The sequence below is a fragment of the Microcystis sp. LE19-131.1A genome (assembly GCF_027532015.1).
GTDB classification, from domain to species: Bacteria; Cyanobacteriota; Cyanobacteriia; order Cyanobacteriales; family Microcystaceae; genus Microcystis; species Microcystis ichthyoblabe_A.
In genome coordinates, this window is record NZ_JAPZSS010000105.1 from 1 (window position 1) to 49192 (window position 49192).

A 49192-nucleotide genomic window follows, 5' to 3' on the forward strand; every position below is an offset into this window, starting at 1 on the left:
AAGAATCAAAGTAGCCAAGATTCACGCTCGAATCACCGATAGTAGAAAAGACCATCTACATAAGCTAACCACTCAATTAGTTCGTGAAAACCAAACGATTGTGGTTGAGAATTTAGCCGTCAAGAATATGGTCAAAAACCCGAAATTATCTCAGGCAATATCTGACGTTAGTTGGGGAGAAATCACTCGTCAATTAGCCTATAAATGCCTTTGGTATGGGAGAAATTACATCGAAATAGATAGATGGTTTCCTAGCTCTAAAAGGTGTAGTAATTGCGGGTATATTGCTGAGAAAATGCCGTTAAATGTTCGAGAGTGGGACTGTCCAGACTGTGGGACACACCATGACCGAGATATTAACGCCAGTAAAAATATTTTGGCCGCAGGGCTTGCGGTGTCAGTCTGTCGAGCGACCATAAGACCAGAACAGAGTAAATCTGTTAAGGCAGGTGCGAAAAATCCTTCGGGAAAGAAGCAGAAACCCAAATCGTGAGGTTTGGGAATCACCGTCCGTTTACGGCGGTGAGGATGTCAACGAATCGCCTGTTTTAAACTACGGCAAAGTTCTTCGAGGGATTTTAAACCATCGCCGGGGGAATTATCGGCCAAACGTTTAACCATGGCACTGCCGACAATTACCGCATCAGCACCCCAGTTTTTCACCTGTAGCGCCTGTGTCGCGTCAGAAATGCCAAATCCTACCCCGACGGGTTTATCGGTGACAGAACGGATAGAATCGAGCAATTCCTCCACTCTGGTGGCCACTTGCTTCCGCATTCCCGTCACTCCCGTGACACTAACCAGATAAATAAAACCTTGGGATTGCCGGGCGATCGCTTGTATTCGTTCCGGGGGACTGGTAGGCGCTACCAATAAAATCACTTCAATTCCCTTAGCGGCAGCCGGTTGCAGCAGACTTTCCGCTTCCTCTAGGGGTAAATCGGGAACCACCAAACCACTCACCCCGGCTGCTTTAATTTGGTCTAAAAAGACATCTATCCCGCGATGATAGATGGGATTATAGTAAGTAAACAGAATAATCGGAGCTTTCACCTCTCCCTGGGCATTTTTGACGATTTCTAGCACATCTTCCAACTTGACACCCCGATTTAAAGCGCGGGTGGCTGCCGCTTGAATAACCGGACCATCCGCAAGAGGATCGGAATAGGGAACCCCCAACTCGATCAGATCAGCCCCTGCCCGGTCTAAAATGCGTAAAGCTTGGGCAGTAGTAGATAAATCGGGATCACCGGCAGTAATAAAGGGAATTAAGGCACAATTCCCCTGGGAACGGAGAGAACGAAAACACTCGGAAACAGCAGTCATCGAAAATTACTGGAGAGATAAAGCACTGTCTATTATCTCATGGCGGGGAATAGCTCATCGCCGGTCGCTGTCAGCTCAGGTAAAGAATTTTTCAAGTAATACTTAAAGAATATTGACAAAATGGCGATCAAGGGTAAAATAGGCTCAGTCTAGTAGTTTTGAGAAAGTTTCTGGCATAACATGGGTTTTTGTTCCGCTTTTTCTGGTACAAAATAGGACTACTGCCCGATCGGTTTGCGTATAATCAAACACCATATTATATCCATGTTTTCCATTTACATTCTCACCTATAACGAAGAAATTGATATTGCCGCCTGTGTAGAATCGGCACTTCTATCCGATGATGTGATTGTGGTTGACTCCTACAGTAGCGATCAAACAGTAGAGATTGCTTCTCGTTATCCAGTGCGCGTGATTCAGCATCAATTTGAAAGTCATGGTAAACAAAGAACTTGGATGTTAGAAAATATCGAGACTAAATACGATTGGGTTTATATTCTCGAAGCAGATGAAAGGATGACACCCCAACTGTATGCAGAATGTCTGAGTGCCACGCAACAGACAGAATTTACTGGTTTTTATGTGGCCGAAAGAGTTATGTTTATGGGAACTTGGATTCGTCGCAGCACCCAGTATCCCCGTTATCAAATGCGTCTATTTAGAAAAGATCAAGTCTGGTTTAGCGATTATGGTCACACGGAAAGGGAAGAATGTCGAGGAAAAACCTCTTTTTTAGAAGAAACCTATCCCCACTATACCTGTAGTAAGGGTTTAAGTCGTTGGATTGAAAAACACAATCGTTATTCTACCGATGAAGCAGCAGAAACCCTACATCAGTTGGCTAACGGGGGTGTTAGTTGGAAAAATTTATTTTTTGGTGAAACCGAAGTAGATAGACGGAGAGCTTTAAAAGATTTATCCCTACGATTGCCTTTTCGTCCCTTGCTTCGTTGGTTTTATATGTATTTTATCCTAGCGGGAATTCTCGATGGTAAAGCTGGTTTTGCTTGGTGTACTCTGCAAGCTTTTTATGAGTATTTGATCCTCTTAAAAGTGGCGGAAATGAAACAGGGTTTACCCACTCCCCCCGAACTGAGAAATCGTTTTCATACCCCGCAAAATAGTAACAATAGTAATTCCCATAGGCCCGGTTTTGTCTCCCTAAAAGGAAAAGCCGATTAACATTTAACCATGATTAATCAGCCGGCAATGACCTAACAACAACCTAGGGACAAAAAAATGCCAATCCACCTACTCAGTGGTTAATTTTCACGAGGAATACAGCCGTTCGACTTCACCCAATAGTTACTTGACTGGTATCGACGCTGGTTGCCCCATGGACTTTACTGGCAATTGCTACCATTTTATTTAAAGTCGCCTGATGGGAAACTTTGCCTTTTAGTACAACTTTACTACCAGTTTGAGCGACCCACAATTTGTCTTCATCAGCTAAATCCGGTGTCTCGTCAAAAGCTAAAACTACTCGTTTAGCTAGGCCGCTTTCGTCGTATTTTCCGTCTAATCCGACTCTTTCGGGGGGAATACCCGCAGCAGCGGCTTTACCTGTGATCGCACTAGCGGCATCTGCCGGTTTATCTAAGCCAAAAATTCTTTTTAACCAATCCATTGCTAACACTCCTGATTGAGTTCTAAAACCCCAATTTCTTTAAGAGGGATTTAGTGGAAACGATGTGTCGATCTAATCCTAAACGATCAGGACTGACTCCCACCGCTAAAGCGACTAATTGGGAAAAATGTAGTACAGGTAAACCTAAACTTCGACCGATCACTTTTGCCACTTCCGGTTGTCGGGAATCAAGATTAAGATGGCATAAAGGACAAGGGGTGACTAAACAATCGGCCCCCGCTGCCATGGCCTCTAAAATGTGTTTTCCTGCCATTTGGAACGATTGGGTGGTGGCATAACTGGACAGGGGCCAACCACAGCATTGAGTGCGTCCTTGATAATAAATCGGATTTGCTCCCACCGCTCGAAAGACATTTTCTAGGGATTCCGGCTGAAAAGGATTATCGTAGGGGAGAGTATCCTGGGCCCGCAGGAGATAACAACCATAAAAACCGGCACAATTTAAGCCTGATAAGGGACGAATCACCTTGGCCGCCAGATTATCTAAGCCATAATCGCCGACAATTGCCCAGAGTAGGTGTTTAACCGTCGTCGTACCTTGGTAGGGGGAACAATGTTCTTTCTGTAAATAATTATTAACTTCCTCAACATAATTGGGATTATTATGCTTTGCTTCCTTCAAGCGCTCATCCACATGACCGATCACCCCTTGACAGGTGCTACAGTGAGTCAACAGGGGTAAATTGAGGGCTTCTGCTAGGGCAATATTGCGCGCATTGACGGCATCTTCCAAGAGTTGCGAATCTTCCTTATAGGTTCCCGAACCACAACAGGCAGCTTTTTTGAGTTCGACTAAATTAATCCCCAAAGCTTCCGTCAGGGCTGCCGTGGATAGATATAGTTCCCGACAGGCACCTTGGGCGACACAACCGGGAAAATAAGCATACTGGAGATTGTTGACTGTCATGGATTCTAGGAAATTACTACTCATTACCTATCTACCATCTTGCCCCCCTTCCCCCCTGTCATCACTAAAGTCATGGAATTTCTTAACAGACAGTCTTTTGTGAGCTGCTCCGAACAAGTGTAGAGTAGTTTGTCCCTAGAGATAATATCCAAACAGGAGGAGAGCCATCTCAGCAGTATAATGGCTCTCCTTGAGAAAAATTGTTGTCATGAGGAGTGGGTTATATAAATGGGAATCTATCCGGTCAAGAGGTGATTTATCGGTAGAATTGAGAGTGCAGCCAAGAAATTACGGCGAGAAACCCTATTTTGTCGGCTTACGCCGCTTGGGGGAGGGTGATAACAGCATCAAAGTCAGCACGGCTAGGGAAAATCGAGAGAACCCTGTCCAGTTGGGTTAATTCAAAGATAATCTTGACTGAAGGTGGAATAGAACAGATATTGAGGGATTTTTCTTGACTTTGAGCCAGACGAAAGACGGTAACTAAAGCCATTAATCCAGCGCTGTCGAGGAATTCCACCCTACTCATATCCACGAGAAAAGTGATAGAGCGACTCCGGTTAAGCAGATTGGTGAGCTGCTCTTGAAATTCTAGGACGTTAGCGGCGGTAATATAGCCACTTGGCTCAAATAGAGCAATTTCTGGGACTTTTACGGGACTTTTCATGGCTGGGCTTTGAAATTCATAAATGAACCTTTTAACTAGAAATCAGATACCGCTATTATGTCCTAACTTTCTGATTTTGCAACCCCGGTCTTGATAAATTTCCTCTCTCTTGAAAAGATTAATCTTTTCTTAATCTTGACCCCTGTAGGGAGGAAGTGGTTTTAGGTTAACCTCATAATCTGGGCAGTAAAGAGAAACAGTCATCAAGGCTTATTAGGGTGAACACTAGGGGAAAGTCGTTAGGTTTAAGCTCTAATCCCGAATAACTGATGATAACCCACTATTATACCGGTATTTTTGTTAAAATAAAGTAAAGCAGGATACAGAAACTAGATTTATTGAGCTAGAGTAAGGAAATTGTGGATACCCAGCCGACTATCCGCCAATTAGTGGAACAAGCCCTATATTATCGTCAAATCACGCCAGAAATCGAGAACGGAATCAGTGAACTCCTCGGTCGTCTTGGCTACGTTTCTGATGTGGATTACGAGGCCCTCGAGTTACTCATGGATGAAATGGACGAAGGCCGGATTAATCTCGTTCCGCGTCGGTAACTTCAGTTATCAGTTATCAGTTATCAGTTATCAGTGGTGAGTTATCAGTTCACTGATGGCCTTTCGGTTCCTGCTTATGCAATGGACGGGGTTATAAGGGATGATTTAGCGATCACCCGATCGAACCGGACCTAGTAACGAAGAACCTGACTGATTACTGTTGGCTGAACCATCCCCCAAAACCCAATTTCCCCAAATTTCCCCAAATTAATATAATTAACTTCAGGCTTTCTCTTAACCTAATTTCTTCGATGATTCCTTTAACTCTTAATCTCTTGCAAGGTTCCGTTACTTTTCGTTTCAGTCCCAGTGCTGCTCTGGATTTGCAAAGGGAAATTAACATTTTACTCGATCGCCTGAAAGCGATCGCCAGTAATGCTGCTAGTGGGGGTAAACCCCAACCCCAAAAACCGCTGGAATATCAGCACACTGGTGATGTGTTTCTGGAAGTGTTTTGTAATCCCAATATTTATCCGAATCCTTTTTCGGCTAAAGTTTTGCTAACGGTCCGTGATGATCGCCTGCGCTTAACCACAGAAGCAGAATTAACCCGTGTGATCGAGGATTTAGAGCGTTATATCGACCAAAATAGTTAGAATCGGGGGATTTTTGGGGTTTCGACCTTTCCTTGTCGTCCCACCTCTCCCCATCTGACTATTCTTCTCTAGCTTGCCATGTTACCGACCGATTTATTGATTTCCCGTCAAAATGGCGAGACAATTATTCCCAAACGCTTACCGATCGCTGCCGATTATCTGGCGATCGCTAAAGAACAAATCACCTGTTTTCAGGAAAGTATCGGTCAAACTAAGGGAGAATTAAGCCAAAAACTCCTAATCTTGGAGGGAGACAGTCCCGATTATAAAATTAAACGGGGATTTGCTCACCTATTAACCAATCATTTTGCCAACTTTGAGATTATTAGTCCCTTAGAACCACAGGAATTAAGAAAAAGAGTTTTTGAACAAGCGGCCAACTTTGTTCCTATTCCCCAAAATCGATCGCTAATTCTGGAGAAAATTGCCCAGCAACTCAGCCAAGAATTAAATCAAGAAATTTTTCCAGTAGCTCTAGAAAAAGGACTCTATGCTGATTTAGCGGAGAATAAAATTCTCACTCAATTTGATGCTCCCACTCCCGAAAACTTAATTCATCGTTTTAACCTCTCGCAAATTCAAGGTATTTTTTATCGGGCCAGTTATTTAATCATCAACGTCCACCGCAATGATCCGGGGGAATATAAATATCTCTTTCGCTATCTAAAACTATTTCGTTTAATGACTTATATCGAAGGGGATGCCGACACGGGATTTACTATTACTATCGATGGTCCCACCAGTTTATTTAAAGCTAATAGTCGTTATGGCATTGAAATCGCTAAATTAATTCCTGCCTTACTCCATGTTACTCACTGGAATTTGAAGGCACAATTACAGTATAAAGATTCCTATACAGGAACTATTAAAAAACAACAGTTCAATTTAGAGGATAACTGTGGTCTGGTGTCCCACTATTCCCCGGGTAAACCCTACGATAGTATGTTAGAGGAATCTTTCGCTAAACGTTGGTTACAGTTAAAAACTGAATGGCAGTTAGAAAGGGAAGTAGATTTAGTGCCTTTACCCGGAGGAGTGATGATTCCCGATTTCCGTTTAGTGCATCCCGATGGTCGCGTTTTCCTCCTCGAAATTGTTGGTTATTGGCGACCAGAATACCTACAAAAGAAATTTTTACAGGTTAAATCGGCCCAAGCAAATAATCTAATTTTAGCCGTATCGGAACGGTTAAATCTAGAAAAAGCCGGAGTTAAATTTCAAAATCTACCCGCTCAGGTTATCTGGTTTAAAGATAAATTATCACCCCAAGCAGTGTTAGAAGTTTTAAGTTAAAGGGTTAAGAAGCTAAAAGCGGAAGTATGATTTAATACTCCCGCTTCGGTTTAATCAGACTAAGTTAACTCTTTCGCTTAAGACCGGACAATGAGTGCTACATCATTGAGCAATGGCAGGACTGATGGACACTTTCACCACTTTATTTTTTTCTTCTTCCGCTTTCGGGAGGGTGAGATTGAGAATACCATCTTTGTATTCAGCAGCCACGTTAGTGTTATCAACCTGAACCGGTAGAGGAATAACCCGATGGAATTTACCATAACGGAATTCAGTGCGGGTAAATCCTTCTTCTTCGGTTTTAATTTCCGATTTTCTTTCACCATTAATGGTCAGACTATCGGCTGTTACTTCCACGTTGAGGTCTTTGGCTTCCATACCGGGTATTTCCAGTTTAAGCTGAACTGCCTCTGGCGTTTCGGTCATTTCCGCCGCCGGGATAAAGGATAACCCCATTTTTTCGCCATTGCCTACATCAGTCGGCACAAGACGGTCAAACAAGCGATTCATTTCTTTCTGTAGGCTTTCTACTTCTCTGAAAGGTTCCCAACGTATAAGTGCCATATAAGTCACCTCCGAAGTTTTCTTAACGCTAGAGATGTTGGTTTATCTCTACACTTTTAGGATAGATAAAAGATTGTCTGACCGGGGTAGGGTTTTCGGTATTGAGTTTTTCCAGATTCCCGTACTATCTCCTATACTAGGGTCTGCTGAAAAAGTTTTTCCTGGTGTGGGGTGTGGGGTGCGGGGGTGTGGGGTGTTTTCTCAGTGAACTGATAACTGATAACTGATGACTGATAACTGATAACTGATAACTGATAACTGACTCCAACAACAAACTTTTTCAGTAAACCCTAATTATCTACTGATGAATAATTAAACTTTCTAAACTGGTTTGTAAATCTTGGGTTAATTGTGCTACGGCCGAGCGTCGATCGCTTTTATAATCGGCATAGCGCTCGGATACAGAAATAGGCTTACCGATAGTTATTATCGCTTTTTGTTGACCAATTTGGGGACGAAAAAAGGGATTACCTCCCTTAATTCTTGTTACTAAATCCCAGAGTAATAAAATTGTTTCAGCAAATCTTTCTACGGTGGGTTTTTCTTTGACATAATAACCAGTTACTGAGACGAAACTTTCGACAATTCTCATGTGCCACATTTTTAAATTAGCTTCATCGGCCAGGCGATCAGCTAATCCTAATTCAAGGGGAGAAATAGAATGAGTGGGTTTTAATTCTTCCCGATAAATGCGTTCCCATCCTGCTTGTTCTAAACGACGACAGCGATCAATTACATTACCATTAGGAGAAAGATTAAAATACTTTTCTACGGTTTGTAAGGCCACATCTAATAAATTGGCTAAACGTTTGGCTAGGGTTTCATTTGGATCATCACCATTGGCAGGCACTACAGGCAAAGATTGATAGTAGAAATCTCGATAAAAATCCTCCATTAAGGATAATAATCTTTCTCCTAAACGAAAAAGACGCTCGTATAAAACCTTTTCTTCTAGGGATAAATTTGGGATTGTTTCTAAACCGCTATCGGTTTCTAAATTAGTTAAAATTCGCTCGATTTCTTGCCACACTGGAGTCAGATAAAAATACTGAATACCAATAGGTAAAATAATTACTTCTTGCTGTTGTTTAGCTTTTCTGACATCATCCACCCCCCAAAAAGCCAATTGAGAAATACCCGGTTCAATCGCACTCACAAGCTCATTATGTCCGTTAGTTGCCCCTTCCGGAGCCGCGGCTAAAGGATAATCTCCTTCTAATAATAAACGACGAGCCGAACGCAATCCGATTAAATCAGCTTTTCCCCGTTGAATTGGTGTGCCACCTAACTTAGAATATAACCATCCTACCCTTTCTCCCGCCCATAAAGGAATCCCTCGATCGTACATAAAATGAGCGTGAATTGGAGTGTTTAATTTTATTCCTAACTCTTGGGCTTTTTTGGGTACTAATTTCCACAAAAGATAGGCCATACAGTAGGGATCGTTAATACTGGGATGACGAAAGGCAAGCAGTAAACGGACTTTTTTCTCTTGACTTTTTTGATAAAATGTGATTAAAGTTTCTAGATTAGCGGCCGAAATTTCCCTTAAGTTGGTTTGAGTTTGTAACCAGAGAGGTAAAAAGATTTGACATCCCTTTAAAAGCAAGGGATTAAGGTCAGGGGGTATAAATTCTAGAGAAGGTTGTGCGCCCAAAGATAGATTAGACATATAAGTAGTTGTGCCAAATAAATTTCCTAGTTGAGACGGTTATCAGTTATCAGTTATCAGTTATCAGTTATCAGTTATCAGTTATCAGTTATCAGTTCACAGTTCACAGTTTACTGTTTACTGTTCACTGTTTACTGTTTAAGAAAGAATCCAAGAAAACTCTGATCAATAATTACTCACTGGTCAAAAGCTAATCAAAGCAGCAAACAGGTGTCGAGCTAGATTTCAAATAGACTGGGATTACAGGCTCCCTCAACCGTGAAAGGAGAAATTAACCGACTTTGAGCGAGGAGGAACAGGAGCAGTTTACCTCCTCACCTAAACAAATACAGCTATACTATAGCTCTATCCCCATTTCCTGCAAACGAGCTGCCAGCCGTTGAGAACGCTGTCTTTCCGCTTCCAGAGCTTGCTGAGTAGCATTTAATTGCTCCTGTGCTGCAGCCGCTTGCTCCTGTGCTGCAGCCGCCTGCTCCTGTGCTGCAGCCGCTTGCTCCTGGGCTGCTTCTTCTGGCAAGGGGATTAAATTGCCTTCCGGGTCATAAAATCTTGCCCAGATTGCTGTTTCTCGGTCAATAGTGCCTTCCCAAGTTCCCAACCAATAGCCCAAAGTTTCGCACCATAACCAGCCGCGCTCGTTTGGTTCTAAGGAATGGTAGCGTTGGTCTGACCCTAAATGCCATCCTTGTAAAGAATTGCCATCGAAAGGATCGTAGATGAAATAATCGGGTGTGCGGAAGGTTCCCTCATAAATTGCCTTTTTTCGCACTTTATCAGTCTTAGCGGTACTAGGAGAGGTTAATTCCACGATAACGTCGGGATAACGTCCCTCTTCTTCCCAAATTACCCAACCCTGTCGCTCTCTCGTACCATCGACATTGAGGACGGCGAAGAAATCTGGCCCGCGAAAATCGCGATTTTTGGCTTGTTCACGGCTGAAATAAATAAACATATTGCCACCGGTGTAGAAGTCGTCTCGTTCGCCGTAACCCTGCTGTAGGGAGCGAATCAAGACATTCATGGCAATGCGGTGTCGGTTGCTTTCCAAAGGTTCACCATCATCAAAAATTAAGTCTGTGGGGGGTGGGGGGGGTTCCCAGAAGTCCTCGAAATCTTCTTCTATCAGTGCCGGAGAGGTGGCAGTTTCGTCGCTTTTGGCAATCGTCATTTTTTCGGCCTCTCTAGGTGGGAGTATCCATGTTTTTGCTGATTATTGATCCTATGTTACATCAGAATTTAGGAGTGAGGAGATAGATGTTAGGAGTTGAGAAAATTATCTTCGCTTAACAATGATCAAAACTTTTCTTCCAGGTGCATTATACTGGGCTAACACACCCGAATAATATCCTTAAGCTAACCAAAAAACTTGGCTTTATCTTTAACTAATTTTGTCCCGATTCCGGCGGCAATGACTTCGGAGAGAATGCTAATTAAACGATAGATAGCAACGGTGACAAGTACGTTAGCGGCGGGAAATTTTTCTGTGTCAAAAAGTGCAATCGCTGTAGCTTCAAACACTCCTAATCCCCCCGGCGCTCCGGGGACAACTAAACCCAATAACCAAGCAAAACTAAAGGTTCCTAAGAGGGGTAAAATCTGAGCGGGGGTAATCATTTTTAACACCATCCAAGCTAAAATAAAACCCGCACCGCGCCACAATAAAAATCCAGTTTCACCCAAGAGAGGGACGAGAGGATATTTAGTTAGATAAACAGGTTCTTGAGCAATCTTTTTCTTTTGGCTAAGGATTTTGAGAGGATAATTTAAAAATTTGGGATGAATGCTGATTAAAATTAATCCTAAAACTAATATCTGTATCCCTAGACTTGAGCTAGATTTCATCCAACCTAAACCACTACCAATAACTGCTATGGCTAAGGCTGCACACACCAGCAATAAAAGTTCTAATAAAACGCTTAAACTGGCGATTCCCCAATCACTTCCTGCTTTATTAATTGCCACGATGCGAGCATAAAAGTGACCGATATTACCAGGTAGATATTTTCCTAAATTGGTAATCATATAGATGCCAATTCCTGTGGAGGTTTTAATCGGTTGTTGATAGCTTTTGAGTATCCATGTCCACACCCATCCTGCCCAAATTTGAGCGATAACAGTGGTTACAAGTGCCAAGAAAAGAAATAACCAGCCATGATTTTCAATTCTAACTGAGGTGACGTTATCCCAGTTATTTTTAAGGTTACTGAGAACAAAAAATAAGGTTCCCCCAATAATCAGCCAACGTAGAAACTTTTTCAGCATTTCATTTTTTCCTTTATTCATTTTCTGGGGGGAACCAATCGAGATCAAGAAGATTTTCTAAACTGTAGGGACATTTCCCAGGAAAACTAACTTGATTATCGGTTTTTTCTCTAACATAATTTAAAGCTTTCTGGTAAATACGAGGTAATTCTTGAGTGAGATAATTGCGGAGATTAGTAGTTAAATAAGTGTCGATCTGGTTTTTGAAATTGACGATTTCTGAACGCCAATGAGAACGATTATATTCTCTTTCCCTTATCCAAAATTGTAGCAGTAAAAAATGTCTAATAATTTGCTCTAATAAACTAGCAACACGAAACTTTTTTTCGTTTCCCAAATCTTCTAACTCCTCGATTAAATTGTCTAAATCTAAAGCGTCAAAATTTTTAGCCTTGAGCAGTTCTATTGTTTCTTCTAACCAGAGAGAATCATCAATTTCGTAGAGAGTTTTTAAGTCGGGAATAACAGTCATTATCATCTCCTTTATTCGTATGATGGTAGCCAATTGGGATCGAGAAGTTCTTCTAAACTGTAGGGACAAGTATCGGGAAAAATAACTTGATTTTTTGTCTTTTTTCTGACAAAGAAAACTGCATCTTCATAAATGTTAGTTAATTCATTTTGTAAATAATTACGGAGATTGGTGGTTAAGTATCTTTTTAGCTGAATTTGAAAGTTGACTATTTCTAACTCCCAGTGATCCTGATTATATGCTCTTTTCTCTGTCCAAAATTGCAGTAACAAAGCATGACGAATAATTTGCTCTAATAAACTGGCAACACGAAACTTTTTTTCGTTTCCCAAGTCTTCTAACTCCTCGATTAAATTCTCTAAATCTAAAGCCTCAAAATTTTTAGCCTTGAGCAGTTCTATAGTTTCTTCTAACCAAAGAGAATCATCAATCTCGTAGAGAGTTTTTAAGTCGGGAATAACAGTCATTTTTTATCTCCTTGATTGTCAGATGGTAGCCAATTAAGATCGAGAAGTTCTTCTAAACTGTAGGGACAAGTATCAGGAAAGTTGACTTTATTATCGGTTTTTTGACGAACGTATCGCACGGACTCAAAGTAAATTTGCTCAAATTCCTGTTCTAGATATTTACGAAGATTTGTGGTTAAATAGCGCTTTAGTTGATCTTTAAAACTCACGATCTCTGCTTGCCAATGAGCCTGATTATATTCTCTTTCACTTGTCCAAAATTGTAATAATAAACAATGTCTAATAATTTGCTGTAAAAAACTAGCAACACGAAACTTTTTCTCGTTTCCCAAGTCTTCTAACTCCTCGATCAAGTTTTCTAAGTCTAGCGCTTCAAAATTTTTAGCCTTGAGCAGTTCGATAGTTTCTTCTAACCAGAGAGAATCATCAATTTCGTAGAGAGTTTTTAAGTCTAGAATAACAGTCATTTTTTATCTCCCCTAGAATGGGCAATAGTGACCAGTTAAACCGATCACTAAAGCTTTTTTACTGTTTATATACTAGATAATTTTAGCGGCGCGCAGACCGAAAAAGAGACCGAGGGCAATTCCGGTAAAAACGATCAGATAACCCGCTAAAGCGGCAACAGCTAACACAGACATGGTGAAAATCTCCCAAGTAATTTAATCTTTTTTAGCATTGTACCGTTATTCTTGCCCTTCCCCTTCCTCCTCTTCTATATCTTCCCCAAAGCGCTGCTGGGGGGGGATTGCGGCGACAATTGCCTCGATTACCTTGCCGACTGGAACAATTTCTAAGCCCACATCTTCGGGATAAACTTGACCTCTGGGGACAATCGCCCGTTTAAAGCCCAATTTCGCCGCTTCTTTTAATCTTAGTTCCATTTGCGACACTAATCGCACTTGTCCACCTAATCCCACTTCCCCGATTAAGACTGTGCGCGGATCCACGACTCGATCGCGAAAACTAGCGACAACAGCGATCGCAACTCCCAGATCCGCCGCCGGTTCTTCCACTCCCAACCCTCCTGCGGAGGCAACATAGGCATCTAATTTCGATAAAGGAATACCGACGCGCTTTTCTAAAACGGCGAGAATTTGCTGTAATCGGTTGTATTCTATGCCGGTAGTCGATCTTCGGGGGGAAGCATAGCTGGTGGGGCTAACTAATGCCTGTAACTCCACCACAATCGGGCGCGTACCTTCACAGGCTACCACCGTCGCCGTACCAGGGGAAAATTCGTCGCGATTGCCTAAAAACAATTCTGAGGGGTTTTCCACTTCCACCAAACCGTGATCCACCATCTCGAAAATACCGATCTCATGGGTTGCCCCAAAACGGTTTTTCACAGATCTTAAGAGACGATGGGAGGCATAGCGATCGCCTTCAAAATATAACACCGTATCGACCAAATGTTCCAAAACTCGCGGACCAGCGATCGCTCCTTCTTTAGTCACATGACCGACAATTAATAAAGTAATATTCTCCCGTTTTGCCACCTGCATCAAGGCGGAGGTACATTCGCGAACTTGGGCGACAGATCCCGGTGCGGAAGTTAACGCCCCAAAATAAAGAGTTTGAATACTGTCAATTACCGCCACCTGTGGGCGTAGAGATTCTAATTCCCGCAAAATTTCCTCTAAATCTGTTTCTGGCAGAACGTAGAGATGATTATCGAGTTCTGCGGTTGATTCAGAGGCTTTTTTCTCCTTGCCATTGCCGTTATTTTCCGACTCCACGGGAACCACTCCCACCCCCAAACGGGCAGCCCGCAGTTTAATCTGTTGTCCCGATTCTTCAGCGGAAACGTAGAGGATGCGCGGTAATCTTTGGGCGAGTTGGTTGGTAACTTGCAGTAAAAGCGTCGATTTGCCGATACCCGGATCGCCGCCGATTAGTACAAGAGAACCGGGGACAATGCCACCGCCGAGAACGCGATCGAATTCCCCGTAACCGGAGGGAAAACGTTCCTGTTCATACTGGGTAATTTCCGAGAAGCGCACCGAGATGCGCGGTTGCGGGTTGCGTTGCCCTTTGCCGTTATTTGGGCGACTATTTTGCCATCCTGGGCGATTTCCCGCCGGATTATTGCCACCAGCCATCACTTGTTCTTCTAGCGTCCCGTAGGTGTCACAACTGGGGCATTTTCCCAACCATTGGGGAGATTCCGCCCCACAAGCGCTACAGATATATATTGTTCGCGATTTCGCCATGTTTTTTAAGAAAAGTTGAAGAAAAGCAGTTTGAGGATCAATTCTCTTGTCAAATTTAGTTAAGTATGATAAAGGGGAAGGAAGACCCTAAAGTTATTGATAATTGCCATAAAAGAAATAAAATAGGAAATTTAGGCTTAATGATAACGGCAAAGGGATATTCTATAAACAGGAACGCTCGTTATTTAACTTTAAAATTCATCACACTATTTAACTAAGGAGTGTTAATTCAGTTGGAGAACCAGAAGGAAAAAATTCTCGTTGTTGATGATGAAGCCAGCATCCGTCGTATCTTAGAGACTCGTTTGTCGATGATTGGTTATGAAGTCGTCACCGCCGCCGACGGAGAGGAAGCTTTAGAAACCTTCCGCACCGCCGAACCCGATTTAGTGGTTTTGGATGTGATGATGCCGAAATTAGACGGTTACGGTGTCTGTCAGGAACTCCGCAAAGAATCGGATATTCCTATCATTATGTTAACCGCTTTGGGCGATGTGGCCGATCGAATTACTGGGCTAGAATTGGGCGCGGATGACTATGTGGTTAAACCTTTTTCTCCCAAAGAACTCGAGGCGCGGATTCGTTCGGTGTTGCGTCGGGTAGAGAAAAATGGCGCTCCAGGGATTCCCAGTTCCGGTGTGATTCATATCGGTTCCATTAAAATCGATACCAATAAACGCCAAGTTTATAAGGGGGATGAACGCATCCGTCTGACCGGTATGGAATTTAGTTTACTAGAATTATTGGTCAGTCGCTCGGGAGAAGCTTTTTCCCGCTCGGAAATCCTTCAGGAAGTTTGGGGTTATACCCCCGAACGTCATGTGGATACGCGGGTAGTGGATGTGCATATTTCCCGTTTACGAGCCAAATTAGAAGATGATCCCAGCAATCCTGAGTTAATTCTCACCGCTAGAGGTACAGGCTATCTTTTCCAGCGGATTTTAGAACTAGACGAGGAATAGTTCTCAGCTATGGCACCAGCTGATCCCAATCGTATTTTAAGACTGTTACCCCTGTTCGCCGGCATCGTCGGGGGTACGGTATTAATGTTTAATCGTTTTGCCACTGCCGATTTAACCCCATCGCAAGCGCGTTCCGATGTGATGGGAGTGATTTTGAGTGGGGTTTTAATTTTGGTGGGTTTAATCTGGCAAAGAGTTCAACCCCGCTTACCGGATGCGGTGGAATTAATCGGGCGCGAAGGTCTGGAATTTGCCCCAGATTTGCCAGAATCAGTTAAAATTGAGCTTGCTTGGGCTTCCCATTTACTTTTAACCAACACCGTGACAAAATCTCTGATCGTTTATTATCAGGGAAAAGTTTTATTACGTCGCGGTATCTTAAGCCAGAATTCTGAAGTTAAAGTTAGTAATATTATCAAAAGAGTTTTAGAAACCGGTAAAGCCGTCTATTTAGTTAATTTAAATTTATATCCCGCCAAAATCGAATTTGACTATTTGCCAGAAAACACCCAAGGCTTAATCTGTCAACCCATCGGTAAGGAAGGGGTGTTAATTTTGGCGGCAAATGCGCCGCGCAGTTATACTAAACAAGATGAAATTTGGATCGAGGGAATTGCTGATAAATTAGCCAACACTTTCAGTCAGTTTTAGACGATTTCAGTAAGATTTAAGAATTTGGTTAAGATGAGAGTAGGCAATTAGCCCTCAAAATGTTATTTTCTCTCGCTGATCTATTCCTAATTTTAAGTTAATTATCTCTTCGATTCCTATTTCATCAATTATTCCCGCTACTATTCCTAAGTGATCTAGATTTTTTACTTCTATCTTTGAAATTTTTCTTGACTTGAATATTTTTTGAGAACCTTTTTAGTTTCTCACTTTTTGGCTCTCTTGGGTTTGGTGGGTAAAATGTATTCTAAGATACATTCCTGCTGGCGAGGGAGTGGAAGGAACCACTCCAGACACAGAGGACGCAAAGATTGATCGCTTCTATATTAAGTTAAACTGATCAAACAAAGAATAAGAGAGCCACTTTTTCTTCCCTAAGATTATAAGTATAAATACTTAACTGGTTTTTCATTTTATATGCTACCAGTTATACTACAAGTTGAAGTGCAGAATGTGGGTTGTATTGTAAAGTTTCAAGACCTATAATCAGATGGCCTCTCTGATGAAAAAGACAGAACAGTATCAAGCTTTACCCGCTAAAGTTTCCCAACAAGTTTTAAGAGGATTAGACTGGAACTGGCCATCATTTTTTGCCGATTCATCATTTGACTATACTTTTACTAACTATCTTTCAACACGAATAGGATTATCTGGAAGGAATACTCTTTCTCGATCGCCTTGCTTCTCCGGCGAATTGATACTCGGAGGAAGAATAGCAAAAAATCAGTAATATTGCTGAATATAAGCGATAAAATCGCAAAATATGCTTATCTCTTCAAAATAGTTTAAACAGCTTAACAGGACTATATTTATCTGACGACAAAGTTTTTGTTCGTAAATCTAAATTTTTTGTTAAAATGATAACGATTATCATTCTAGGAAAGCTAAAATACCAAACAAATGAACTACTTGACAAAATAAACTAATTGTGCAGTGGAACTCTGCCCTCAATTAACGAGGGAGATACTCAAGACTTTTTCGGTGACTAGGAAAATCAATTTTTCCAGATTTCCGCACCGGAGATAAACCCAAAGACGAGGGAATAACCCGATAGCTTTCATTAGTTATCGTCTAGATGCCCAGAAAAATAAATACTCTAGCAAAGGGTATTTATTAACATTGGTAAAATCAGAAAACTCGGCCGATCAATTAACTATTGGAGTCCATAAAAATATCTATGACCTTAGCTAAGTCCAAAGCAATTTTTGACAATGATGACTACAATCACTTTCCCGAAGTGATTACCGAACCTAAATCGCCGGTATCAGAAGCCGAGATGATGCAAGCGGTACGAACACTGCTGTTAGGATTAGGAGAAGATCCCGATCGCGAAGGTTTACGAGACACTCCTAAACGAGTAGTAAAAGCCCTAAAATTTCTCACTTCTGGTTATCAGCAATCCCTGGATGAATTGCTGAATGGGGCAGTTTTTCACGAGGATGCTAACGAGATGGTTTTAATCCGAGACATCGATATTTTTAGCTCCTGTGAACACCATATTTTACCAATTATCGGCCGCGCTCATGTTGCCTATATTCCTAACGGGAAAGTGATCGGTTTATCGAAAATTGCCCGCATCTGTGAAATGTACGCCAGACGACTGCAAGTACAGGAACGTTTAACCGCACAAATTGCCGATGCTTTGCAAGGATTACTACAACCTCAAGGGGTAGCTGTGGTGATTGAAGCGACTCATATGTGTATGGTAATGCGCGGGGTTGAAAAACCCGGTTCTTGGACTTCTACGAGTGCCGTGCGCGGTATTTTTGCCGATTCTGCTAAGACTCGTCAAGAGTTTATGAGTTTGATTCGTCATAGTCCCGATTTTCACTAATTAGTCAGGGGGATTGGGATTATTTGATCGTCCTATCCCCAGTTTTTTCCTAAGCAAAAAACCAGAGCAAAACCAGCTATTTACTGTTTACTTTTTATTTTTGACTTGCTGTTATCATGCTGATTCGTCCCCGTCGTCTTCGTTATAATCCAGCGATTCGCAGTCTTGTTCGTGAAACTGAATTAACCGTTAATGACTTGATTTATCCCCTCTTTATCATGGAGGGAGAAAATCAAAAGGTGGCTATTCCTTCTATGCCCGATTGTTATCGTTATTCCCTCGATTTATTGCTCAAAGAAGTGGTTAATGCTTATAATTTAGGCATTAATGCCATCGCTCTTTTCCCTCTGATTGCCGAAGATAAAAAAGATAATTTCGGTAGAGAAAGTTATAATCCCGATGGTTTAGTGCCAAGGGCAGTGAAAGCGATCAAAAAAGAAGTCCCTGAAATAATTATTATCACCGATGTGGCCCTCGATCCTTTTTCGATTTATGGTCATGATGGTATTGTGGAGGACGGTAAAATTCTCAACGATGAAACCCTAGAAGTTTTAGTGAAAATGTCGCTCTCACAAGCGGCAGCCGGGGCTAATTTCGTCGCTCCTTCCGATATGATGGATGGTAGGGTTGGGGCGATCCGTCGAGCTTTAGATGCGGCTGGCTATTTGGATGTGGGAATTCTCGCTTATACGGCTAAATATGCCTCTGCTTATTATGGTCCCTTCCGAGATGCCTTAGAATCAGCCCCAAAATTTGGTGATAAGAAAACCTATCAAATGGATGGGGCTAATAGTCGGGAAGCGTTACGGGAAGCCAGTTTAGACATAACAGAAGGGGCAGATATTATTATGGTTAAGCCCGCTCTGGCCTACCTCGATATTATCCGTCGTCTGCGCGATAGTAGTCATCTTCCCGTCGCCGCTTACAACGTCAGTGGTGAATACGCAATGATTAAAGCGGCGGCAAAACAGGGCTGGATTGACGAAAAAAGCCTGATTTTGGAAACTTTAATCAGTATGAAACGAGCGGGGGCCGATTTGATTTTGACCTATTTTGCTCTCGATGTGGCATTAATGAAACAGGAAAGCCGATTTTAGGGTTTTTGCCAGCGAAATTGATAGACATTATCCTGCGCTCCCCATACCTGCTGCCCAAGGCTATCATAACCTCGATCGCTGGTATCCATGCCCTGGGAATTTAGAATAATTGTATTAGTTATTTTTACCGCACCTCTGGCATTAGTGGGACAACCCTGGGGGGGAGTTTCTCCCCGATACCCCCCCGCTATCGGTTTTAAAAACACAGTACACACCGACTCAGCCAAATCTGATACATTTAATTTTCTTTCTGTCAAGTCTTTGTTACAAAAATTAATAAAGTTAGGGGCATTATTTAACTTATAAGCTTTCGATTCCACAGTGGAATTATCAGCGCTAGGTTGAATGACTAAAATTCTTTGACGATAGGGTTGATTTAAGCGATCGATAATTGCCTGTTCCTGATAAAGATAAATATTATCCTGTTTGGGGGAAAAATCCACGGCACAGGTGGTCATTTGCACCTTAGCAATGCTGGGGTTAGTCTGCGCTTGTTCCCTGGTATCCATAACCCCAATTAAATGATTAGCCACCCCCTGCACTTGCGGATTAAGGGGCAAAGATTGAGTGAGAAAAAATCCTAGGGCGATCGAAGTTTTCAGCATGAGAGGAAGCTTGAGGCTCTTCTAGGTTCTGTGTGATAAGTTTAACTCACATAGGATCGATCTTTGTGTCCTTTGTGTCTTTGTGGTTCGTTCCACCCCCTCGCTAGGAGGAATGTATCTTAGAATACATTTTACCCACCAAACCTGGGAGAGCCAGCTTGATTCCGGTTAGTCTCTAATTAGCTTAAACTAATAAGCAGCAAGAGCAAAAATTCCCCTTTTCCCATGGCTAATCATCTGGCTGCATCCGAAAGTCTTTACCTGCGAAAACACGCCGAAAACCCGATCGATTGGTGGTATTGGTGTGACAGCGCCCTAGAAATTGCCAGGAGAGAAGATAAACCGATCTTTCTCTCGATCGGTTATTCTAGCTGTCATTGGTGTACGGTTATGGAAGGAGAAGCGTTTTCCGATCGGGCCATTGCCGATTATCTCAATCAGTATTTTTTACCGATCAAAGTTGATCGCGAGGAAAGACCGGACATCGATAGTATCTATATGCAAGCATTGCAGATGATGGTCGGTCAAGGGGGTTGGCCTTTGAATGTCTTCCTAACACCGGATAGTTTAATTCCCTTCTATGGTGGCACCTATTTTCCCGTGCAACCGCGCTTTAACCGGCCCGGTTTTCTGCAAGTGTTGCAATCGGTACGTCGCTATTATGACGAAGAAAAGGAGAAATTAAGCAAATTTACGGCCGAAATGCTGGGCGCACTGCGTCAATCGGCTATTTTACCCCGAGCAGAGACCAATTTAGCCGCTCCTTCCCTTTTAGCCACAGGAATCGAGAGAAATACGGCAGTGATTCAGGTTAATCCCAATAACTACGGTCGGCCCAGCTTTCCGATGATTCCATATTCTCATCTGGCTTTGCAGGGCAGTCGCTTTGGGGACGATTTTGAGGACTCCCTCCAGCAAGCTGCCTATCAACGGGGGGAAGATCTGGCCCTGGGGGGAATCTCTGACCATGTGGGGGGAGGATTCCATCGTTATACGGTGGATTCGACGTGGACAGTTCCCCATTTTGAAAAAATGCTCTACGATAACGGGCAAATTGTCGAATATTTAGCCAATTTGTGGAGTGCGGGTGATCGAGAGGCGGCCTTTGAGAGAGGGATTAAAGGCACGGTTAACTGGCTAAAACGGGAAATGACCGCCCCAGAAGGTTATTTTTATGCGGCCCAAGATGCCGATAGTTTTGAGAAGGCCACGGATGGGGAGCCGGAGGAAGGGGCCTTTTATGTCTGGTCGGATCGGTCGTTAAGGGATTATCTCTCGACTGAGGAACTGGGGCTGCTGCAGGCTAATTTTACCGTTACTGCCGAGGGGAATTTTGAGGGTCGTAATGTGCTGCAACGTCGGCAAGGGGGAGAATTAGGGAAGGAGATAGAAAATATCCTCGATAAGTTATTTATTCGGCGTTATGGCAGTTCTCAGGCTCAATTAGCTCTTTTTCCCCCGGCCAGAGACAATCAAGAGGCGAAAACCGTCTCTTGGCCGGGACGAATTCCGGCGGTAACGGATACGAAAATGATCGTCGCTTGGAATAGTTTGATGATTTCCGGTTTAGCCCGGGCCTTTGCCGTTTTTGGTGAACCTTTGTACTGGCAAATGGCTACGGTCGCGGCCGAGTTTATTCTCAAGCATCAATGGTTAGATGGACGTTTTCAGCGCTTGAATTATCAGGGTCAGGCCTCGGTTTTAGCCCAATCGGAGGATTTTGCCTATTTTATTAAGGCTTTGCTGGACTTGCAAACGGCTAATCCCCAAGAAACTGGCTGGTTAGAGGCGGCTATCGATCTACAGGGGGAATTCGACCGCTGGTTTTGGGCCGGGGATGAGGGGGGATATTTTAATACTGCTTCCGATCATAGTCTCGATCTGATCGTGCGGGAACGAGGTTATACGGATAATGCCACCCCTTCAGCCAACGGAATTGCGATCGCTAATTTAGTTCGTCTGTCGCGATTGACGGAAAATCTAGAATATCTCGATCGGGCCGAAAAGGCCTTGCAATCTTTTAGTACCATCCTAGAACAGTCCCCCACCGCTTGCCCCAGTTTATTTGTTGCCCTCGATCACTATCGTCACGGTTTCTGTCTGCGTGCCCCGGAAAGCTCGATCGAGCCTCTGTTAGGTCGCTATTTGCCCACGGCGGTGTATCGAGTCGATGACAGTTTGCCCCCTAGCACATTTGGGTTAATTTGTCAAGGGTTATGCTGCCTTGAACCGGCGGAAAATTTAGAACAGTTAGACCGACAAATTGCCGGGGTGATGGCGGGTCCGTCAACACTGCTCGGTTAGGGATTTTTTCTCTCTGCATCTGGTTATTAAAAACTGATTATCTATTGCCCCTGTTGCCTTTTGCCTGTCCTTATAAGTAGCCTATACTCAACGGATTTAGTATTAGTAGTGTGATTGCTCTAAAATAAGGTCATCGCCTGATCAGTATATAGCAATGACCTTAATAGCTGTCATCGATTATGACATGGGAAATCTGCACTCTGCCTGTAAAGGACTGGAAACCGTGGGTGCAGTGCCGAAAATTACCGATTCTCCCCTCGATCTCGAAAAAGCTGACGCTATTGTCTTACCCGGAGTCGGTTCTTTTGATCCTGCTGTCCGGCAAATTCGCAGCCGTCATCTCGAAAAACCGATCAAAGCAGCGATCGCTAACGGTAAACCCTTTCTCGGTATCTGTCTCGGTTTACAAATTCTCTTTGACTCATCAGAGGAAGGACAAGAGGCGGGTTTAGGGGTTATTCCGGGGACAGTGCGCCGTTTTCGCTCGGAACCGGGCATTACCATTCCCCACATGGGTTGGAATCAATTAGACTTCACCCAGCCGGATCATGCTCTTTGGCAGGGATTACCCCCGCACCCTCACGTCTATTTTGTCCATTCCTATTATGTCGATCCCCTTGATAGTCATCTAACTGCCGCCACCGTCACCCACGGCAGTCAAACGGTGACGGCAGCGATCGCTCGTGAGCGTTTGGTGGCGGTGCAGTTTCACCCGGAAAAATCCTCCACTAATGGCTTAAAAATTCTGGCTAACTTTGTTGAACAGGTGCAAAAATTAGCTTTAGTCTCCTAAATAAGCCTTTAAAACCCGCTCGTTTTTTTGGATTTCGCTGGGAATGCCATCGGCTAAATTTGTCCCTTCTGCTAATACCCAAACGTGGTGACAAAGGGACATAATCACATCCATATTATGCTCGATAATTAAAAAGGTAATTCCCTGACGATTCCATTCGATAATATGGTCGCTGATTTGACCGATTAAAGTGGGATTAACTCCAGCGGCCGGTTCATCTAATAAAATTAATTTTGGCTCGGTCATTAGCGCTCGGCCAATCTCTAATAATTTACGCTGTCCTCCCGATAAAGCCCCCGCATAATCGTGCGCTTTTTCCCCTAGACCGATCGAATCTAATATGTCCAAAGCTTTGGCACGATTTTCCTGTTCCTGTTGGCGAATTTTTGCCCCCTGAAACCAGACTTTGAGAAAATTTTCTCCCGTTTGTCCCGGACTAGCTAAGAGCATATTTTCTAACACCGTTAATCGGGATAATACCCTGGCGACTTGAAAAGTTCTCACACATCCTTTCAGGGCAATTTGATAGGGAGGCAGCTGATGAATCGGCTGACCATCAAGAAAAACTTCTCCTTTATCCGGGCGAATAAAATTAGATAAAAGGTTAAAAAGTGTGGTTTTGCCGGCTCCATTGGGACCGATTAACCCGGTGATGCTGCCCTGCGGCACGTCCAAATAAGCATTATTGACGGCACGAATGCCTCCAAAACTTTTCGATAATCCTTTGGCAGAAAGTAACATAATTGATCAGATAAACATCAGTTATCAGTAAACATTAAACAGTAATCAGTGAAAAGACAGTAAGTAGTCGTGGGAAATAAATTTCTTAGTTGAGACAGGCAATAGGCAATAGGATTATTTAAATGTGTAATTAATTTTGCTTAAGTCCTTAGAAAACTGCTATTTAATACTGCTCACTTAATATTCAAATCTAATAACTGATAACTGATAACTGATAACTGATAACTGAAATTATTTTCCCAAAGTTAACTCCTCTTTTTTGCCGAGGATACCCTGGGGTCGCCAGATCATTAAAACCATGAGCAGCAGACCGATAATCATAATCCGTAAAGCCCCTAATTGGCTATCATTAAAAATATCTAATTGGGGCAGAATAAAGCGAGTCAGGGAATCGTAAGCCCAGAAAATTACTGCTCCTAGTAAGGTGCCGGCATTGCTACCAGAGCCACCGAGAATGATAATAATCCAAGCGTTAAAAGTCAATAACGGCTCAAAATTAGTCGGGTAAATAGTGGTTAATTGCCATGCTAAAAAAGCCCCAGCTAAACCAGCGATCGCACCGCCTAACATCAAAGATTGTAACTTATACCAAAAGACATTTTTTCCCAAGGCCCGGGGAATTTCTTCATCTTCCCGGATAGCTTTGAGGATGCGTCCCCAAGGCGATCGCAAAAGTAATTCTAAGCCAGTATAAACGAGAGCGAGGAGGACTAAAACTACCACCATCAGCCCGGCTTTGTAATTATAATCATTCAAGGCAATTACACCGTTTATATACAGAAAAAGCAGGATTATCGCCCCTAACAACCCCCAAAAGATTAAAGCTCTCTTTTGCGTCGGTTGATAGCTTTTACCGCTAATTTGCCCCGCTTCGCGCCATTGTCGTTGCAGATTGCGCCCCAATTGCCAGAGAGCAAAGATAGCAAGCAGGGTAAACAGGGCAATAATTAATAATTTGACGGGAAAACTGGGATTTATATCCAAAGGTAGGGGATAACGTTGTAGTCCGAAACTGCCCTTCGTCAACCAATCCTCGTTAAGCACCAGCAAACGAATTAACTCAGACACCCCGATGGTGACAATCGCTAGATAATCGGCTCTTAATCTCAGGGTGGAAAAACCGATGGCTAATCCCAACAATGCCCCTAGGAGCGCCCCGACAATGGCGGCAAAAATCATCGGTACACCCTGTAAAGTCAATAAAACCGTTGTATAAGCCCCTAAAGTGGCAAAAGCAACGTGACCAAAGTTAATTAAGCCAGTAAATCCCCATTGTAGATTTAAACCGAGGGCAAAAATCGCGTAAATACCCGCCCAAATTGTCAGGGAAACTAAATAATCTGTCATGTTATGGCAATTATCTTAATAGTGAGGTACAAAGTTGTCGGTTTCGGGAGTCAGGAGTCGGTCGTCAGGAGTCGGTCGTCAGGAGGCGATGACCAATCCAGTTATACTTCATACTTATGAGAAACGGTATAACTCAAAAATGATCTTCAAAGTAAAAAAGGGGTTGGGGGAGTGGGGAAGTGGGGGAGTGCCGGAGTTGGGGAGAAAAAAGCTGAAAACTCACATCTGATTACTGAAAAGGCTGATTGCTAACTGCTAGTATAATATCAGTTACAACAGCCTCTGTAGCTTGATGGACAATTGTGACGAGCGGAGGGTGCTAGGCTATTAATAACGAAAAAACCTTGTCCTGTTGATTTCTATGCCTCTTTTGATTCTAATTGCCGATGATGATCCCGGTATCCGCCTAGCGGTCAAAGACTATTTAGAATTAGCAGGTTATAGTGTGGTAGCGGCGAGTAATGGTTTGGAAGCTTTGACTTTATTGGATACCTATCATCCCCATCTTTTGGTATCGGATATCAAAATGCCGCGTTTGGACGGTTATTCTTTGGTGACTAAGGTGCGGCAACAGCCAGAATTTAGGTTATTACCAGTAATTTTTTTAACTGAAAGAGGGTCAACAGAGGAAAGAATTCGCGGTTATCAAGTGGGTTGTGATATCTATCTTCCTAAACCTTTTGAGATGGAGGAATTAAAAGCAGTTATTCGCAATCTTTTAGAGCGATCGCAAATGGTGCAAAGTGAACGTCAATATCAGAAATTAAAACCAGAAGAAAGTCCCAAAACTAGGGATGTTTTAACTTCTTCTTTACAGGACGATTTTAAGTTAACTAATCGCGAGCGGGAAGTGTTAGAACATTTAGCCCGGGGACTTTCTAACAGTGAAATTGGGCAAAAACTGCATCTTAGTTCTCGCACGATCGAGAAATATGTTAGTAGTTTACTCAGAAAAACAACTACTAATAATCGCGCCGAATTGGTTCGTTTTTCCCTCGAACATAGACTAATCGATTAGCTGAAATAAAAAACTTAAATTTTGTTTTTTACTTCCTCCAAAAGACTGCCACAGGAGTCTAAAAGTAGCTCGATTACGCGGTCAAAACCTTCCCGACCACCGTAGTAGGGATCGGGAACTTCTTTTTCTGGGTGATAACGAGCATAGTCACACATTAACTTGATCTTTTCTTGATATTTTCCTGTCCGATCTAGGGATAAAATATCTTGATAATTGGCTTTATCCATGGCTAGGATTAGATCAAAATTCTCGAAATCCTCGCGGGTAAATTGTCTAGCTGTCCCTTGCAGAAGAATACCGCGTTTTTTGGCGGCCGTATTCATGCGAGAATCAGGAGGAGAACCGATATGATAACCGGCAGTCCCCGCAGAATCACAGAGGATTTTATTGCCTAATCCTTCTTGTTCAATCAGATAAGTCATGATATTCTCGGCAGCGGGAGAACGACAGATATTTCCTAAACAGACAAAGAGTAGTTTATAGGGCATAAATTGACTGGTAGAATCATCACTAAATTGCCAATTATAGGGCATTTCTAACATCCCGATAAAGATTTATCCTCAAAAAACTCCTCGCTGTCCATTAACCTAATTTTGGCTAATCCCAAGCTTTCTAAATAATCTTGCCACCCTTGGGGAGTATCTTCGATCGCTAATAATCCTAATATCCTAGCTACGTCTGCTACCCAGGGTAGGGTATGAATTCTATAACCCTGCCAGTTTACCTCTAAGGATAACCAAGCGGGAATCTCTTGGGGGTTAAATTGTTGGGAGGCAAGATAATCAGCTTGAAAGCAGTAAATCCGAGGTGGTTTTTGACTCTCTAACAAGGTTAAACACTCCTTCTAATCTGGACATTAATCTCTTTCCCCATATTTTAGGGGAACCTCAGCATAATTTTTGTTAAATATGAACTTCTCTTGTCAAGAAATAGTTAAGTTTGCTCAAGACAATTTACCCTTAATTCTCCCCTAAGCGAGGACGAATAATTAAATAAATTGCCGGACCGATTAGAGGCAAAAGGGAAATTACCAGCAACAGGAAAGGATTTTTTAATCCCCGTCGGGTTAGATCATCTTGCAGCAAAATTGGACATAATAGGGTTAAAAGACAGAAATCTAAACTCATAACATGAATAAAAAGGCTAGTTTGCCACTGATGCCAAAAATCAGACCAATTGCCGTTAATTAATCCGTAAGCGATTAAAATTGCCGCAGTAATTAGGGCAATTACTCCCAACCAAGGTGAGTCTAAAAGTTTAATGACCAGATTTTTTTTACCGGTAAAATTGCTGTTGGGTTGACGGAGAGTTAGATAGGGTAAAATAGCGAAAGCACCCACGGCAAAGGAGGCAAAAGTAAAGGGCCAAGCGATGATTTTTTGGTCACGACCATCGATAATTAAAAGGCTAGTGTAGATAAGTGGCCAAACTCCCATCAGGTTAAAAAGAGCGATAATTAACGGGTTAATATTTTGCCATTTGCCAGTGGAAAGATCGATAATTAAATTCATTGTATCTGGTTGGTCGGGGGGTGCTAGTAAAAAAGCGTATAATCCGAAGCCTAACCAAAGTAAACCGAGAATAATTTTTGTTAACATGAGAGTAGATAATTAGATTAATTGAGTCATGGGTGTTTCAGCAGAAATTCTAGTACAAAAGTGATCAAAAAATCAAGCAATATTAGCTAATCAATGATCGCTAAGTAGGTAGGCGTTAAAAATTATCAGATGCCCCCCTTATTAAGGGGAGATTCCCCCGCCTATCGGCACCCCCCTTATCAAGGGGAGATCCCCCCGCCTATAGGCACCCCCCTTATCAAGGGGAGATCCCCCCGCCTATCGGCACCCCCCTTATCAAGGGGGGCAGGGGGGATCGAACCTAAAATCCATTTTTAATTTAATTATAACCAGCTACTTAATTTTTAGGGAAGACGACGAGGATTCATGGTTTCTCCTGGGGTAATTTCTGCACTTTTGGAGTGGAGTAAGCGAGTTTGTTCGAGGATAGTTTCTAAGTCTTCATCCGAGAATTCTTGTACATAGTTTAATTTGACTTCTTCTAGGAAGATAATTAATAACATCTCGATTCTTTCTAGACTGTGACGGGATTGTAATTCCCCGGCGAGAGATTGCCCGAAACGTTGGACTAATTGCTGTAATAAACGCTCAAAAACTTCGTCTTCCTGGGTAATCTTGTCAGCTATATTAACAAAGGATTGATACAATTGACTAGATAGACGATTACTCAAGTCAGTTTTTAACCCTTTCATGCCGGGTAATCGCAATAAGCTCTGATACGCAGGAGTTTGACTGAGAATTTTCTCGATATTGTATTTAATTAAAGCTTCTGCTTCCGGTTTAACTTGCGGTAAAACCTTATCAACAGTGCTATTAACTACTAACCGAAAAATTTCGATAACTTCATTAGTATCATTGAGATTATTATATCCACCACTAAGGGATTGATCGAGAAATTTCTCCACTTGTCCCCGTCGGATATATTCCTGTATTTGATTAATAATTCTCAGGAATATTATCTCAGTAATATCTTTAGAAATTAGCGCAACTAAGCCTTTAACTGCCTGTTCTTTAATCAACCTTAAGTTAATAATTTTAACTTGATCTAGGCGAATAACGGTAGGAATAAATCGCAACCATCTCCAGATAGGAATAAACAGAAAAATATCATACCAACGCCATAACATAGCCTCGCGCCAACGCAGACCTTTATGAGTGCGAGCAATCCACCAAGTTCTTAGCATAAATTCCCAGAAAAAGATGGTGCCAAAGAAAAAATCGATCGCCTCAAAGTTATCTATCGGTCTCCCATCTTCTCCCAGGGGACGAAAATAATTAGTTTCTATTAAAGGTTGAATTTCTTGATTGAAAAATTTCAACTCTTTTTCCCAGCCATTTTGACTGAGATAATCCCAAGTCCAAAACTTCTGAAAGGCTGCTTTTGCGGAAACATTTTCTGTTTTAAAAACCCGCAAGCGCATTTTATTTTTAATCTTTTCTAAAGTCCCAGTTTTCTCGGCCGAGGCAAAGGGATTATTATCGATCATATCGACACTTTTTTGGCGTAAATTTGCTAAAATTTTCTCAATCTCTTGGCGATATTCTTGCAGATTAAACTCTGGGTTAAAGAGTTTTTGATTAATTATTTCATTAAGTTTATCAACCGTAGCTAAATATTCGCTGGTACTGCGATAGGGTTTAATTCCTTTCACCACATCATAATTAGCGATTCCTTTAACAAAGGGAATTTTTAGGGGTTTGTCGGGAGGTATTTGTAATTCTTGAAAGGCAATCGGCCCGAGTTGTATTGGTTCATTAAATCTTAATAAAGTTATTTGCAAGCGTCCCTGTAACCAAAAATCTCGCAGGGGAATATAGGTTAAATCGAAAATAACCAGAATATAATTGCATAACACCAATAGGGCCATGCAAGTCTCAAAGAGATTGCGTAGGGAAAAACGACGGTTTCTGATCACGGGGTTTTTAGTCAAAGTCATTAGCCTAGAAAGCACACTTTGACTATGGTAAACCGAAAACGCCTAATTTTTTTACCTGAAAGCGATTGCCCTGAATTGATTTTTATCTGTCAACAAGCCTAGGTTAAAATAGAGAGACAAACGTTGAAACAGAGTCTAGTCAATGACAGCACGGCAACCTCGCCACAGCAAAGAGGAATTTGCCCGACGTGGCGATGAACTCTATCAATCCCAAGTGCGATCGAAGTCAAAGAGGTCAAGCCTGATAGTGCGACAACCTCCTTACAGAGATAGGATAGTAGAATGGAGGAGGCTACCATATCGCTTCTTCAGGCTCTAATTTAGTCTTGTAGATCAGTTATTACCATGAAAGAAAAAGTATACTTGGATTCCACGGTTCCGAGTTATTACTTTGATGAGCGTGAAACTCTAAAAGCTTTTACCGAAGTCACAAGGAAGTGGTGGTCGGAAATGTCCAGTTATTATGATTTATATATTTCGGATGCCGTGCTTCAAGAACTAACCGACGGAAACTATCCGCGTAAAGCTGAAATTATCCATTTGGTTTCGACGATTCCTTTGCTACCGCCGACTTCTGCTCTTGAACAAGTTGTCGAGTTTTATCTTGCCAACTATGTCATGCCAAGGTCTCTTGTGGGCGACGCTCTACATCTTGCCTATGCCAGCTATTTTGACATTCAATATCTCCTTACTTGGAATTGCAACCATCTAGCGAATGCTAACAAACGGAAGCATATTCGCGTTATCAATGCCCGTCTTGGCTTGTCAACACCTGAAATTGTCACACCACTTGAACTATTCAAAGAGGAGAACAACTTATGATCCGCTCAGAGATTTTGCAAGAAAAAGATAAAACTCAAACAAGATTGTCGGAGGAATGCACGTCCATCCATGACTATTTACTGAAGTCTCACATTGCCGCGAAAAAGGCTGCGGAATCCTACGGGTTTACTCTCAAATACGCTGAATTGCCTAACTTGCCATCATCTTAACTCAAATTGAGATCGCTTAAAGGTGATCACCTTGCCTCCTAGGTTGAGTTGAGCGAAACAATACGGGGTCGAAAATGGCTCAATTCGATTGAAAAAGCGCAACCCAACCACCTCAACGGTTGTTATTACTTATATAATAGACTACATAAGCTTTATTGATCGCTTTGTCCTATGTCCGAATCAGCTGCTGGAATTCCTGTTTCCAAACCCCAAAATATCTGGAAACGACAAGTTAAAGTCAATCTGAGAAGTCTCTTTAGTACCCTGGGAAAAGCCGCTCTTAACGGGGCATTTTTGCAGTGGGATGATCTGGCCGAAAATGGAGTAGAAGTTTTAGATGATCTTGGTTTAAGTCGGACTCCGGGGGAATTAGCGGGTTTATTAATAAGTCAATCGCTAATGAAAGCGATGAAAGGATTACTTAAAAGTAATGCTGATTTACTGCCCCAAGAAGTTGAAAAGCTGCCTTTAAAAGAACTTTACCGTCAGATTACCGACTTTTTAGAAGAGCCGGAATTAATTCTCGATCAAGATTTTTTTGAGCATCCCGAAAGATTACCTATAGTCGCACCAATCCAAGCAGCTTTTTTACGGTGGTTAACAACAAATAATTTAATCAGTAATTACCAGGAAGCACAGAGCCTAAGTAACCGTTTACCAGCTTATTTTGTCTTAGCGTTGCAGGAACAATGGAAAGATAAACGAGATGAATACAGTCTGCTTTTAGATGAAATCTACACTCCTTTTAACAATGCTTGGAAACGAGAAAGCGGCTGGTTACATTATCGAGCTTGGTTGCAAAAACAGATCGATGAACCTATTTTTTGGGAAACCTTTAGTTTAAAGCAAATTTATGTACCTCTACGGGGATTTTATGAAGAAGAAGAAATAAAAGCCACCACAGACACAGATTACCATCGAGAGCCATCATGTAAACGCATTGTTATCAAACTCCAAGAGCAGTTAGAAACATGGTTAGAAGCGGCAAAATCCGATGATGCTATACGTTTATTGACCGGTGGGCCGGGTAGTGGAAAATCGTCTTTTTGTAAAGTATTTGCTGCCCAACAAGCTCGCTTAGAAAAACAAGTTTTATATATTCCCTTGCATCGCTTGAGTTTCTCCACAGATTTAGTAACAGCAGTTAAAACTTTTGTTCAACATGACGGTTTTTTACCAGAAAATCCCCTAGAACCTAGCGATCAAGATTTACAATTACTAATTATCTTTGATGGCTTAGATGAGCTATCTATGCAGGGAAAAATCGCCCAAGAAGTCGCCCACAATTTTATTAATGAAGTACGAGAACAGGTCAAAAGTTTTAATCAAAATAAAACCCGTTTACAAGTGTTGATTAGCGGGCGTGATGTGGTGGTACAATCCAATAAAAATAATTTTAAAAAACCTCAGCAAATTATCACTATTTTACCCTATTGGGTTGGTAACAGCGATAATTTTAGCGATGTCGATAACTTATTAAAAGTCGATCAACGTCATCAATGGTGGCAACAGTATGGGCAAGCTAAAGGGAAAAACTATGCACAATTACCGCCGGAATTATCGGGGGAAAATTTACAAGAAATTACCGCTCAACCGCTATTAAATTATCTTATTGCTCTCACTTTTGAACGAGGCGAGGTTCAATTTTCCCAAGAAACTAACCTCAATAATATTTATGAAAATTTGCTCAAGGCAGTCTATGAGCGAGGTTATGAAAAAAATAGTCCAGGCCACCGGGCTATAGAAGGGATTACAGAAAAAGATTTTGTGCTAATTTTAATGGAAATTGCCCTTTCCTGTTGGCATGGTAACGGTAGAACCACCACCGTGAGAGAGATTGAAGAACATTGTGAAAATAATGGCTTAAAAAATCTCCTAAAAAATTTCCAAGATAGTTTTAAAAGCGATTCCCAAGGGAGTATTACCCGTCTTTTAACAGCCTTTTATTTTCGAGAAAGTGGCGATTTACGAGGCAGCGAAAAAACCTTTGAATTTACCCATAAAAGTTTTGGTGAATATTTAACTGCCCGCAGAATTGTTGACCGAGTTAAGCAAATTCATAAGAAATTACAAGACAGTGAAGATGATTATGACAATGACTACGATTCCAGACAAGCTTTAATCGCCTGGGCGACTTTATGCGGACCGACGGCAATAGATGAATATCTTTTTAGTTTTGTTGTCAATCAAATGCAATTACAGTCCCCTGATGAAGTGAAACAGTGGCAGAAAACTCTGGGTCATTTAATTGAATATCTTTTGGTCAAAGGAATGCCGATGGAGAAAACAAACTGCCGCAATTTTCAGGAGGAAATGCGACAGGCACGCAATGCCGAGGAAGCTTTATTAGCGCTATTTAATGCCTGTGGGCGAGTCACCGAAGAAATTTTTCCCATTCAATGGCCTTCTCCTGAAGCTTTCGGCAATTGGTTGGCCCGTCTTCAGGGACAAAGAATAGATTTTGAGCCTATGTTTGTGTTAAATTGTCTCAGTTTTCTTGATTTACAAAACTGTCTGTTGATACATCGAGATCTTTGCAGGGCTAATCTTGAAAGGGCTAATCTTGAAAGGGCTAATCTTTATGGGGCATATCTTGTAGGGGCAAATCTTGAAGGAGCAAATCTTGAAGGGGCAAATCTTAAAGGGGCAAATCTTTACATGGCAAATCTTTACATGGCAAATCTTGAAAGGGCAAATCTTTACAGGGCAAATCTTGAAGGGGCAAATCTTGAATGGGCAAATCTTAGAGGGGCAAATCTTGTAGTGGCTAATTTTAAAGATGCTAACGTCAAAGGGACGATTCTCGATACGGAAGTTAAAACCGAGTGACTCTTCTAAGTTCTGTGTGATAAGTTTAACTTACAATATGATCGATCAGTCTTTGTGTCCTTTGTGTCTTTGTGGTTCGTTCCACCCCCTCGCTAGGAAGAATGTATCTTAGAATACATTTTACCCACCAAACCCAAGAGAGCCGATTATCTGGTGAGTGGGGATAAATCGGATTTGCTAAAACTAGCCTCGTAGGGTGTGTTAATAAAGTATTGACAATGTAAATACATCCTGCCTACACTACAAGTATGGATGTCTATTTTGTCCTCAGTGGCATTACTTTTGTTTGGAATGACGAGAAATCTAGGATTAACCCGATCAACCATGACGGTATTATGAAAGTTGAGGCATTAAAAAAACGACTGGAGAAAAATCGCCCTATGACTACAATCACGATTCGTATTCCCGAAGATGTGATTGAAGATTTAAAGCGGGTTGCACCGTTACTTGGTTTCTCAGGTTATCAACCTTTGATGCGTGCTTACATTGGACAAGGGCTGCGTGCGGATTTGGAGCGTCTAGAGGGAGATACAATTTCTGCTCTCGTTGCTAGTTTGAAGCGTCATGGTGTGAGTGATGAAGTGCTGCAAGAAGCGTTGAGTGAAATTACTCCGCGTTAGTCTAGGTTTTCGGCCTCCTAGGTTGAGTTAAGCGAAACAATACGGGGTCGAAAATGGCTCAATTCGATTGAAAAAGCGAAACCCAACCACCCCAACGGTTATTCTTAGTTGGGTGTAAAGCACCTTATCTGAGGTTAAGATTTATTCTTTCTAATTGTTGCTAGAAATGGGTTATGATGTTTATGCGTTTAGGGGCTAAAGGAGAAAAATCATGGTACGTTGGTCACTAACTGGATCAGCTTTAGGACAAAAAGGCGCAAAAAAGGGAATCTTATCCCAATACGTTGAAGAAGCGGCACAAAGACTGAGCTTTGAAGAAACCGTGGATTCTGTCCAAGAACGTAACTTGCGTTATTCCGAGGAAGAAATCGAAGAATCTATCAATGAGGCTATCCGAGAAACTCGTGCTGCGTCTCGTTCTTGATACCAATATTCTAATTTCTGCACTGTTACGCAAAAACACACCGCCTTATCTTCTTTATACAGCTTATCCCTACCTAGGATGAAAATAATTATAAATTTCCTTAGCTAATTGTTCCCCAATTCCTGTCACCTGTTGCAATTGTTCTAGGGAAGCTTCGCGAATATAATCCAGAGAATGAAAATGAGCTAATAACTCTTTTTGTCGCTTAAAACCTAAACCCGGTATCTCATCCAAACGGGAACGGCGACTTTTTTGCATCCTTTGTTGTCGGTGAAAGCTAACAGCAAAGCGGTGCGCTTCATCCCTGACTCGACGCAATAATTGCACTCCGGGTTGTTCCTTATCCGTCTCTAAAGGAGAGGATTCTCCTGGTAAAAAAATCTCCTCTCTCTGTTTAGCTAAACTAACAACTTTTACCTGTTCTAATAAATTCATCTCCCCTAAAACTGTCACCACTGCCGATAATTGTCCTTTTCCCCCATCAATCATAACCAAATCGGGAAAATCATCACTTTCGGCAATATTATCGGTATTTTCGGCATAACGACGAAAACGCCGCCGAATTACCTCTGCTAAACTGGCAAAATCATCGGAATGGCCGATTTTAACCTCGGGATTTTTGATTTTATAGTGACGATAATGTTGATTAGCGGCCACCCCATCGATAAACACCACTCCCGACGCGACTGCATTAGAACCCTGAATATGAGAAATATCATAACCCTCGATGCGGTGGGGTAGTGCTGGTAAATCGAGAATTACCGCTAAATCCTGCAAAGACTGTAAATCTCGGTCGGCGCTTCTTTTCGTCTTTTCTAACTCATAAAGAGCGTTTTTCTCGACCATAGCTAATAAATCCGCTTTACTTTGCCGTTGGGGAACAGTTAACTCGACTTTGCGACCTTTTTTTTCCCTTAACCACCCCGCTAACACCTCACCTTCCGGTAATTCGCAGGGTAACAGGATTTCGCTGGGAATTTCCACCCCTTCCACCGATAAATAATGTTCTTCCAGGACTTTTTGCAGGATTTCTCCCTCGTTTGCTGACTGACTATCGGCAAAAAATCCCAAACGTCCCACCAAACGACCAGAACGCACTTGGAATAATTGTATGCAACAATGCTGCTCGTCCTTAGCTAAAGCGATCGCGTCCCGGGATACGGTATCATCAGGTAAAGAGACTTTTTGATCGGTATTAAGAGCCTGTAATCCGCGAATTTGATCCCTAATCGTGGCCGCTTTTTCAAAATCTAGGTTTTCCGACGCTGCGAGCATCTTTGTCGCTAATTTCTCTAATAATTCCCCCGTCCTTCCCTGAAAAATCATCGCCACTTTCTGCAAGGTTTCCCGATAATCTTGGGGACTAATTAATTTTTGACAAACCCCCGGACAACGACCGATATCATAATTTAAACAGGGACGGTCTTTAAACAGAGGTTGGGGACGTTGACGCAGGGGAAAAGTGCGTTTAATTAGGTGTAAAGTGTAGCGCAGCAGCCTAGTATCGACGTAGGGACCATAATAACGGTCTTTTTGGTTATTTATGCTACGTTTGCGGGTGATAAAAATGCGCGGGTAGGTTTCCGACCAAGTAATACAAATGTATGGATATTTTTTATCGTCCTTGAGGAGAGTATTAAAATGGGGCTGATGTTGTTTAATTAGATTAGCTTCCAGGGCCAAAGATTCTGCTTCCGTGTCGGTGACGATAAATTCAATTTCTGTCACCTGTCGCACCATCAAAGCAATGCGGGGACTGAGGGGTTGACTGGGACGAAAATAGGAACGGACTCTAGACCGGAGTTTTTTGGATTTACCGATGTAGAGAATTTCGCCATTTTGGTCGCGCAGGAAGTACACCCCCGGTTCGAGGGGAATTTCCCGAAGACGATTTTCTAGGCGATCGAGGTCTTGGATTAGGATAGAGTTAAGATTATTCCCGAACATCCTTTTATATTAGACAAAAAAATTACGCCAGTGGGTATTAGCTGACGTTTGGCAAGATATTCGAGGCAAATCTTCACAAAAATTAATAAGCTTCCGATTCGATTTGCTTAATCGGGACGAAACACTCTCCGGGGAGAAGAATCGGTTTATTGTTAAAAATCAATTGGCCGCGATGATTGTCGCGGTTAATAGCGACACCGAAAGGACGTTTACTAACTCGGCTGTTGAGGGTACAGTAGATGCGATAAATGCGTCTGGCTGCCCGTAAGACAGTAGGATCTAACAAAATTGGGATTTCCATATCGACACGCTGTTGTTCTGTTTTCTCGGATAGGGCCACCATCTCACTCGTCTCCCCACGATTAAATTGACGTATTTATTAAATCAATGGTATATGACGATTTCCGAATTTGGCACTTTTGTTATGATTCTAAAACTTTCAGGATGGCCTGGCCCATAGCTTGGCATCCCACCAAGGTCATACCTTCTGAGAAAATATCTCCGGTACGATAACCGAACTCTAAGACTTTTTCCACGGCTTTTTCCAGTGCTGCTGCCGCTAAAGGCTGATTTAGCCCATATCTTAACATCATAGCAGCACTGAGAATCTGGGCGATCGGATTGGCTTTATCTTGGCCGGCGATATCCGGGGCCGAACCGTGGACAGGTTCAAAAACTCCCACTCCAGCAGTCCCTAAACTAGCGGAGGGTAACATTCCGATACTACCAGTTAACATGGCCGCTTCATCGGAGAGAATATCACCGAATAAATTGCCCGTGACGATAGTATCAAATTGTTTGGGGGCCCGGACTAACTGCATGGCTGCGTTATCGACGTAGAGATGGGAAAGTTCCACATCGGGGTAATTAGCGGCGATTTTCGTCATCCGGTCGCGCCAAAGTTGGGAAACATCAAGAACATTAGCTTTATCGACGGAACAGAGTTTCTTGCCGCGTTTTTGGGCAATTTCAAAGGCTACCTTAGCGATGCGGTCCACCTCCGATTCCAAGTAAACCATGGTATTTACACCGCATTTTTCTCCCGTTTCTGTCTCAAAAATCCCCTTCGGTTGACCGAAATAGACCCCCCCGGTCAATTCCCGGACGACCATGATATCCACTCCCTCGATAATCTCCCGTTTGAGACTAGAAGCGTCGATTAATTGCGGAAAAATGGTGGCAGGACGTAAATTAGCAAAAAGACCTAAACCAGATCTTAAGCCTAATAATCCCGTTTCTGGCCTTTGCTGCCGGGGCAAATTATCCCATTTATAACCCCCAATAGCGGCCAGGAGAACAGCATCACTATTTTTACAGGCGCTCAGGGTTGCTTCGGGGAGGGGACTGCCGGTTTCATCAATGGCTGCCCCTCCAATTAAAGCGGTTTGGAAGTCAAACTGGAGGTCAAATTTTTTACCGATGACTTTCAGTATCTCTACGGTGACAGCGAGGATTTCCGGCCCGATGCCATCGCCGGGTAGTAGGGTAATGCGATACTGTTGCGTCATAGTTCTAGAACGGTAAAATAGGTCAGACTCTTGATTATAACATAGTTAGGTGGGCTTTTTTCTCCTAAAAATGTCAATCTTTCTCAGAAAAACTGGGGAACCGCCAGCGAATTAGCTAGGGAAATTCTCAATCTTCCGGTATTAATTAAAGGGGCAGTTAATCCCCGATAACTACACTAATTCCACATGGGAATCATCCCCAATCATAAAGCGTAAAGCTTTTGGACGTTGGGGAGCGATTTCTAATTTTGCCCGTCGTCCGATAACACTATCAACTATGCGCTGATGAATGCCAATAATCGTGGCATCTTTGAGAATAACACTGTGTTCTATGTCGGCATCAATTAATTTTACTCCATTAGCTATACTGCTGTAGGGACCGATAAAACAATTCTCAATGTGACAATTTTCTCCAATAATGACAGGACCGCGAATGGTACTATTAATAATTTTACTACCCTGACCAATTTGTACCCGTCCGATCACCTGACTATTAGCATCAATTTCTCCCTGTAAAGCGATTTCTAGACAGGTATCGAGGATAATCCGATTGGCCTCTAATAAATCATCTTTTTTACCGGTATCTAACCACCAACCCAGTAGTTTATTGGCTTCTACTGCTTTATTTTGATTGATTAATTCTTGGATAGCGTCGGTAATTTCTAACTCACCCCGGCCCGAAGGTTGAATAGATGCGATCGCTTGATGAATGGTGGGAGCAAAAAAATAAATCCCCACCAAAGCTAAATTTGAGGGGGGTTCTTTGGGTTTTTCGACTAAGTATAAAACTTTGCCAGTTTCATCTACTTTTGCCACCCCAAAAGCACTAGGATTAGACACTTTTCGCAGGAGAATTAAAGCGTCAAGAGACTGTTGGTGAAAAGAGTCTAAAAAGGGCGATAAATCATCCTCGATTAGGTTATCACCCAAGTACATAATAAAGGGGGAATCTCCTAGGAAAGATTGGGCAGTTTTAACCGCGTGAGCTAATCCAGCTGGTTGATCTTGGCGAATATAAGTTATCTTAGCCCCAAACTGTTCACCATTGCCCGTGGTCTGACGAATTTCTTCCCCAGTTTCGGGACTGATAATAATGCCAATATCGGTAATTCCTGCAGCCACAATTGATTCGATTCCATACCATAAAATCGGTTTATTGGCCACGGGAACTAACTGTTTTGCCCCAGTATAAGTTAGGGGACGTAACCTCGTACCTTTACCACCGGATAAAATTAGTGCTTTCATAGTTTTAAAGATTAAATAGTTGGTTGAGCATAGCTTTGAGGGAATCTCGCCAATAGGGAGGAATATAATCCAATTGTTGCGAGATTTTTTGACCAGAAAGAACCGAATAGGCCGGACGCACTGCTGGGGTAGGATATTCAGCAGTAGTAATGGGAATTACTCTCTGAATTTTTAGGGGAATACCGCTTATTTTTGCCTCCTCAAAAATCGCTTTAGTTAAATCAAACCAACTAGCGACACCGCTATTAGTAAAATTATAGATTCCTGGGGGATTATCGACATTAATTAGAAGGTGAGTAATGGCCGTGGCGATATCTTTTGCCCAAGTGGGACTTCCCACCTGATCAACAACTACTTTTAACTCCTCTCTTTCCTTGCCTAATCTCAGCATAGTTTTGACAAAATTACTTTTGCCATAACTGCCGTAAACCCAAGCAGTCCGGAGGATAATTGCCTGAGAATTAACAGTTTTAATTTCCTCTTCTCCCCTTAACTTTGATTGTCCATAAACCCCTAAAGGATTAGTGAGATCGGTTTCTAGATAGGGGGTATTTTTCCGACCATCAAAGACATAATCGGTAGAAATATGGAGAAATTTAGCTTTAATTTTCTCGGCAGATTCCGCCATGATTTTTGGAGCTATAGCATTGATAGAATAGGCTAAATCTGGTTCGGTTTCGGCTTTATCCACTGCCGTATAAGCGGCGGCATTAACCAGATAATCGGGGTGAATTTCCCTAATTAACTGGCTGATTTTTTCCGAGTTAGTTAAATCTAGTTCTTCTCGACCGATACTAATAACTTCGCCCAAGTATGGCAAAGTTACCTGTAACTCTTGTCCTACCTGACCTTTAGCACCAATTAGTAAAACTTTTTTCATCGTCTTTAGGGGAAAACTTCCACGGATTTAAAGGGTTGTCCAGCTTGGTCTTTAGGGGAGAGAATCGGGGGGGTCTCTAGGGGCCAATCAATCCCTAAATCGGCATCATTCCATGAAATAGTTTTTTCGTACTTTGGATAATAATAATTAGTGGTTTTGTAGAGAAATTCTGCTCGATCGGAGAGGACTAGAAAGCCATGGGCAAAACCTTCGGGAACCCAGAAAATACGTTTATTTTCCGCACTTAAAACACAGCCTACCCATTGCCCAAAAGTGGGGGAACTTTGACGCGCATCCACTGCCACATCAAAAACACTACCATTCACCACTCGCACCAGTTTACCCTGGGGATTGGGGATTTGATAGTGCAATCCTCGCAGGACATTTTTTAGGGACATAGAGTGATTATCCTGGACAAAAGTGGTATTAATCCCAGTTTTTTCTCGAAAATCTTTCTGATTAAAACTCTCCAAGAAAAAACCTCGATCGTCTCCGTAAACTTGCGGTTCAATGATTAAAACATCAGGGATTTCCGTCGGAATAACTTTCATAAAATCGGAGACAAGATAACTTTTGCGGGTAGTCTAGCACAAAAGGGCATTTTTTTCTAAAGTTTTTTATTAATCTTTCCCCGGTAACTGAATAATGATAAGATGAGCCTAACTTAGTCAGAGCATAAACGACGTGGTACAAGTCTCTACACACACCGCTACTCAATCTATCCCCATGGAGGGAGAAGCCTTAAAAAACTGGTTACAGACTAGGGCTAATCAGATTATCGCCGGCGATCGACTCAGTAAGCAAGAGGCCCTAGCTTTAACTGCGATCGAAGGTCAGGAAAATATTTTCAGCTTATGTGAGGCTGCCGATCGCATTCGTCAGGCCTGTTGTGGTAATACGGTAGATTTATGTAGCATTATCAACATAAAATCGGGAAGTTGTTCGGAAAATTGCAGTTTTTGTTCCCAATCCGTCCACCATCCCGGTCAAGATTCGCCTATCTACGGTTTAAAAAGTCGCGAGGAAATCGTCAGCCATGCGAAAGCGGCAGCCGACGCGGGGGCCAAACGCTTCTGTTTAGTTAGTCAAGGTCGGGGATTAAAGTATAATAGCCCCAAATCCAAGGAATTCGAGGAAATACTGGCCACAGTTCAAGAAATCATCGAAACAGCCAAGATTAAACCCTGTTGCGCCCTAGGAGAGTTAACCCTCCCCCAAGCCCAGGCCTTAAAAGAAGCTGGAGTTACCCGTTATAATCACAATCTGGAAGCTTCCGAGAATTTTTATCCTAACGTGGTCTCCACCCACAGTTGGCAGGATCGGGTAGAAACGGTAAAAAACCTGAAAGCGGCGGGAATTCAGGCTTGTACGGGCGGAATTATCGGTATGGGGGAAAGTTGGACCGATCGCATTGATTTAGCTTTTTCTCTGGCGGAATTAGAAGTGGAATCAGTGCCGATTAACCTATTAAACCCCAGAAGTGGCACCCCTTTAGGTCATTTACCCAAACTGGACCCTTTTACTGCCCTAAAAGCGATCGCCATTTTCCGGTTTATCTTACCTCAACAAATTCTCCGTTATGCCGGGGGACGAGAGGCAGTGATGGGAGAATTGCAAAATCTGGGGCTAAAATCGGGAATTAATGCTATGCTGATTGGGCATTATTTGACCACCCTAGGACAACCGCCCCAACAGGATCAGGCGATGTTGGCTGATCTTAGTTTAATAGGAGGAGAAGCCCCCATCCCCGGTGAATACCAACCCTAACAGGCAACCTAAATCACGTCGAGGACAAGAATCTCCACCGCGGCGCACTTCCGCGTCGGTTCCCAATGAGTTAATCTGGGCTTTGATTGGTTTGTTGCTGACAATTTTTAGTACATTTGTTCCAGTAAGCCTAGCTAGTTGGTCAGCTGCGGGTCTATCTTCGCAAAAACTAGGCATAACTTACCAAATTGGGGCAGTATTATTAACGGGCTGTCTGGGGGGCAAAAATGCCGGGCTTCTTGCCCAGGTGGCCTATATTTTTCTCGGTTTAACTTGGTTGCCAGTGTTTGCCCAGGGTGGGGGAATGGGTTATCTGAAAGAAGCCAGTTTTGGCTATATTTTAGGCTTTATGCCGGGGGCATGGCTGTGTGGTTGGTTGGCTTTTCGCTGGCGGGCTAAGATAGAAACTCTGGCTTTAAGTGCCTTTGCCGGTTTGTTAGTGATTCATCTGTGCGGTTTATTATATATGCTGGGATTGTCGATTTTTCAGCCCCAAGCCAGTCAAATCACCTTTCCCGATAGTTTGCCCACCCTATTTATGAATTATTCAGTCTGGCCATTTTTAGGGCAATTAGTAGTAATTTGTGTGGTGGTAATTATTGCCTTTTTCTTCCGTAAATTATTATTTTATTGATGCCAGAGCCAATGTTAAAAAAAAATCGCTGGTTTTGGATAGTGGCGGTGCTTGGTCTAAGTTTAGACCAAGTAACTAAGTATATAACCGTGCAGAGTTTTGAGCAAATCGGTGATACTTTTCTGGTTATTCCGGGGGTTTTTCATTTAACCTATGTGATTAATACCGGGGCGGCTTTTAGTGCTTTTCGGGGCGGTGTTGGTTGGCTCAAATGGCTATCCTTATTAGTTAGTTTGGGATTAATGGCTTTTGCTTACTTTGGACCGCATTTAAGCCGTTGGGAACAATTAGCCTACGGTTTTATTTTAGCGGGGGCTTTCGGCAATGGTATCGATCGCTTTTTGTTTGGTTATGTGGTGGATTTTCTCGATTTTAGATTGATTAATTTTCCTGTTTTTAATCTGGCTGATGTCTTTATTAATATCGGGATTATTTGCCTATTAATTTCGACTTTTCCCCACAAGTCAAGGGTCCCGTAGGGGCGAAGCATTCGAGCGATAACCTATCGCTGAAACCGTAGATTTCCTATCCGAATGCTTCGCCCTTACTTTTTCTGTTCAAAAAAAATTGGTGATTTAGTATTATATTCCTGGAGTACTGATCATTTAAATATTTTGTAAATCCAGATAATTCCTGTTGAGTACCAATCATAATAAATCCGTTGAGTATAAGCTACATATCAGCAGAGGCACTCATGCAAAAGGGGGAATAAATAATCAGTTTTTAATAACTGGATTTAGTATTACATATTCCTGTGCTTGTTCAAGCAAATAATAAACGTCCTTTAGGTTCAGGAATTTCTCGGCCTAATTCCTGTGCTGTTTCAATCCATTGTTGAATAATGATTTCAGCATTTTGTACAGCTTCTTGATAAGTTTCTCCATCAGCCATACATCCTGCCAGTTCTGGAACTTCAACGATAAATAGTTGATCCTCATTACTCCAGTAAATAATCAGTTCATAACGAATTTTCATCCTGTTTACTCATACATCCAATACATATACAAGCAAAATAGTCGGCTCTCTCAACATCATGGTATAAAGTGTTTGTAAATGTGACATTTTGGGCGTTTACCCTAACTTTAATCCTTAACCTAATCCTAACACGATTAGTTAACCTCGATCGGGTGAGAATTGCCCACCCAAAAAACTATGCTTCTGTTTCAGAAATAGAGCGATCGAATTTACTAACTAACTGAGGATTTTCTGACCAAGCATCGATAATACTAATATTCCCATTGAGAAAATTCTGTTTAATAGCGCGACGTTGAATTTTGCCACTGGCAGTTTTGAGAATTGTTCCCGATTTAGCCAGAACAATCGCATGGGTCATAATTTCGTGTTCTTCGGCGATTTCTTGACGGATATCGGCAATTAATTTGGCCGTATCTAATTCCCCGCTGCGACGCTCTAATTCCTGGACAATAACTAACTGTTCTTCCCCGTTATCTTCAATGGAAAAAGCGGCGCCATAATCGGGACGAAAAACCTCATTAAGATGCTGTACTGACCATTCTAAATCTTGGGGATAATGATTACTGCCACGGACAATAATTAAATCCTTAATCCGTCCCGTGATATGTAATTCCCCATCGAGAAGAAAACCTAAATCTCCGGTGCGTAAAAACGGCCCTTCTCCTGTATCAGTAAGATAAGCTTGAAAAGTCTCTTTGGTTGCGTCTTCCCGTTGCCAATATCCAGCGGCCATACTGGGGTCACTGGCCCAAATTTCGCCCACTTCATCGGCTGCACAAAGGGTGAAAGTATCGGGATTAACCATAGCTATACGGGTATCACAGACGCGACGACCACAACTGGGGACGTATCTAACTCCCGTGGTTCGATCGGAACCTACAGGGACAATTTTACCGCGTTCGTAGGCGGTGGCATCCAAAGCGGTGATAATTGGGGTGGTTCCCTTGGGTTTATTGGAAATCAAGAGGGTATATTCAGCTAATCCGTAGGCAGGGGCGAAAGTTTGCCAAGAAAAGCCATAATCTGCAAAAGTATCGACAAATTTAGCCATGACCTTCGGATTAATCGGTTCGGCGGCATTTCCCGCGGCCTGCCAACTGCTCAGGTCTAATTCCGCTAAATCGGCAGCTTTAATCCTGCGAGTACAAAGATCATAGGCGAAGTTGGGCGCTTGACTATGAGTAACTTTGTACTTAGTAATATTTTTTAACCACTGCATCGGACGCTTAATAAAAGCAAAGGGAGACATGAGATAGCAGGGTGTACCGTTGTAGAGGGGGACGGTGATACCTTCGACTAACCCGTAATCGTGAAAATAGGGCATCCAAGTGAGGGTAACGCTATCCGGTTCGTAACCACAAGCTTTTTGCAAGTAACCGCAATGGTGCATCAGGTTAAAATGACTTAGCATCACCCCTTTGGGGATATTAGTCGAACCGGAGGTATATTGCAGATAGGCAAGCGCCGATTTATCCACCTGGGGATCTTGCCATTGGTCCGCCAGGGAAATATCAATTCTTTCGGTAGTAATCCATTTCATTTGGTCGAATTCTGGGAATTCGTCCTTAACACCTTCAATAAGAGTCAGAATACTTTCGGTAACTAGGGCAAAGGTGGCATTAGCATCCTTGACAATTGCGTGTAAACGGGGCAGAGTGCGCTTAAGTCGTCCCGATTCCGGTGGGGGGACGGGAATGGCAATCACTCCCGCGTAGAGACAACCACAAAAAGCGGCCACTACTTCTAAACTTTGAGGATAGAGTAACAGGGCCCGTTCTCCTTGGGCCTGGTATTTTTGCAAATAGGCGGCGATTGCTCTTGCTTGGCGATCGAGTTCACTGTAGGTTAAAGGTGGGGTTTCTTTTTTGCCGTCAATAAGAAAAGTGTAGGCATGGCCCTCTGGTTGTGCCGTGGCGCGGTAACGTAAGAGTTCTACTAGGGTGGCAGGTTGAATTAGGGTTTCAGTCATCGTTGTTATCGGACTTATTGGGGCTATTGTATAGAAGTTTTAAGGTGCGGAGGGCGATCGGTCAAGGTATAGGATTAAGTTATTGGTTGGCTCTCTTAGGTTTGGTGGGTAAAATGTATTCTAAGATACAGTCCTGCTGGCGAGCGAGTGGAAGGAACCACAAAGACACAAAGGACACAGAGATTGATCACTCCTGTATAACTTAAACTTATCACACAAAGAAGAAGAGAGCCTATTAGCTGAAATCCCCCCGCCTTATCTCTGCAATTGTGAGAAAAAAGCTATAATTAATCAATCCTAAAATACCGGGAAAAAGTCATGACAGCCCTAGACATAATCCCAGAAGTTACCTATCCCCCCACAGATTTATGGAGTGATGAACCACCCTTGGAAAGTGATCTACACCTGCAACAGATCATCATTCTCCTTAGTTGTCTAGAATTATTATGGCGCGAGAGGAGTGATTACTACGCTTCGGGAAATCTAACCATCTACTACAACGCGGAACAACTAAAAAAACGTGATTTCTGTGGTCCTGATTTTTTTGTGGTTTTAGATACCGAAAAACGTCCCCGCAAAAGTTGGGTAGTTTGGGGAGAACAGGGTAAATATCCCGATGTAATTGTCGAAATTATCTCCGATTCTACGGCCAATATTGACCGCAATAACAAGAAAATTCTCTATCAAAATACCTTTCGCACTCCTAATTATTTTTGGTTTGATCCTAATAGTTTAGAATTGCAGGGATTTAGACTAATTGAGGGACAATATCAAGCCATTTCTCCCAATGACCGGGGTTATCTGTGGAGTGAACAGTTAGGATTATATTTAGGCATATTTGACCGGAAACTGCGTTATTTTACCGCCGATGGTCAATTAGTCCCCACTCCTCAAGAAGCGGAATTAGAGCAACGACAGGCAAAAGAACAGGCTCTTTTAGAAAAAGAACAGGCTCTTTTAGAAAAAGAAAGGGAACGACAAGCCAAGGAAAAATTGGCACAAAAATTGCGAGAATTAGGCATCGATCCCGATACAATTTGACTGAAGTGGCAAAAGTCCTAAGTAGTCAGATGTTAAAATCAGACACCCCCCTTATTAAGGGGGGATTAAGGGGGGATTTATAATCAGCTACTTAGAGAAAGTAAACCTAAATGAGAGGTCGTGAGAAAACTTATGAGTGATATTGAACTTCGGCAGTCAGTTTATGACCTTCTTTCATCCCTGAGAGGATTGGATGCGCTCAAAAAATTATTCTGGTCTGAGTTAAATTACGAGCGAGAAAATCAAACCCTGTCCCGACGCAATTGGCCGGATAAAGCAGTAGAAGCATTAGCAGAAGATCCAATTTTATTAGCTTCTGGGGGGGAAGATTTTCAGGTTATTTATGCTCGTCTCAACTCTAAGCAACTGCTGCTCAATTTAGAGCGTCTTGTCGTTACTCAACTGCTAAAAAACCATCCCTACACTCTCTTTGTTTTCTCTGATTTCCACCAAGAACGGTGGCATTTTATCAATGTTAAATATGATGTCAAACAAGAAAAACGGCAAGTCTTGCGTCGAATTACAGTGGGTCCGGGGGAACAGTTACGAACCGCCACAGAACGCCTAAGTTTACTGGATTTAGATAATATTAGTTCCGAGTCTCCTTTAGCGATTCAGGAACGTCATGATGAAGCTTTTGATGTTGAGAAAGTTACTAAGAAATTTTTTGAACAGTATCGCTCGGTCTTTGAAAAAGTTGAGCAATTAATTACTAAAACTATCCCTAATGCTGACCAGAGAAGACTATTTACTCAGAAGCTGTTTAATCGCCTGATGTTTATTGTTTTTATCCAGAAAAAAGGTTGGCTGAAGTTTAACGAACAAACAGACTATCTAGAAACCTTATGGCAGGATTATCAGAATGATAACAGCACCTCGGACAAAAACTTTTATTATAATCGCTTGACTCATCTGTTTTTTACGGGACTGAATAATCCCCAACAAACGGATATTATTGGTATCAATAACGGTGGTTTTCTTCGGCAAATAATCGGCACAGTTCCCTATCTTAATGGGGGATTATTTGAACAGGATGAGGATGACCGCAATCCTAATATAATAGTACCCGATCAGGCGATCAATGTTATCTTACAGGGCCTTTTTAGTAATTTTAATTTCACTGTAACTGAGAGTACACCCCTTGATGTGGAGGTAGCAGTGGACCCAGAAATGTTGGGTAAAGTGTTTGAGGAATTAGTCACGGGAAGACATGAATCAGGTAGTTATTACACACCTAAACCGATAGTTTCTTTTATGTGTCGGGAGGCTTTGAAGGGATATTTAAGCAGTAAGTTAACTTCTGAAAACAAAGAAGCGATTGAGCTTTTTGTTGACGAATATAATGCTATTAATTTAAAGAATCCAGAGGCAGTTTTAGAAACCTTAAAACAGGTCAAAGTCTGTGATCCTGCCTGTGGAAGTGGAGCTTATTTATTGGGAATGTTGCATGAGTTATTAGATTTGCGTCAGTGTTTATTTGCTACTAAAGGCATTGATTATAAAACGGTTTATCAGCGCAAGTTAGAGATTATTGAAACCAATATCTATGGAGTTGATATCGATCCTTTTGCGGTTAATATTGCTCGCTTAAGGTTATGGCTTTCCTTAGCGGTTGAATATGAGGGAGACAATCCGCCACCGCTACCGAATTTGAAGTTTAAAATCGAAACAGGAGATAGTCTAACTGCTCCTAATCCCCAAGGTTCTGGGATGGTGCGCGAGGAGTTTATCCATCGGTTTAGGGAAGCTAAAGCCAAGTATTTAAGAGCGCATTTAGGCAGTGATAAACAAAGTCTTGAACAGGAGATTAATGAGGTTAAGAAACAGATTGCTTTATTAACCCATGGCAGTGCTTCTGTGATTGCGAGTGATAAGGAAGCTATCTCAAAAGGGTTTGATTGGGTGGTGGAGTTTGCCGAGGTATTAGCGGAGGGAGGTTTTGATATTCAGGTAGCAAATCCCCCCTATGTGAGACAGGAATTAATTAAGGATTTAAAACCAACTTTAAAGCAGGTTTACCCGGAAGTTTATACGGGAACATCGGATTTATATTGTTTCTTTTATGCGAGAGCTTTACAATTACTTAAAACTGGGGGAATGTTAGCTTTTATTTCTTCTAATAAGTGGTTTCGGGCAAAGTATGGGGAGAAGTTAAGACAGCATATCGCTGATACTTGTCAGGTGAGAAGTATTACCGATTTTGGGGATTTACCAGTATTCAAGAGTGCGACAGCTTACCCGATGATTTTTATCTCTCAAAAGAGTGGTAAAGTTAGTAACTTACCGATTTTTACTCAAGTTAAATCCTTAGAAGAACCTTATCCTGATGTCTTAGCTATTGTTAGAAAGACTGGACAGAATTTGTCCACAGATGCGATTAAGGGAGCAAATTGGTTGCTCACAGATAGTAACAATACTGACATTTTACAAAAAATGGAAAAAGTGGGAATTACTTTAGAAAATTATATTAATACCAAAATATATGTTGGCATCAAAACTGGATTGAACAAAGCTTTTTGGATTGATGATGCAAAACGAGCAGAATTAATTGCTAAAGACCCTAAAAGTGCAGAGATTATTAAACCTTTAGCTGTGGGTGCTGATGTGCGTAAATGGCGGATCAATTATAAAGATAAATGGTTGATTTTTACAAGAAGGGGAGTTAATATTAATGACTATCCAGCTATAAAAAAATAGGCTCTTCGGGAATTGTTATGCAAATAATTAACTTAAAATAAAATTCGATGAGAGCAACTACGCTCAAAAGTAGCTGAAATTCATACAGGAAAGGACTTAAGGCACAAATAGATTAATACCAAAAGATAGACAATCGAGT

General features: G+C 42.2%; 50 protein-coding genes and 4 pseudogenes. 24 read left to right on the forward strand and 30 right to left on the reverse strand.

Annotation, left to right across the window (positions count from 1 at the left end):
- Nucleotides 1–493 (forward strand): RNA-guided endonuclease TnpB family protein (locus tag O9323_RS08960; protein ID WP_288124983.1); only part of this gene is annotated, 493 nt, incomplete at its 5' end.
- A gap of 38 nt (nt 494–531) precedes the next feature.
- Here the strand turns inward: O9323_RS08960 and trpA are convergent.
- Nucleotides 532–1326, reverse strand: a complete 795-nt coding sequence (trpA, locus tag O9323_RS08965) for a tryptophan synthase subunit alpha (RefSeq protein WP_002732665.1) — start codon at nt 1324–1326, stop codon at nt 532–534.
- 264 nt (nt 1327–1590) lie between these two features.
- Here trpA and O9323_RS08970 point away from each other — a divergent pair, with 264 nt between their 5' ends.
- Nucleotides 1591–2508: a glycosyltransferase family 2 protein gene (locus O9323_RS08970; RefSeq protein WP_002732786.1), complete on the forward strand. Its 918-nt coding sequence runs from the start codon at nt 1591–1593 to the stop codon at nt 2506–2508.
- Between the two features lie 112 nt (nt 2509–2620).
- On the opposite strand, the gene O9323_RS08975 is transcribed toward O9323_RS08970, so the two are convergent.
- From O9323_RS08975 to O9323_RS08985, 3 genes are all read right to left on the reverse strand, one after another.
- Nucleotides 2621–2953: a BON domain-containing protein gene (locus O9323_RS08975; RefSeq protein ID WP_288124984.1), complete on the reverse strand. Its 333-nt coding sequence runs from the start codon at nt 2951–2953 to the stop codon at nt 2621–2623.
- Between the two features lie 22 nt (nt 2954–2975).
- Nucleotides 2976–3905, reverse strand: coding sequence for a CoB--CoM heterodisulfide reductase iron-sulfur subunit B family protein (locus O9323_RS08980; protein WP_002776286.1), 930 nt, complete (start codon nt 3903–3905; stop codon nt 2976–2978).
- A gap of 292 nt (nt 3906–4197) precedes the next feature.
- Nucleotides 4198–4548, reverse strand: coding sequence for an STAS domain-containing protein (locus tag O9323_RS08985; RefSeq protein ID WP_288124985.1), 351 nt, complete (start codon nt 4546–4548; stop codon nt 4198–4200).
- 359 nt (nt 4549–4907) lie between these two features.
- On the opposite strand from O9323_RS08985, the gene O9323_RS08990 reads away from it, so the two are divergent.
- The 3 genes from O9323_RS08990 to O9323_RS09000 all read left to right on the forward strand — a co-directional run bounded on the left by O9323_RS08990 (nt 4908) and on the right by O9323_RS09000 (nt 6991).
- Nucleotides 4908–5102 (forward strand): hypothetical protein, encoded by a 195-nt coding sequence (locus O9323_RS08990; RefSeq protein WP_002742363.1) that lies wholly within the window; start codon nt 4908–4910, stop codon nt 5100–5102.
- 251 nt (nt 5103–5353) lie between these two features.
- Nucleotides 5354–5698 (forward strand): hypothetical protein, encoded by a 345-nt coding sequence (locus O9323_RS08995; RefSeq protein ID WP_002732938.1) that lies wholly within the window; start codon nt 5354–5356, stop codon nt 5696–5698.
- Nucleotides 5699–5776: 78 nt separating this feature from the next.
- Nucleotides 5777–6991, forward strand: coding sequence for a DUF790 family protein (locus tag O9323_RS09000; protein WP_002752412.1), 1215 nt, complete (start codon nt 5777–5779; stop codon nt 6989–6991).
- Nucleotides 6992–7093: 102 nt separating this feature from the next.
- Here the strand turns inward: O9323_RS09000 and O9323_RS09005 are convergent, their stop codons facing one another.
- From O9323_RS09005 to radA, 9 genes are all read right to left on the reverse strand, one after another.
- Nucleotides 7094–7555 (reverse strand): Hsp20/alpha crystallin family protein, encoded by a 462-nt coding sequence (locus O9323_RS09005; protein WP_002742368.1) that lies wholly within the window; start codon nt 7553–7555, stop codon nt 7094–7096.
- Nucleotides 7556–7853: 298 nt separating this feature from the next.
- Nucleotides 7854–9227, reverse strand: coding sequence for a 1-acyl-sn-glycerol-3-phosphate acyltransferase (locus O9323_RS09010; RefSeq protein ID WP_288124986.1), 1374 nt, complete (start codon nt 9225–9227; stop codon nt 7854–7856).
- A gap of 337 nt (nt 9228–9564) precedes the next feature.
- The gene (locus O9323_RS09015) at nt 9565–10395 is read right to left on the reverse strand and encodes a Uma2 family endonuclease (protein WP_288124987.1); all 831 of its coding nucleotides are present in this window, start codon (nt 10393–10395) and stop codon (nt 9565–9567) included.
- Between the two features lie 185 nt (nt 10396–10580).
- Nucleotides 10581–11510: a lysylphosphatidylglycerol synthase transmembrane domain-containing protein gene (locus tag O9323_RS09020; RefSeq protein WP_024969564.1), complete on the reverse strand. Its 930-nt coding sequence runs from the start codon at nt 11508–11510 to the stop codon at nt 10581–10583.
- On the reverse strand, nt 11503–11961 hold the full coding sequence (locus tag O9323_RS09025) for a DUF29 domain-containing protein (RefSeq protein ID WP_288124988.1): 459 nt from the start codon (nt 11959–11961) through the stop codon (nt 11503–11505). Before O9323_RS09025 ends, O9323_RS09020 begins: the two co-directional genes overlap by 8 nt.
- An 11-nt stretch (nt 11962–11972) precedes the next feature.
- Complete coding sequence (locus O9323_RS09030) at nt 11973–12428, reverse strand: DUF29 domain-containing protein (RefSeq protein WP_288124989.1); 456 nt, start codon at nt 12426–12428, stop codon at nt 11973–11975.
- Nucleotides 12425–12895: a DUF29 domain-containing protein gene (locus O9323_RS09035; protein WP_002752399.1), complete on the reverse strand. Its 471-nt coding sequence runs from the start codon at nt 12893–12895 to the stop codon at nt 12425–12427. Before O9323_RS09035 ends, O9323_RS09030 begins: the two co-directional genes overlap by 4 nt.
- 72 nt (nt 12896–12967) lie before the next feature.
- Complete coding sequence (gene petL, locus O9323_RS09040; RefSeq protein ID WP_002791324.1) at nt 12968–13069, reverse strand: cytochrome b6-f complex subunit PetL; 102 nt, start codon at nt 13067–13069, stop codon at nt 12968–12970.
- 45 nt (nt 13070–13114) lie between these two features.
- A complete protein-coding gene (gene radA, locus O9323_RS09045; protein WP_002742386.1) occupies nt 13115–14641 on the reverse strand; it encodes a DNA repair protein RadA in 1527 nt (508 codons plus the stop codon).
- 233 nt (nt 14642–14874) lie between these two features.
- On the opposite strand from radA, the gene rpaB reads away from it, so the two are divergent.
- Nucleotides 14875–15603, forward strand: a complete 729-nt coding sequence (rpaB, locus tag O9323_RS09050; protein ID WP_002734727.1) for a response regulator transcription factor RpaB — start codon at nt 14875–14877, stop codon at nt 15601–15603.
- Between the two features lie 9 nt (nt 15604–15612).
- Nucleotides 15613–16254 carry a cofactor assembly of complex C subunit B gene (locus tag O9323_RS09055; RefSeq protein ID WP_002731649.1) on the forward strand — a complete coding sequence of 214 codons (642 nt, stop codon included), beginning with the start codon at nt 15613–15615 and terminating at the stop codon, nt 16252–16254.
- Between the two features lie 60 nt (nt 16255–16314).
- Here the strand turns inward: O9323_RS09055 and O9323_RS09060 are convergent.
- A pseudogene (locus tag O9323_RS09060) lies at nt 16315–16437 on the reverse strand (DUF4277 domain-containing protein); the annotation flags it as partial.
- A 337-nt stretch (nt 16438–16774) separates the two neighbouring features.
- Between O9323_RS09060 and O9323_RS09065 the strand changes: the two are divergent.
- From O9323_RS09065 to hemB, 3 genes are all read left to right on the forward strand, one after another.
- Nucleotides 16775–17002 (forward strand): hypothetical protein, encoded by a 228-nt coding sequence (locus O9323_RS09065; RefSeq protein ID WP_223210792.1) that lies wholly within the window; start codon nt 16775–16777, stop codon nt 17000–17002.
- Between the two features lie 447 nt (nt 17003–17449).
- The gene (gene folE, locus O9323_RS09070) at nt 17450–18106 is read left to right on the forward strand and encodes a GTP cyclohydrolase I FolE (protein WP_002752393.1); all 657 of its coding nucleotides are present in this window, start codon (nt 17450–17452) and stop codon (nt 18104–18106) included.
- Between the two features lie 116 nt (nt 18107–18222).
- Complete coding sequence (gene hemB / locus O9323_RS09075) at nt 18223–19203, forward strand: porphobilinogen synthase (protein WP_002752391.1); 981 nt, start codon at nt 18223–18225, stop codon at nt 19201–19203.
- Here hemB and O9323_RS09080 read toward each other — a convergent pair.
- Nucleotides 19200–19808: a chromophore lyase CpcT/CpeT gene (locus O9323_RS09080; protein ID WP_002752389.1), complete on the reverse strand. Its 609-nt coding sequence runs from the start codon at nt 19806–19808 to the stop codon at nt 19200–19202. The two genes, hemB and O9323_RS09080, sit on opposite strands and share 4 nt — an antisense overlap.
- Nucleotides 19809–20033: 225 nt before the next feature.
- Between O9323_RS09080 and O9323_RS09085 the strand changes: the two genes are divergently transcribed.
- Together O9323_RS09085 and hisH are read left to right on the forward strand one after the other, a co-directional pair.
- Nucleotides 20034–22112, forward strand: a complete 2079-nt coding sequence (locus tag O9323_RS09085; RefSeq protein ID WP_288124990.1) for a thioredoxin domain-containing protein — start codon at nt 20034–20036, stop codon at nt 22110–22112.
- Between the two features lie 154 nt (nt 22113–22266).
- The gene (gene hisH / locus O9323_RS09090; RefSeq protein ID WP_002752387.1) at nt 22267–22905 is read left to right on the forward strand and encodes an imidazole glycerol phosphate synthase subunit HisH; all 639 of its coding nucleotides are present in this window, start codon (nt 22267–22269) and stop codon (nt 22903–22905) included.
- Here the strand turns inward: hisH and O9323_RS09095 are convergent.
- Together O9323_RS09095 and O9323_RS09100 are read right to left on the reverse strand one after the other, a co-directional pair.
- Entirely contained in the window at nt 22894–23646 is a 753-nt protein-coding gene (locus O9323_RS09095; RefSeq protein ID WP_002731723.1) for an ABC transporter ATP-binding protein, read from the reverse strand. The genes hisH and O9323_RS09095 overlap by 12 nt on opposite strands.
- A 231-nt stretch (nt 23647–23877) precedes the next feature.
- A complete protein-coding gene (locus O9323_RS09100) occupies nt 23878–24993 on the reverse strand; it encodes a branched-chain amino acid ABC transporter permease (RefSeq protein ID WP_288124991.1) in 1116 nt (371 codons plus the stop codon).
- Between the two features lie 361 nt (nt 24994–25354).
- Between O9323_RS09100 and O9323_RS09105 the strand changes: the two genes are divergently transcribed.
- Entirely contained in the window at nt 25355–26011 is a 657-nt protein-coding gene (locus tag O9323_RS09105; RefSeq protein ID WP_288124992.1) for a response regulator transcription factor, read from the forward strand.
- Between the two features lie 14 nt (nt 26012–26025).
- Here the strand turns inward: O9323_RS09105 and O9323_RS09110 are convergent, their stop codons facing one another.
- The 4 genes from O9323_RS09110 to O9323_RS09125 all read right to left on the reverse strand — a co-directional run bounded on the left by O9323_RS09110 (nt 26026) and on the right by O9323_RS09125 (nt 29525).
- Nucleotides 26026–26544, reverse strand: coding sequence for a low molecular weight protein-tyrosine-phosphatase (locus O9323_RS09110; RefSeq protein ID WP_002752385.1), 519 nt, complete (start codon nt 26542–26544; stop codon nt 26026–26028).
- 2 nt (nt 26545–26546) lie between these two features.
- A complete protein-coding gene (locus tag O9323_RS09115) occupies nt 26547–26840 on the reverse strand; it encodes a hypothetical protein (protein ID WP_002752383.1) in 294 nt (97 codons plus the stop codon).
- A gap of 130 nt (nt 26841–26970) precedes the next feature.
- Nucleotides 26971–27609 carry a DUF2834 domain-containing protein gene (locus O9323_RS09120; protein WP_288124993.1) on the reverse strand — a complete coding sequence of 213 codons (639 nt, stop codon included), beginning with the start codon at nt 27607–27609 and terminating at the stop codon, nt 26971–26973.
- 323 nt (nt 27610–27932) lie between these two features.
- Nucleotides 27933–29525, reverse strand: coding sequence for a hypothetical protein (locus tag O9323_RS09125; RefSeq protein WP_288124994.1), 1593 nt, complete (start codon nt 29523–29525; stop codon nt 27933–27935).
- 345 nt (nt 29526–29870) lie between these two features.
- On the opposite strand from O9323_RS09125, the gene O9323_RS09130 reads away from it, so the two are divergent.
- The 3 genes and pseudogenes from O9323_RS09130 to O9323_RS09140 all read left to right on the forward strand — a co-directional run.
- A complete protein-coding gene (locus tag O9323_RS09130; RefSeq protein WP_004158653.1) occupies nt 29871–30347 on the forward strand; it encodes a type II toxin-antitoxin system VapC family toxin in 477 nt (158 codons plus the stop codon).
- Complete coding sequence (locus O9323_RS09135) at nt 30344–30517, forward strand: hypothetical protein (RefSeq protein ID WP_002742412.1); 174 nt, start codon at nt 30344–30346, stop codon at nt 30515–30517. The genes O9323_RS09130 and O9323_RS09135 overlap by 4 nt, the downstream gene beginning before the upstream one ends.
- Before the next feature lie 171 nt (nt 30518–30688).
- Nucleotides 30689–33205, forward strand: a pseudogene (locus tag O9323_RS09140) (NACHT domain-containing protein); the annotation flags it as partial.
- Here O9323_RS09140 and O9323_RS22865 read toward each other — a convergent pair.
- Nucleotides 33164–33274: pseudogene (locus tag O9323_RS22865) on the reverse strand (hypothetical protein); the annotation flags it as partial. The pseudogenes O9323_RS09140 and O9323_RS22865 overlap by 42 nt on opposite strands.
- On the opposite strand from O9323_RS22865, the pseudogene O9323_RS22870 reads away from it, so the two are divergent.
- The 3 genes and pseudogenes from O9323_RS22870 to O9323_RS09150 all read left to right on the forward strand — a co-directional run.
- Nucleotides 33236–33346: pseudogene (locus O9323_RS22870) on the forward strand (pentapeptide repeat-containing protein); the annotation flags it as partial. The pseudogenes O9323_RS22865 and O9323_RS22870 sit on opposite strands and share 39 nt — an antisense overlap.
- 335 nt (nt 33347–33681) lie before the next feature.
- Complete coding sequence (locus O9323_RS09145; protein ID WP_002734785.1) at nt 33682–33966, forward strand: hypothetical protein; 285 nt, start codon at nt 33682–33684, stop codon at nt 33964–33966.
- Nucleotides 33967–34177: 211 nt separating this feature from the next.
- Nucleotides 34178–34390, forward strand: coding sequence for a ribbon-helix-helix domain-containing protein (locus O9323_RS09150; protein WP_002776240.1), 213 nt, complete (start codon nt 34178–34180; stop codon nt 34388–34390).
- A 69-nt stretch (nt 34391–34459) separates the two neighbouring features.
- Here the strand turns inward: O9323_RS09150 and uvrC are convergent, their stop codons facing one another.
- From uvrC to rfbC, 6 genes are all read right to left on the reverse strand, one after another.
- Entirely contained in the window at nt 34460–36337 is a 1878-nt protein-coding gene (gene uvrC / locus O9323_RS09155) for an excinuclease ABC subunit UvrC (RefSeq protein WP_288124996.1), read from the reverse strand.
- Between the two features lie 82 nt (nt 36338–36419).
- Nucleotides 36420–36680 (reverse strand): hypothetical protein, encoded by a 261-nt coding sequence (locus O9323_RS09160; protein ID WP_002734814.1) that lies wholly within the window; start codon nt 36678–36680, stop codon nt 36420–36422.
- A 79-nt stretch (nt 36681–36759) separates the two neighbouring features.
- Complete coding sequence (gene leuB, locus O9323_RS09165; RefSeq protein WP_004158660.1) at nt 36760–37845, reverse strand: 3-isopropylmalate dehydrogenase; 1086 nt, start codon at nt 37843–37845, stop codon at nt 36760–36762.
- 171 nt (nt 37846–38016) lie between these two features.
- The gene (locus tag O9323_RS09170; RefSeq protein WP_002776234.1) at nt 38017–39090 is read right to left on the reverse strand and encodes a glucose-1-phosphate thymidylyltransferase; all 1074 of its coding nucleotides are present in this window, start codon (nt 39088–39090) and stop codon (nt 38017–38019) included.
- Between the two features lie 4 nt (nt 39091–39094).
- Nucleotides 39095–39970, reverse strand: a complete 876-nt coding sequence (gene rfbD / locus O9323_RS09175; protein ID WP_002776233.1) for a dTDP-4-dehydrorhamnose reductase — start codon at nt 39968–39970, stop codon at nt 39095–39097.
- Nucleotides 39971–39975: 5 nt separating this feature from the next.
- Nucleotides 39976–40521, reverse strand: a complete 546-nt coding sequence (gene rfbC / locus O9323_RS09180; protein ID WP_288124997.1) for a dTDP-4-dehydrorhamnose 3,5-epimerase — start codon at nt 40519–40521, stop codon at nt 39976–39978.
- A 133-nt stretch (nt 40522–40654) separates the two neighbouring features.
- On the opposite strand from rfbC, the gene bioB reads away from it, so the two are divergent.
- Genes bioB through lspA form a run of 3 tightly spaced genes read left to right on the forward strand, consistent with a single transcriptional unit; the run spans nt 40655 to nt 42850 of the window.
- Nucleotides 40655–41737: a biotin synthase BioB gene (gene bioB, locus O9323_RS09185; protein WP_004158664.1), complete on the forward strand. Its 1083-nt coding sequence runs from the start codon at nt 40655–40657 to the stop codon at nt 41735–41737.
- Complete coding sequence (locus tag O9323_RS09190; protein WP_002776229.1) at nt 41721–42371, forward strand: biotin transporter BioY; 651 nt, start codon at nt 41721–41723, stop codon at nt 42369–42371. The genes bioB and O9323_RS09190 overlap by 17 nt, the downstream gene beginning before the upstream one ends.
- Nucleotides 42372–42382: 11 nt before the next feature.
- Nucleotides 42383–42850, forward strand: a complete 468-nt coding sequence (lspA, locus tag O9323_RS09195) for a signal peptidase II (RefSeq protein WP_149107798.1) — start codon at nt 42383–42385, stop codon at nt 42848–42850.
- A gap of 283 nt (nt 42851–43133) precedes the next feature.
- Here the strand turns inward: lspA and O9323_RS09200 are convergent, their stop codons facing one another.
- Both O9323_RS09200 and O9323_RS09205 read right to left on the reverse strand, forming a co-directional pair.
- Nucleotides 43134–43346 (reverse strand): type II toxin-antitoxin system HicB family antitoxin, encoded by a 213-nt coding sequence (locus tag O9323_RS09200; RefSeq protein WP_002776225.1) that lies wholly within the window; start codon nt 43344–43346, stop codon nt 43134–43136.
- Between the two features lie 175 nt (nt 43347–43521).
- Complete coding sequence (locus tag O9323_RS09205; RefSeq protein WP_288124998.1) at nt 43522–45315, reverse strand: fatty acyl-AMP ligase; 1794 nt, start codon at nt 45313–45315, stop codon at nt 43522–43524.
- 318 nt (nt 45316–45633) lie between these two features.
- On the opposite strand from O9323_RS09205, the gene O9323_RS09210 reads away from it, so the two are divergent.
- Together O9323_RS09210 and O9323_RS09215 are read left to right on the forward strand one after the other, a co-directional pair.
- A complete protein-coding gene (locus O9323_RS09210) occupies nt 45634–46356 on the forward strand; it encodes a Uma2 family endonuclease (protein WP_288124999.1) in 723 nt (240 codons plus the stop codon).
- A 132-nt stretch (nt 46357–46488) separates the two neighbouring features.
- Nucleotides 46489–49053: an Eco57I restriction-modification methylase domain-containing protein gene (locus O9323_RS09215; RefSeq protein WP_288125000.1), complete on the forward strand. Its 2565-nt coding sequence runs from the start codon at nt 46489–46491 to the stop codon at nt 49051–49053.
- Nucleotides 49054–49192: the final 139 nt, after the last annotated feature.

Coding starts and splice junctions, on each gene's coding strand:
- O9323_RS09005 (WP_002742368.1), bottom strand. CDS start 7,555: ATGGCACTTATACGTTGGGAACCTTTCAGAGAAGTAGAAAGCCTACAG.
- uvrC (WP_288124996.1), bottom strand. CDS start 36,337: ATGTTCGGGAATAATCTTAACTCTATCCTAATCCAAGACCTCGATCGC.
- lspA (WP_149107798.1), top strand. CDS start 42,383: ATGTTAAAAAAAAATCGCTGGTTTTGGATAGTGGCGGTGCTTGGTCTA.
- O9323_RS09135 (WP_002742412.1), top strand. CDS start 30,344: ATGATCCGCTCAGAGATTTTGCAAGAAAAAGATAAAACTCAAACAAGA.
- O9323_RS09150 (WP_002776240.1), top strand. CDS start 34,178: ATGGTACGTTGGTCACTAACTGGATCAGCTTTAGGACAAAAAGGCGCA.
- radA (WP_002742386.1), bottom strand. CDS start 14,641: ATGGCGAAATCGCGAACAATATATATCTGTAGCGCTTGTGGGGCGGAA.
- O9323_RS09125 (WP_288124994.1), bottom strand. CDS start 29,525: ATGACTTTGACTAAAAACCCCGTGATCAGAAACCGTCGTTTTTCCCTA.
- O9323_RS08980 (WP_002776286.1), bottom strand. CDS start 3,905: ATGAGTAGTAATTTCCTAGAATCCATGACAGTCAACAATCTCCAGTAT.
- O9323_RS08970 (WP_002732786.1), top strand. CDS start 1,591: ATGTTTTCCATTTACATTCTCACCTATAACGAAGAAATTGATATTGCC.
- O9323_RS09120 (WP_288124993.1), bottom strand. CDS start 27,609: ATGTTAACAAAAATTATTCTCGGTTTACTTTGGTTAGGCTTCGGATTA.
- O9323_RS09110 (WP_002752385.1), bottom strand. CDS start 26,544: ATGCCCTATAATTGGCAATTTAGTGATGATTCTACCAGTCAATTTATG.
- O9323_RS09085 (WP_288124990.1), top strand. CDS start 20,034: ATGGCTAATCATCTGGCTGCATCCGAAAGTCTTTACCTGCGAAAACAC.
- folE (WP_002752393.1), top strand. CDS start 17,450: ATGACCTTAGCTAAGTCCAAAGCAATTTTTGACAATGATGACTACAAT.
- O9323_RS09020 (WP_024969564.1), bottom strand. CDS start 11,510: ATGAATAAAGGAAAAAATGAAATGCTGAAAAAGTTTCTACGTTGGCTG.
- O9323_RS09030 (WP_288124989.1), bottom strand. CDS start 12,428: ATGACTGTTATTCCCGACTTAAAAACTCTCTACGAGATTGATGATTCT.
- O9323_RS09025 (WP_288124988.1), bottom strand. CDS start 11,961: ATGACTGTTATTCCCGACTTAAAAACTCTCTACGAAATTGATGATTCT.
- O9323_RS09100 (WP_288124991.1), bottom strand. CDS start 24,993: ATGACAGATTATTTAGTTTCCCTGACAATTTGGGCGGGTATTTACGCG.
- O9323_RS09205 (WP_288124998.1), bottom strand. CDS start 45,315: ATGACTGAAACCCTAATTCAACCTGCCACCCTAGTAGAACTCTTACGT.
- O9323_RS09145 (WP_002734785.1), top strand. CDS start 33,682: ATGAAAGTTGAGGCATTAAAAAAACGACTGGAGAAAAATCGCCCTATG.
- O9323_RS08985 (WP_288124985.1), bottom strand. CDS start 4,548: ATGAAAAGTCCCGTAAAAGTCCCAGAAATTGCTCTATTTGAGCCAAGT.
- O9323_RS09215 (WP_288125000.1), top strand. CDS start 46,489: ATGAGTGATATTGAACTTCGGCAGTCAGTTTATGACCTTCTTTCATCC.
- O9323_RS09160 (WP_002734814.1), bottom strand. CDS start 36,680: ATGGTGGCCCTATCCGAGAAAACAGAACAACAGCGTGTCGATATGGAA.
- O9323_RS08975 (WP_288124984.1), bottom strand. CDS start 2,953: ATGGATTGGTTAAAAAGAATTTTTGGCTTAGATAAACCGGCAGATGCC.
- O9323_RS09130 (WP_004158653.1), top strand. CDS start 29,871: ATGAAAGAAAAAGTATACTTGGATTCCACGGTTCCGAGTTATTACTTT.
- O9323_RS08995 (WP_002732938.1), top strand. CDS start 5,354: ATGATTCCTTTAACTCTTAATCTCTTGCAAGGTTCCGTTACTTTTCGT.
- O9323_RS09010 (WP_288124986.1), bottom strand. CDS start 9,227: ATGTCTAATCTATCTTTGGGCGCACAACCTTCTCTAGAATTTATACCC.
- leuB (WP_004158660.1), bottom strand. CDS start 37,845: ATGACGCAACAGTATCGCATTACCCTACTACCCGGCGATGGCATCGGG.
- O9323_RS09065 (WP_223210792.1), top strand. CDS start 16,775: ATGAAAAAGACAGAACAGTATCAAGCTTTACCCGCTAAAGTTTCCCAA.
- O9323_RS09095 (WP_002731723.1), bottom strand. CDS start 23,646: ATGTTACTTTCTGCCAAAGGATTATCGAAAAGTTTTGGAGGCATTCGT.
- hisH (WP_002752387.1), top strand. CDS start 22,267: ATGACCTTAATAGCTGTCATCGATTATGACATGGGAAATCTGCACTCT.
- trpA (WP_002732665.1), bottom strand. CDS start 1,326: ATGACTGCTGTTTCCGAGTGTTTTCGTTCTCTCCGTTCCCAGGGGAAT.
- O9323_RS09080 (WP_002752389.1), bottom strand. CDS start 19,808: ATGCTGAAAACTTCGATCGCCCTAGGATTTTTTCTCACTCAATCTTTG.
- O9323_RS09210 (WP_288124999.1), top strand. CDS start 45,634: ATGACAGCCCTAGACATAATCCCAGAAGTTACCTATCCCCCCACAGAT.
- hemB (WP_002752391.1), top strand. CDS start 18,223: ATGCTGATTCGTCCCCGTCGTCTTCGTTATAATCCAGCGATTCGCAGT.
- O9323_RS09035 (WP_002752399.1), bottom strand. CDS start 12,895: ATGACTGTTATTCTAGACTTAAAAACTCTCTACGAAATTGATGATTCT.
- O9323_RS09015 (WP_288124987.1), bottom strand. CDS start 10,395: ATGACGATTGCCAAAAGCGACGAAACTGCCACCTCTCCGGCACTGATA.
- rfbC (WP_288124997.1), bottom strand. CDS start 40,521: ATGAAAGTTATTCCGACGGAAATCCCTGATGTTTTAATCATTGAACCG.
- petL (WP_002791324.1), bottom strand. CDS start 13,069: ATGTCTGTGTTAGCTGTTGCCGCTTTAGCGGGTTATCTGATCGTTTTT.
- rfbD (WP_002776233.1), bottom strand. CDS start 39,970: ATGAAAAAAGTTTTACTAATTGGTGCTAAAGGTCAGGTAGGACAAGAG.
- O9323_RS09170 (WP_002776234.1), bottom strand. CDS start 39,090: ATGAAAGCACTAATTTTATCCGGTGGTAAAGGTACGAGGTTACGTCCC.
- O9323_RS09105 (WP_288124992.1), top strand. CDS start 25,355: ATGCCTCTTTTGATTCTAATTGCCGATGATGATCCCGGTATCCGCCTA.
- O9323_RS09200 (WP_002776225.1), bottom strand. CDS start 43,346: ATGAAAATTCGTTATGAACTGATTATTTACTGGAGTAATGAGGATCAA.
- O9323_RS09000 (WP_002752412.1), top strand. CDS start 5,777: ATGTTACCGACCGATTTATTGATTTCCCGTCAAAATGGCGAGACAATT.
- O9323_RS09055 (WP_002731649.1), top strand. CDS start 15,613: ATGGCACCAGCTGATCCCAATCGTATTTTAAGACTGTTACCCCTGTTC.